This window comes from Bradyrhizobium sp. CB82 (assembly GCF_029714405.1).
In the GTDB taxonomy this organism is placed as follows: domain Bacteria; phylum Pseudomonadota; class Alphaproteobacteria; order Rhizobiales; family Xanthobacteraceae; genus Bradyrhizobium.
This window is the reverse complement of record NZ_CP121650.1, coordinates 1,484,079-1,538,773: the sequence shown is the minus strand read 5'-3', so window position 1 is coordinate 1,538,773 and position 54,695 is coordinate 1,484,079. Positions and strand designations below refer to the sequence as shown.

The window sequence follows — 54,695 nt, the reverse complement described above, 5'->3', positions numbered from 1 at the left end:
GCGCTCGAAGCGCGAGTTGCGCGCGTGGCGATAGTGATGATGCCTGCCGGCATGGTGCGCGGCGTGATGCACGTAAGCGTGCCGCCCTGCGCTGTGACGATGAGACCGTGCCGATGCTGGAGAGATAGATGCGGCGAACGCCGCGGAGAAGAGAGCCAGCGCGATGACGTGACGCAGCCGGCCGTACGCAAACAACTCAAACATTCTTCATCCTTCGTTGACACCCCCAGATCCCGTCGGCCCGTGCGGTGGCCGACATCCGCGGGCTTATCAGAATCCTGATGTGGCGAGATCAAGACACGTCGGCAGTGATTTTGCGCGCCGGTTAACAGGTGTTAGAACCTTCATGCGTGAAATGCAGAACGGCATTCCAATGCCGCAACAGTGTCGGGAGGACTTCTATGCCTTACGCGACGTCGAAGGACGATTGCCGCCTCTACTTCGAGGAAGCAGGCCACGGCACACCGATCATCTTCCTGCACGAATTCGCGGCCGACTACTCCAATTGGGAGCCGCAGATGCGCTACTTCTCGCGCGGCCATCGCTGTATTTCCTATTCGGCGCGTGGCTATGCGCCGTCGGACGTGCCCGCGTCAGCCGACGTCTATACTTACAAGCACTTCTACACCGACGCGCTCGCGGTGCTCGACCATCTCGGCATCGACAAGGCTCATCTCGTCGGGCTTTCGATGGGCGCCTATTCGTCGCTTCAGATCGGATTGAGCGCGCCGCAACGCGCGCTGTCGATGACGCTGGCCGGCGTCGGCTCCGGCTCGGAGCTCGACAATCTCGAAGCCTGGCGCAAGCAGTGCCGCGCCAACGCCGAGCAGTTCGAAACGCTGGGCTCAGCGGAAGTTGCCAAAGTCACGCGCGAGGCGCCGAGCCGCATTCCCTTCCTGGTCAAAGACCCGCGCGGCCACGCCGATTTCTATGCCGCACTCGCGCGGCACGATTCCAGGGGCTCGGCCAACACCATGCGCGGCTTCCAGGGCGGCCGTCCCTCGATCTACACCATGACGGAGGCGATCAAACACGTGGCGACGCCGGCGCTGATCATCTGCGGCGACGAGGACGACCCATGCGTCGCGCCAAGCCTGTTCCTGAAGAGGCATTTACCGGCCGCGGGCCTCGCGATGTTTCCGAAGTCCGGCCACGTGCTCAATCTCGAGGAGCCCGCGCTGTTCAATGCGACGGTGGAGCGGTTCATCACGCTCGTGGAAGCCGGGCGATGGCCAGTGCGCGATCCGAGGTCGGTGCCTACGAGTTCATAGCCACCTCCTCCGTTGTCATGCCCCGCGAAAGCGGGGCATCCAGTACGCCGCAGCCTATCCGCATACGACTGCCGTCTCTGGAATACTGGATCGCCCGGTCAAGCCGGGCGATGACGGTTGAGCGTGCGACAAGCCCGTCCAACAACGTCGTCATTGCGAGCGCAGCGAAGCAATCCAGAATCCCTCCGCGGATAGACTCTGGATTGCTTCGTCGCTTCGCTCCTCGCAATGACGGTGGTTACTTCGCCTGTCCGCGGCTCAGCAGAAACACCCCCTGCTCGCCGAACAGATTCCACACCCACCACGGCAGCCGCAGGCGCAGCGGGCGGCCATAGAGATCGAGCGCCTCGGCGCGCTCCATTTTCACGCCGATCTCGTCACAGAGCTGGACGAAATCCTTGATGGTGCAGAAATGGATGTTGGCGGTGTCATACCAGGTTGCCGGCAGGTTCTCCGTACGCGGCATGTGGCCGCCGATCAGGAGTTGCAACCGCATCTTCCAGTAGCCGAAGTTGGGGAAAGATACGATCGCGCGGTGGCCGATGCGCAGCAGGTTTTCCAGCACCACCTTCGGCTGCCGCGTCGCCTGAAGCGTCTGCGACAGGATGACGTAGTCGAAGGCGTCGTCGGGATAGTTGATGAGGTCGGTGTCGGCGTCGCCCTGCACGACCGCGAGCCCCTTGGCGACGCAGCGGTTGACGCCTTCGCGCGACAGCTCGATGCCGCGGCCGTCGATGCCTCGGTTTTCCAGGAGCTGCAACAGATCGCCGTCACCACAGCCGACGTCGAGCACCTTCGAGCCGCGCCTGACCATTTCCGCGACCAGCAGATGATCGGAGCGGTAGTGACCTTCCTGTTCAGCCGCAAGACCCTCGAGCGGCAGCACTTCTTGCACAGACATCGCTAGCCACCCTCGCCGTTGAGGCCGCGCGCCTTCCCCGCGGATTGCAGGAAGGCGCGGGAGATATCGAAGAATTCGGGAACGTCGAGCAGGAAGGCGTCATGGCCGCGATCGGTCTCGATCTCGGCGAACGACACCCGCGCGCTCGACGCGTTCAGCGCGTGCACCAGCGCGCGCGATTCCGAGGTCGGGAACAGCCAGTCGCTGGTGAAGGACACCACGCAGAAGCGTGTCTTGACGCCGGCAAACGCCTTCGCCAGCACGCCGTCATGGTCGCCGGCGATGTCGAAATAGTCCATCGCCCGCGTCAGATAGAGATAGCTGTTGGCATCGAAACGCTCGACGAAGGACGAGCCCTGGTAGCGCAGATAGCTCTCGACCTGGAAGTCCGCATCGAACGAGAACGTCGGTAGTTCGCGGTCCTGCATGCGCCGGCCGAACTTGCGGTGCAGCGCTGCATCCGAGAGGTAGGTGATGTGCGCGGCCATCCGCGCCACCGCGAGCCCGCGATGCGGATGGATGCCGTGATCGGTGTAGCGGCCGTTGTGCCAGTCGGGATCGGCCATGACCGCCTGGCGGCCAAGCTCGTGGAAGGCGATGTTCTGCGCAGAGTGCCGCGTCGAGCAGGCGATCGCGAGCGCGGAGAACACGCGCTCAGGATAGGCCGCGGTCCATTGTAGCACCTGCATGCCGCCCATCGAGCCGCCGACCACGGCAAACAGCGTGTCGATGCCGAGGCGATCGATCAGCATCGCCTGCGCGCGCACCATGTCGGGGATCGTGATGATCGGGAAATCAAGGCCCCACACCTTGCCGGTCGCCGGATTGAGCGAGGCGGGCCCCGTCGAGCCCATGCAGCCGCCGATCACGTTGGCGCAGATGATGAAGTAGTGTTGAGGATCAAGGGGGCGGCCGGGACCGACCAAGGTCTCCCACCATCCGGGCTTGCCGGTGACAGGGTGCACGTTCGCGACATGCTGATCGCCGGTCAGCGCATGGCAGATCAGAATCGCGTTGGAGCGGTCCGCATTGAGCTCGCCATAGGTCTGGTAGGCGATCTGGAACGGGCTGAGGTCGATGCCGCAATCGAGCGGCAACGGCTGCTCGGCACCGAAATACGCAACCTGCGAACTCGGATGATCCGCCTCGTGCGAGCGCTCTTCGGCGATCGCGGGGCTCGGTACTGACGTGACGCCAACCATCTGACCATCGACCTCGTTTGCGATCAGCCCTTGCGAGCCGCCGCTGACATCAGGCCATGAAAAACCCGGCCTGAACGATAGGTTCGGCCGGGATCGGATGCGTCCCCGGCCTGTTTAGCGAGTTTTTTAACGTGGCTGCAAGCCGGCCGGCTCAAATGACCACGGAACACGCAAAAACTAGTTGCTGGCGCGGTTTTCGTCAAGCCGAGGTACCGATTAACCAAAGGGAGCCTCGCGAAGTCAGGCGAAATGACCGTCAATTCTCTTTGCTTTCGGCGCCCATCCTGCCTAATCAAGAGCCATAGCGCCTGCGGATCCGACTCAGCCGATCCGCCTTTCATGAGCCCCTGACAGACCGACAGCTATGTCCCAGCGTCCGCCCGCGCCACCAACGCTCCAGGAATTACGCAAGGAGATCGATGCGATCGACGAGCAGGTGCATCGCCTGCTGATGCAGCGCGGCGACATCATCGATCGCCTGATTCAGGCCAAGCAGACGCAGGAGGTCGGCTCGGCGTTCCGGCCCGCGCGCGAGGCCGATATGATGAAGCGCCTCGTCGAGCGTCATCGCGGCATCCTGCCGCTCGACACGGTCGAGAGTATCTGGCGCGTCATCATCGCGACATTCACCTACGTGCAGGCGCCGTTCTCGGTGCACGCCGACATCTCCGTCAGCGAGCCCGCGATGCGCGATTCCGTGCGCTTCCATTTCGGCTTCACCGTCCCCTACGTCGCGCATTTCAGCGCGCAGGCGGCTGTCGAAGCCGTCGCGAGGTCCAAGGGCGATCTGGCGCTGGTCTCGGCGACCTCGAGCCGCACGCCGTGGTGGCTGTTGCTCGAGGAGACGGACGCGCCGAAAATCATTGCCCGATTGCCCTTCGTCGAGCGTGCCGATCATCCGGCCGCGCTTCCCGTCTTCGTGGTCTCGCGCGTCGCCGATAGCGCCATGGTGACTGAGGTCGAGACCTTCAGCGTGCGCGTCTCCGGCTGGAACGCCGAGATCGCCCGCGCGCTGTCTCCGCTCGCCGAAATCGTGGCGGTGCCCGATACCGCCTTCGACGGCGCGGCGCTGCTGATCTCGGTGACGTCTGCGATCAGCCTCGACAAGATCAAGGCAGCCCTGATCGATGCGGGGGCCTCGGTCCGCTCGACGGCTCTCGTCGGCAGCCACGCAACGCGCTATACGGTGCCCCCGACCGGGACGAGATCTTAGGATTTCGAGCCGTCCCGCCAATCCGGAGTCCAAGATGTCCCGCCCCGTGCCGAATCCCGGCATTCTCGATATTGCGCCCTACACGCCCGGCAAGAGCCCGGTGCCGGAGCCGGGCCGCAAGGTGTTCAAGCTGTCGGCGAACGAGACGCCGTTCGGGCCCTCGCCCAAGGCGATCGAGGCCTTCACGCACGTGGCAACACATCTGGAGGACTATCCGGAAGGCACCTCGCGCGTGCTGCGCGAAGCGATCGGCCGCACGTTTGGCCTCGATCCCGACCGCATCATCTGCGGCGCCGGCTCGGACGAGATCCTCAATCTGCTCGCACACACCTATCTCAGCCAGGGTGATGAGGCGATTTCCACCGCCCACGGCTTCCTGGTGTACCCGATCGCGACCATGGCGAACGGTGCCAGGAACATCGTGGCCGCGGAGGCGAACTTCACCGCGGACGTCGATGCCATCCTGAAGGCGGTGACGCCGCGTACCAAGCTTGTCTGGCTCGCCAACCCCAACAACCCGACCGGCACCTATCTGCCGTTCGACGAGGTCAAGCGCCTGCGCGCCGGCCTGCCGTCGCACGTGCTGCTCGTGCTCGACGCCGCCTATTGCGACTACGTGTCGCGCAACGACTACGAAATGGGGATCGAACTGGTCGCGACCACCGAGAACACGGTCGTGACCCACACTTTCTCCAAGATTCATGGCCTCGCCGCGCTGCGCGTCGGCTGGATGTTCGGTCCTGCGCACATCATCGATGCGGTCAACCGCATCCGCGGCCCGTTCAACGTCTCGACGCCGGCGATGTATGCCGCGGTCGCCGCGATCGAGGACACCGCGCATCAGCAGATGTCGAAGCAGTTCACCGAGACCTGGCGCAACTGGCTGACCGACGAGATCGGCAAGCTCGGGCTGAAAGTGACGCCGAGCGTTGCGAATTTCGTGCTGATCCATTTCCCGACCGATAAGGGCAAGACCTCTGATGAGGCGGATGCCTTCCTCACCAAGCGGGGACTGGTGCTGCGCGCGCTGAAGAACTACGGCCTGCCCCATGCACTGCGCATGACCATCGGCACCGAGGAAGCCAATCGCCTCGTCGTCGAAGGCCTGCGCGACTTCATGGGGCGCAAATGAGCGTCGCCCCGCACTTCCAACGCGTTGCCCTGATCGGCTTCGGCCTGATCGGCGGCTCGATCGCGCGTGCCGCGAAGCTTCAGGGCCTCGCCAACGAAATCGTCACCACCGCGCGCTCCGAAAAGACGCGGGCGCGCGTCGCCGAGCTCGGCATCGTCGATCACGTGGTCGCGAGCAATATCGAGGCCGTCAGGGATGCCGATCTCGTCATCCTCTGCATACCCGTGGGCGCCTGCGGCCCCGTGGCGCAGGAGATATCAGCCCATCTGAAGCCCGGCGCAATCATCTCCGACGTCGGCTCGGTGAAGGGCGCGATCGTCAGGGACATGGCGCCGCATCTGCCGCAGGGCATTCACTTTGTGCCCGCGCATCCGGTAGCGGGCACCGAGCATTCGGGCCCGGATTCCGGCTTCGCCGAGCTGTTCATCAATCGCTGGTGCATCCTCACGCCACCGGAAGGCACCGATACCGCCGCCGTCGATCGCTTGCGCGCGTTCTGGGCCGCGCTCGGCGCCAAGGTCGAGATCATGACGCCGGATCATCATGATCTCGTGCTCGCGATCACCAGCCATCTGCCGCATCTGATCGCCTACACCATCGTCGGCACGGCCGACGAGCTGCAACAGGTGACGGAATCCGAGGTGATCAAGTTCTCCGCCGGCGGCTTTCGCGATTTCACCCGCATCGCGGCGTCCGATCCGACGATGTGGCGCGACGTGTTCCTCGCCAACAAGGAGGCCGTGCTCGAGATGCTCGGCACCTTCAACGAGGATCTCGCCAAGCTCACCCGCGCGATCCGCCGCGGCGACGGTGAAGCCCTGTTCGACCACTTCACCCGCACTCGCGCCATCCGCCGCGGCATCGTCGAGATCGGCCAGGATTCGGCAGCGCCGGACTTCGGCCGGCCGCATCCGCCGCTGACGAAGCAGTAGCTTCGTCGGCCGCGGCGTCACCCATCATCCTGAGGAGCCCGGAACGCGCGTCTCGAAGGATGAAGGCCCCGCTGGTGGCCTCGCCCTTCGAGACGCCGCGCAAGCGCGGCTCCTCAGGGTGAGGTTCAAAGTCGTCGCCGGCGGCTCTCAGATGACTAATACAGCGGCGGGAGCTGCGCGACCTTCAGCGTGCCGAGCATCACGGCACCATCGACGAAGCGCAGCGGGAAGCTGCGCGCCTTCTTGCCTTCCAGCGTGCTTTCGGTGCCGAGCGCATTGATGCCGGCGGCGACGCCGGCATTGGCGTTCTGCTTCACCACCTTGCCGAGGCCCGGGATGGCGCGGTCGAGCGCGCCGAAGAGGTTGTTGAGGTCCTGCGATTTCACCCCCGGCGCGACGCGGTCCAGCGTTGCTTGCGGCACGCCCTCTTCCAGCATCTTGTCGATACCGAGCGCGGGGATCACGCGCTCGAGGCCCGTCACCGTCATCTGCAATTCGCCGTCGAGGCGGCCGTTCGCCGAGATCCCGAGCGTGCCGGCGGCGACCGCGATCATCTCGCCCTGCTGAATGCGTGACTGCACGATCTCGATATGGCCGCCGGCAGCCTGGAGCTCACGGAAACGCTGCGGCCACGGCTTGGGCGTCAGATCCTTCAGCCCCGTGATCTTCGAGCGCACATCCGCCTCGAACGGCTCGGCGAGCAGCGGATGCACGCCCTGGATGCTGCCTTGCGCGATCTGGAGCACGGTTTCGATGACGGGATTGTCGCGCGAGGACCCTTCCGCGAGGCGTCCGTGCAGCTCGACCAGCTTGGCCTTCGCAACCGGCACCTGCACCGAGCCGTCGACGCGATTGATGGTGGGATCGTCGAACACGATCGAGGCGTGATCCGGCACGGCCGGCAGGCCGACCACGCTGCTGCGACCCTTGCTCCAGTTCACCACGAAGGAGGTCTGCGTGACGCCGTCGGTCAGCGTCGCCGGCGCGGTGAATTCGGCGATCACGAGCTTGGGATCATAGACCTGGGCGACGACAAGGATGTTGTCGAGCTTGGCCGTGAACGGCGTCTTGTTTGCGGTTTGCGAGACCAGCGACACGCTGGCACCCGAGCACCGTGCCTCGAAGCGGAACGGAAAACCGGCGATCGAGCGCCTGGCGCAATCATAGATGCGGCCCGACTTTGCCTCCTGGGCGCGCCAGGCGTCGGCGGCCACTTCGGCCTGGGAAGCAGCATAGAACCAGAAGCCGCTCCAGGCGACGGCGAGAATCAAGAGGAGGACGGGCGCTATGAAAAGGCCCCAGCGGGAGCGCCGCTTAACGGCAATGGTCATATGGGACATGCGGCGACCCTTTGACCCCAGATGATGGCAAATGTAAGCGAGGTTGGCTTGCGACGAAAGGTGGAGAATTCGCTTCGCCTGGGCGGCGGGCTCTGGTAGCGATGCCAAACATGTCCGAGATCATCCTCCCCTCCGTCACGACGACCACCGGCGACCTCTGGGTGTTCGGCTATGGCTCGCTGATGTGGCGGCCGGGCTTCGAATTCGAGGAGCGCGTGCCGGCACGCCTGGTCGGCGAGCATCGTGCTCTATGCGTCTATTCCTTCGTCCATCGCGGCACGCCGGAGAAGCCGGGCCTCGTGCTCGGGCTCGACCGCGGCGGCGCCTGCCGCGGCATCGCCTTCCGCGTCGCTGCGAAGAGCCGTGCCGAGGTCGTCGCCTATTTGCGCGAGCGCGAGCAGGTCACCTCGGTCTATCGCGAGGTGATGCGTTCGGTTTGGCTGGAGAACGACGCGCGGCAACGTGTCAGCGCGCTCGCCTACGTCGTCGATCGCGGCCACGTGCAATATGCGGGACGCCTGTCGCTTGCCGAGCAGCACCGCCATGTGTTGCAAGGCCACGGCCAGTCCGGCGCCAACCGCGACTACGTCACCGCGACGGTGAAGGCGATCGAGGCCGAAGGTTTTCGCGATACGCAGCTGCATCAGCTTGCGGCTCTCCTGCACAACGATGCGCATTCCCTGCATGATCCGGCTCCGACCAGCGAGCGCGACGCGCTTTAGTTTATCGTGTGCGCATGATCTCCGCGCAAACGCGTTCCGCGTTTGTCGCGAGGGAAAACCGCCTCACACTTTGCGCTAACGCGGCCCTTCGGGTCCGGATCATGCTCTAGCTGCCCGAGGCCACGTAGCTCGGCGCGCTGCCGATGAGCTGCTCCTGCTCCTTCCGTCCGGCCTCGACGATGCGCCCCGTGGCCTCCTCGATCGCGCTGCGCACCCGCGCGATGTATTCGTCCTTCGCCAGGCCCGGCGGCAGCGGATCCAGGAATTCCACCACCAGCGTGCCGGGATAGCGCATGAATGTGCGGCGCGGCCAGAACAGGCCGGAGTTGAGCGCGATCGGCAGGCACGGCACGCCGCAGGCCGAATAGATCTGGGCAAAGCCGGTCTTGTAGTCCGGCGGCGCGCCCGGCGCGCGGCGGGTGCCCTCCGGAAAGATCACGAGCTGGCGGCCGGAGCGCACTGCATCGCGCGCGCGCCGCGTCATGTCCAGGAGCGCCTTGACGCCGGCGCTGCGATCGATCGCGATCATGCCGGTCTTGCCGAGGAACTGACCGAACACCGGAATGTGCATGAGCTGGCGCTTCAGGATGAAGATCGGCCGGTCGAAGAAGCGCAGCAGCGCGAACGTCTCCCAGAACGACTGGTGCTTTGACGCGATCACCAGCGGCCCCGTCGGAATCTTCTCCACGCCTCTGAATTCCACCTTGATGTTGCAGATCACCCGCATCAGGAACAACGTCGAGTCCGCCCACCATCCGGCGACCGTCAGCATGGCGCGGGGCGACATCAGGAAGGTCGGCAGCGCGATGATCGCCCAGAACACCAGGACGGCGTAGAACAGCACGTTGAAAACGAGCGAACGCAGGAAGAGCAACGACATCAACGATCCTAATTGGCCTGTGCGGTGGCGGGCCGTTTCGGCTGCACGCCAGAAGGCTGCTCCGACACTTCCGGCGAAAGGTCAATCCCGAAATCCTCGAGCCGCACGCGCAGCTCGGCGGCAACATATTTGACATATTCCGACAACAAGAGGCGCAGCGTCGAGGAGGAGGTCCACCATGGCTCCTCGCGCCATTTGTCGCCGACCACCGCGAACGGGATCAGCGCGATCTCCGGCATCGCGTGCGAGAATTCCACCAGCGTGCGCGGCATGTGATAGTTCGAGGTCACCACGATCAGCGACGTGAATCCGCGCTCACGCGCCCAGCGCCGCGTCTCCGCCGCGTTGCCGCGGGTCGAAACCGCGGAGCGGTCGAGATCGACACAGCAGCGCATGTAGGACTGGTTCTCCGGCAGCGTCCGCGAGATATCGCTGACCGTGGAGGTTGGGTGCACGCCCGAGATCAGGAGCCGCCTGCCGTAGCCCGCCGCGAGCAGCTCCATCGCATCCGACACCCGCGACGATCCGCCGGTCAGGACCACGATGCCGTCCGCCTTGCGGTCCGGCGCGAGCTCGGCGCCGCGCATCTGGGACAGGAACGCGATGAAACCCGCCGCCGCGCCGACGAAGGCAAACGCGAGCGTCGACACGACGACGGCACGCAGCCAGCCGTGCGGCAACTTCGGCGATCGATCGTCGGTCGGCGAGGTCATACGATGCGGTGGTCCCTTCCCCTGGCAATTTTAGGACGTTTTTGGATGAAGTGGAGTCCGGTTTGACGCGCCACGCCCTAATCGATGTCGTTCAGCGTCGCGAACAGCGTCTGGCGCGATGCCACCGCCGTGATTGCACCGATCAGGACCGCCTGCACGGCGAGCACGACGTAACCCGACGGCCGCAGCGAGAAGGTGCCGAGCAGGGCGGCGAACTGGTCGCCGACCGGCGTGCCGGAGAACCAGCCGGCGATCGACTCGGAGAAGCCGAATACCAGCATGGCGATGCCGCCGCCGATCACGCCGCCTTCCAGGCCCAGGCGGAGGAAGTGCCGCAGGAAGCGGTTGGCGATGTAGCGGTCGCCGGCGCCGACGAAGTGCAGGACCTCGACGATCGGACGGTTGGCGGCCATCGCACCGCGCGTTGCGAACGACACCGAGATGATGGTCGCGACGATGACGAGCGCGAGGATGCCGAGGCCGGCGAGCACGGTGGCGTTGGTCATCGAGCGCATGCGCTCGATCCAGGCGCGGTGATCGTCGACGCTCGCGCTTGGGGCGACCTGCGCCACGCGGCTGCGCAAGGCGGCGAGATCGAGCACTGTCCCCGGCGCCACGCGGGCAATGATCATGCGCGGCACCGGAAGATCGTCCATCGACAGGCCGGTGCCGAGCCAGGGCTCCAGCAGCTTGCCGGATTCGTCCTTGCTGAACGGCTTGACCTCGACGATGCCCGGCTGCGCGCGCATCGCTTCCGTCACCGCGGCGGTGTCGCGCTCGATGTCGCGCCCGGCCTGGGGGCGGACCTGGATAGTGATTTCGCTCGCGACATCCGACTGCCATTCGGCCGCCGACGCGCTCACCAGCAGTACCGTGCCGGTGGTCATCGAGGCAAGGAAGGTCATGATCGCGACGACCGCGACCAGCGCGCGGCCATGGATCGAGGCGCGCGGCACGATCGGCGACATGATGCGCGCTTTCGCCGGGACCTGCGGACGTTCCTGTCCGAGGTCGACGAAGACGCCGCGCTCGTCGGTCCTATTCATAGACGTGCAGTCGTCCCTGGTGCAGCACGAGCCGGCGCGCCTCGTACTGGTCCATCAATCCGATATCGTGGGTCGCGATGATGACGGCGGTGCCGGACTTGTTCAATTCGATGAAGAGCCGCAGCAGCCTGCGACCAAGCGTCGGATCGACGCTGCCGGTCGGCTCGTCCGCGAGCAGAAGCTGTGGCCGCGAGATCACCGCGCGCGCGATCGCCGCGCGCTGCTTCTCGCCGCCCGACAGGATCGGCGGCAGCGCGTCCATGCGCTCGCCGAGCCCGACCCAGCGGAGCAGATCGATGACCTCCTTGCGGTAGCTGGATTCGCTGCGGCCCATCACGCGGAATGGCAGTGCGACGTTCTCATAGGTCGTCATGTGATCGAGCAGGCGAAAGTCCTGGAGCACGATACCGATGCGCTTGCGCAAGTCGGCGATCTCGTCCTTGCCGAGCAGCGAGATGTCGTGGCCGAACAGATTGACGAGGCCGCGCGTCGGCCGCAGCGACAGGAACAAGAGGCGCAGCAGCGACGTCTTGCCGGCGCCGGAGGGGCCGGTGAGGAACTGGAAGGAGTGCGCCGGGATCTGGAAACTCAGGTCGCGCAGAATCTCCGGCCCCAGACCGTAACGCAATCCGACATTTTCGAACCGAACCAAGCTCAGCTCCGTTCGAGGTGGGGCGCGGTGCACGCCGCAAAGCTCTGCCGCAGGCGACGAAAGCCTTGTGCGGCAGTTATGGTTTCCGATTCGTTAACGGTCGCCTTGTAGCATCGAAAGGGCCCGGTTCCACACGATCGGGCCATCGCCGAGGCTGGTCCATGCACATCGTATGCCCCCATTGTACGACATCCTACGCCATCCAGCTCGCAAGCCTTGGGGCCAATGGGCGCACGGTGCGCTGCTCCCGCTGCAAGGAGACCTGGGTGGCGCGGCCCGAGGACGCCGTCGAGGAAGTGCAGGAGAGAGCCAACGCGCCGGCCATGGCGGCGGCGAGCCGGCCCGAGGACCAGTCCGACATCGCTGAACAGTGGAACACCTACGCCCAGGAGGACGGCGCTGGCGCGCCGGTGGTCGACAGTCCTTCGATCGCCAGCGACTGGCCGACCGAGGAGACCCAGGACGACGACTGGTCGGAGGCCGAGGCCGCCGACGACGCATTGTCCGGAGAGCCGCACCAGTCCTGGTTCCGCGGGCTATTCCGCCGCCGCGCCCGGGTCGCCCGTCCGGCGAGCCGGCCGCTGCGAAAGTCCCATTTCGGCCTGTCGATCGCCTGCGCCGCCATGGGTGCGCTGGCCGTTGCGCTCATGGTCTGGCGCGCCGACATGGTCCGGCTGCTGCCGCAGACCGCGGCGTTCTACAAGATGGTCGGCCTGGAGGTTAATCTGCGCGGCCTCGCCTTCAAGGACGTCAAGGTGACTTCAGAGACCGTGGACGGCAAGCAGGTGCTGGTGATCGAAGGCGCGATCGTCGGCGAGACCAGGAAGGCGGTCGACATCCCGCGCTTGCGCTTCTCCGTGCGTGACTCGCAAGGCGCCGAGATCTACGCCTGGAACGCGGTGCTGGAGCAGACCGTGCTGCATCCCGGCGAGCGCGCCTTCTTCAAGTCGCGCCTCGCCTCGCCGCCACCTGAAGGCCGCAATATCGATATTCGTTTCTTCAACCGGCGTGACATCGCCGGCGGCAGCGCGTAATCGGGCTGCCGGCTTCCGCAAAGGTTTGGCCCGATGCCAAAGGTGCTGATCGCCGATGACGAGGAGTCCATGCGCACGCTGGTGGCGCGCGCCATCGCGATGGACGGCCACCAGACCGTCACCGCGCAGGACGGTGCCGAAGCGCTGGAGATCCTTGCGCGAGAGGGCGGCGCGTTCGACCTCCTGCTCACCGACATCCAGATGCCCGTGATGGACGGCATCGCGCTCGCACTCTCGGCCGCGCGCGATTTTCCGGACCTGACGATTTTGCTGATGACCGGCTTTGCCGACCAGCGCGAGCGCGCGTCGAACCTGAATGCGCTGGTGCATGACGTGGTGACGAAGCCGTTTTCGGTGGCGGATATCCGCACCGCAGTCGCCGATGCGCTCGCGGCGAAGAAGGGGTAGCGGCCACCCCAATCACGCTGTCATGCCCCAGCAGGCGCAGGCGGGGCATCCACTACGCCGCAGCCTTTCCGTATCCTCGCGCAGGCTCTGGAATACTGGATCGCCCGCCTTCGCCTTCGGGCGATGACGGCGAAAGTGTGGGATGCACATGCCGCGTCCTCGTCCTTGCGAGCGCAGCGAAACGATCCAGAGTTTTTCCACGGAGCGATTCTGGATTGCTTCGCTGCGCTCGCAAAGCGGGGTGGATCAAAAATCCTTCAGCAGCCGTTCGAGGTAGTCGAGCTCGATCTGCGGCCGCGAGGGATCACCCAGGCGGCGACGGAGCTCTTCGAGGATACGGCGGGCGCGCTGGACGTCGATCTCGCCAGGGATCTTCACCGTGTAGTCGTCGCCGAACTCGCGGCCGTGCAAGGGGCGGCCGAGCGGGTCGGTCTGGTTACCGCCGCTCTGCTGGCGGCCGACACGATTGCCGGGGCCATCGCCCTGGCCGTCGCCGTCGCCCTGCTGCATGGCTTCGGCCATCTTCTGCGCACCCTTGCGCAGCGCGTCGAGCGCTTTGCCTTGCGAGTCCACGGCGCCGTCGGCATTGCCTTGGCCGAGCTTGTCGCCGGCATCACCCATGGCGTTGTCGGCGGTATCGAGACCGCCGTCATCATCGCCCTGGTCGGCATCCTGATCGCCGCCCTGGCCCTGACCTTGCTGGCCCGGCTCACCCTGCTGTCCCTGCTGGCCTTTCTGGCCCTTCTGACCTTTTTGGCCATTCTGGGAGAGGCCGCGCTTGGCGAGTTCATCCTGAAGCTTCTTCAAGCGGTCGCGCAGCGCCTGCTGGTCCTGCTGCAGGTCGGACATCGACTGATCGCCCTGCTTGCCGCGATTACGGTCGCGCCGGGAATCCTGGCCCTGCTTGAAGGTCTTGTCGCGCAATTGCTGCTGCTTGCGGATCATGTCGCCGAGCTCATTGAGCGCTTGCTCCATGTCGCTATCGCCGCTCTGACCCGGCTGCGCCATCTGAAGACCCTCCAGCATCTGCTGGAGCTGGTCGAGCAATTGCTTGGCCGCATCCTTGTCGCCGGAGCGCGACAGACGCTCCATGCGGTCGATCATGTTGTTGAGATCCTGCTGGCGCATGATCTTCGTGTTGGGATCGAGCGGACGGGCGAGTTGCTGCGGATTGTTGCGGAACTGCTCGGCGAGCTGGCGCATGAAATTGTCCAGCGCCTGACGCAGATCCTGGGTGAGCTTCTTGATCTCCTCGTCGCTCGCGCCGCGCTCCAGCGCCTGCTTGAGCGCGTCCTGCGCCGCGCGAAGCGCCTTGTCGACATCGGTGATGTTGCCGTCCTCGATCGTCACCGCAAGCGCCCAGAGGCTTGCGACGACCTCGCGCAGTGCATCGTCAGTGCGGGCAGCCTCCAGCTGCCTCGCGACGTTGTAGAGGCCGAGATATTGCCCGGTCTCGGGCGTGAACAATTCCGGCGCAATCATCAGCGCGTCGAGCGCGGCATAGACGTCGGAGTTCTTGTTGGCGTCCAGCGCCAGGACGCGGCGCTGCTCGACCAGCGCGCGCGCCAGCGGCTTGGTGAACAGCCGCTCCGGCAGGCGCATGTTGAAGGGCTCGCTCTTGGCCTCATTGCCCGCCTCATCCTTGGCGGTCAGCGTCAACGTGACATCGGCGCCGGCATAAGGGTCCTCGCTGAGGTCCTTGACGGTCTGGCCGAGGCCGTTGCGGGTGCGCGCGTTCGGCAGCACGAGTGCGAATTGCGGCGGCTGGAACAGCGGCCGGGGCGCCGCCTTCTGCTCGTCGGGCTTCTGCGCTTCTGACGGACGCACGGCGAATTGCGCCTCGGCACCGGTGACGCCGTAGTCATCCTCGATCTTGTAGGAGAGTTGCAGCGCGCCTCTGGCCTGACGCTCGGGATCCTTGGCCAGTGCAATTGTCGGCGGCCGATCGGGCGTCGCCGCGAACCTCCATTGCGGCTGGCCGGAAGGCGCGCGGACATGCGCAGTGCCGTCGCTGGCGATGGCAAAATGCTTCTCGTTGGTGCCCTTCGGGGCCTGTTCGTTCGGTGCAACCTCCCTGAGGCCACCGGAGACCACGACATCGAGGCTGCCGCCGGAGGAGCGCACGATCAGCGTCGAACCGGCGGGAACCGCGAGCGGACCGCTCGCGGGCAATGCGGCGGCCTCCTTGTTGGCGGCCGACAGGATGATCGGCGGCTTGGAGGTGTAGACCGGCGGGGTAACCCAGGCGTCGACGCGGATATTCGTCGGCGCCAGCACGCCGTTCCAGTCGAAGGCTGCCCCCATGCGCATGGCGCGCTCGTCGCCGGCGGCGAAGAAGGTCGCAACCAGCATCACCATCACAAGCCCGCGCAGCGCCCAGGGATCGTGGATCGCGAGCCGCGGATGCGGCAATCCGGCACGGATGCGCTTGAGCGAGGCGAGCGTGCGCTCGCGCTGCGCCTGCCACAGCGCCTGCGCAACCGGGTCCTGCGTGCTCAGGGTATCGGTGAGCGTCGTCGCCGGCCGATGGCGGATGCCGGACCCGTTGTCGAGCCGGCTCAAGCCCTGCGCGCGGCTCGGCCAGCGGAAGCGAATCAGCGGGAATAGGGCGGCGAGCGCCGCGATGGCGAACAGGCCAAGCCCCACCGCGCGGGCGATGAAAGGCAGCGCCAGCCAGAGGCCAGCCCAGGATACCACCAGAAACAATCCGACAACGGTCAAGAACCGCGCCAGATGCGGCCAGGCGCGCTCCCAGGCGAGCGCATATGTGGCCCGCTTGAGGGCCTGCGCCAGCTTCAGCCGCGACTGCGAATCGCCATCGCGGATCGGGTCTGACGGGTCGGGAGTGACGCCGTTCAATCTGCTCTCCAGGTTGCCCGGAACGAAACCTTAGCACAACGGCAGCACTGAGGCACCCGTTCCTCTACGGGACCCGTACCCGAGCGGTGCATAACACGAAGGCGTGACTGGTTGTGTTCGGCACCGTAGGTTCGGCGACCATCCGTCAAGGCAAGATACGAGGAACGCCATGGATAAGAAGATGCACGACAAGGGGCTGGAAGTTCGCAAAGCGGTGCTGGGCGAGGCCTATGTCAACAATGCCCTGAAGAACGTCGACGACTTCAACCGGCCGTTCCAGGAGATGCTCAACGAATATTGCTGGGGCACGGTGTGGGGCCGCGAGGAACTGCCGCGCAAGACCCGCAGCATGCTCAACATTGCGATGATCGCGATCCTCAACCGCCAGCATGAGTTCCGCGCGCACCTGAAGGGCGCGCTGACCAACGGCGTCACCCGCGAGGAAATCCGCGAGATCTTGATGCAGGTCGCGATCTACGGCGGCATGCCGGCCGCGGTGGACAGTTTTCGCATCGCACGCGAGGTGTTCGCGGAGATCGATGGCAAGGCGTGAGGTCTGGCACCGCAAGGGACGCAACCGCATTCCTCCGACGTCGTCCTGGCGCAAGCCAGGACGACACCGAGGGTGTGAAAACAACAAACACAGGGAAACACGATGGACATCGGATTCATCGGCCTCGGAAACATGGGGTTTCCGATGGCACGGCGGTTGACCGAGGCGGGGCATCGGCTCGTTGCGTTCGATACACGGAAAGAGGTCCTCGACACGCTGGTTGCGCGCGGCGCCACCGCGGCGAGCTCGCCGAAGGATGTCGCCGACCAGGTCGAGACCGTGATGGCGAGCCTGCCGTCGCTGCAGGCCTCGCTCGAGGTCGCGACCGGTGCGAATGGCGTGATCGACGGCAAGCGCGTCAAACGCTTCGTCGACCTGTCGACCGTCGGCTCGCAGATGGCGGTGAAAATCCACAGCCTGCTGGCGAGGCGCGACATCGTTCAGATCGACAGCCCGGTCTCCGGCGGCGTCGGAGGCGCGGAGAAGGGCACGCTGGCCGTGATGGTGTCGGGACCGCGTGGCGAGTTCGAGACGATCAGGACCGCGCTCGACGTGATCGGAAAGGTTTTTTTCATCGGCGACAAGCCGGGCGCGGCGCAGACCATGAAGCTTGCGAACAATTTGCTCTCGGCGACCGCGATCGTGGCGACGTCGGAAGCGATGGTGATGGGCGTCAAGGCCGGACTCGATCCGGCCGTGATGATCGACGTCATCAATGCGGGCTCCGGCATGAACACCGCGAGCCGCGACAAGTTTCCGCGTTCGGTCCTGCCGCGCAGCTTCGACTTCGGCTTTGCCACCGGGCTGATGGTGAAGGACGTGCGGCTCGCGCTCGAGGAGATGAAGCAGCTCGGCCTGTCGATGGAGGTCGCCGATGCGGTCGGACGTCTCTGGGAGACCGTCATCGGCGAGGAAGGCGCAGCCTCGGACTTCACTGCGGCGATCAAGCCGATCGAAAGGAGAGCGGGCGTGATCGTCGGCGGAAAGAAATAGCGCGACGATGGCCCGTTGCCGCTGATTTGACCCGATGTGCCAAACGGTTCCACCGACCCACCGCGCGTCGGGTCGGCAGTCCCTGCTCCTTTGCATGGGGTTGTTTTGCGGATTTTGTCTTCCGCCTCACAGCCAAGGCGCGGGCGTGTCCATGGCGATGAGCTGCTCGACGTCGATGCGGGGGCGCACCACGGCATACTGATCGCCCTTGACCAGCACCTCCGGCACGAGCGGCCGCGAATTGTACGTGCCGGCCTGCACGGCGCCATAGGCACCCGCGGTCATGATGGCGAGGAGGTCGCCCGGCTTCGGCGTCGGCAGCGTGCGGTCGAGCGCGAGATAGTCGCCGGTCTCGCAGACCGGGCCGACGACGTCGGCCAAAATCGTCGGCATGCCGGCGGCGGGCTGCCTAACCGGGAGGATGTCGTGATGGGCCTCATACAGCGTCGGACGGATCAAATCGTTCATCGCGGCGTCGATGATGACGAAGTTCTTGCCGTCGCCGTGCTTCACATAGATCACCTTCGTGACCAGGATGCCGGCATTGCCGACGATCATGCGCCCCGGCTCGAACATCAGCGTGCAGCCGAGATTGTGCGTGATGCGCCTGACCATGGCGGCATAGGCGTCGGGCGCGGGGGGCGCCTCGCGGTCCATGTAATAGGGAATGCCGAGGCCACCGCCGAAATCGACATGCGAGATGTTGTGGCCGTCGGCCCGCAGCGCCTGGACGAAATCGGCGAGGATGCGGAATGCGACCTCCATCTTGGAGAGATCGGTGATCTGGCTGCCGATATGCACGTCGGTGCCGGTCACCTCGATGCCGGGCAGCTTCGCTGCCCGTGCGTACACCTCGCGGGCGTGGACGATCGGGATGCCGAACTTGTTCTCTGACTTGCCGGTGGAGATTTTTGCGTGGGTGCCGGCATCGACGTCCGGATTGACGCGCACCGAGATGCGCGCGGTCTTGCCCATTTCGCTGGCAAGCCGTGACAGCAGTTCGAGTTCGGGCTCGGACTCGACGTTGATGCAGAGGATGTCAGCGGCGAGGGCCGCACGCAGTTCGGTCTCGGTCTTGCCGACGCCGGAGAACAGGATCTTGCCGGCGGGGATGCCGGCCGCGAGCGCGCGCTTCAACTCGCCGCCCGAGACCACGTCGGCGCCAGCCCCCAGCCTGGCCAGCGTGCGCAGCACCGACTGGTTGGAGTTCGCCTTCATGGCGTAGCAGACCAGCACCTTCTCGCCGGCGAACGCGTCCGTGAAGACGCGGTAGTGCCGCTCGAGCGTTGCGGTCGAATAGCAATAGAAGGGCGTGCCGACTGTCGCGGCGAGATCGGAAAGGTTCACCGCTTCGGCGTGCAGCACGCCGTTGCGGTAGTCGAAATGGTTCATGGCGTTCGCTCAGTCATCCCGGCTCATCTGCCGGGCTTTTCGTCCAGCAGCGGGTCGAGGACAAACGATTTCTTCTTGCCCTTGGAAGCAGCGGGCGCAGCATCCGCGCCGTAGGTGGGATTGAAGACGCTCGGCGTCTTCTGGGCCTCAGCCTCGGTGTCGGTGGCAGCCGGCGCGACGTTCGCCGTGGACGCGTTGGATGCGGTCGGCGGCAGATCGAGCGGCCCCTTGCGGCCACAGCCGGCCAGGGCCAGCGCACTCAGGCTCAAGACAATGATGGCCCACCCCGAGCCGGTCGGGCGAAACTTTGACGTCACGACGAGATCCCCACTACGCGGGCCGCACCATACAGAGATTGGCGCGCTCTGGCGAGAGCCGGATGGCCATGAAAAACAAGCGAAATTTTGCCCTCAGCCCGATTTTCGCTCTTTTTCCAAGCGCTTCGCCCAGGCCTTGGCCTGCGCCGCCACATTCTTCGGCGCGGTGCCGCCAAAGCTGGTGCGGCTCTTCACCGACGATTCGACCGAGAGCACGCCGAGCACGTCCTTCGTGATCTTCGGCTCGATCGCCTGCATGTCCTTGAGCGGGAGCTCGTGCAGCGCAATGCCGTCCTTGGCGGCTTGCGCCACGATGCGGCCGGTGACGTGATGGGCGTCGCGGAACGGCATTTTCAGCGCCCGCACCAGCCAGTCGGCAAGGTCGGTGGCGGTGGCGTAGCCCTCGCCGGCCGCCGCTTTCATCTTGGCTTCATCCGGCACGAGGTCGCGGACCATACCGGTCATGGCGCGGATCGCGAGCGACAGCGCGGCAAGGCCCTCCATGGCGCCCTGCTTGTCCTCCTGCATGTCCTTTTGATAGGCGAGCGGCAGGCCCTTCATCACGATCAAGAGGCCATTGAGCGCGCCGATGACGCGCCCCGTCTTGGCGCGCACGAGCTCGGCGGCGTCGGGATTGCGCTTCTGCGGCATGATCGAGGAGCCGGTGGTGAACTTGTCGCTGAGGCGGATCAGGCCGACGAGCGGCGAGGTCCAGATCACGATTTCTTCCGCAAAGCGCGACATGTGCACGGCACAGATCGAGGCCGCCGACAGCGTCTCCAGGACGAAGTCGCGGTCGGAGACCGCATCGAGCGAATTCGCCATCGGCCGGTCGAAGCGCAGCGCTTTCGCAGTGGCGTGGCGGTCGATCGGGAACGAGGTACCAGCGAGCGCTGCGGCACCGAGGGGAGATTCATTGAGCCGCTTGCGGGCATCCTGAAAGCGGCCGCGGTCGCGCGCGGCCATCTCGACATAGGCGAGCAGATGGTGGCCGAAGGTGACAGGCTGCGCAGTCTGGAGATGCGTGAAGCCGGGCATGACGGTGGCGGCATGTTCCAGCGCGCGTTCCACCAACGCCTCCTGGAACGCGGCGAGAGCGGCGTCGGTGCCGTCAATGACATCGCGGACATAAAGGCGGAAGTCGGTCGCGACCTGGTCGTTGCGCGAGCGCGCGGTGTGCAGGCGGCCGGCGGCGGGGCCGATCAGCTCGGACAACCGGCTCTCGACATTCATATGGATGTCCTCGAGCGCGCGCTTGAACGCGAAGCCGCCCTTGCCGATCTCTGACAAAATCGTGTCTAGACCCTTGCCGATATTTTTCGCATCAGAGGCCGTGATGATGCCTTGAGCGGCGAGCATCGCAGCATGGGCCTTGGACGCGGCAATGTCCTGGGCGAAGAGGTGGCGATCGACGTCGATGGAGACGTTGATTTCCTCCATGATCTCGTCGGGACGTTCCGAGAACCGGCCGCCCCACATCTTGTTGCTCATGATCCCCTGCTCACGCCTTGCTTTTCGCTGCGCAGCCCGTGCCGCACGTTTGCTGGCCGGAGCCAGCCGTATTAAGAGGCCCCTGATAGCCATATCTGCGACCGGATGACAAACGATATGCTCGACCCCAACGATATGCTCGACCAACGGAAAGCGCGGTCTGCCACGCGCCGGATCCCGCTGGTGATCGCCACCGTGGTGGTCGGAGGCCTGGTCGGCTTTGGCGCGCTGTACGGGTTGGGCCTGAAACGGGGGCCGGCGGGCGATCCGACCTGCCGCGCCGCGGTCCAGACCGCCAGCAGGATCGCGCCGCTCGCCCATGGCGAAGTGGCCGCGCTGACCATGGCGACCACGCCGTTAAAGCTGCCGGACCTCACCTTCCAGGACGCCGACGGCAAGCCGAAAAGGCTCTCCGACTTCCGCGGCAAGACGGTGCTGGTGAACCTCTGGGCGACCTGGTGCGTGCCCTGCCGGAAGGAGATGCCGGCTCTGGAAGGGCTCCAGGACACGCTGGGTAGCGAGAATTTCCAGGTTGTGGCGATCAACATCGATACGCGCGATCCGGAGAAGCCCAAGAATTTTCTGAAAGAGGCAGGCCTGATTCGCCTCGGCTATTTCAACGACCAGAAAGCCAAGGTTTTCCAAGACCTTAAGACAATAGGCCGGGCCCTTGGCATGCCGACATCGATCCTGGTCGACCCGCAGGGTTGCGAGATCGCGACCATTGCCGGTCCTGCCGAATGGTCGAGCAACGACGCGTTGAAGCTGATCCAGGCCGCGGTGAAGCCGGCCGCCGCGTCGCTCTAGGCGGTGATTTCAGGCCGTAACGTTGAGATTATTGCCGATGCCGGCGCCGACATTGGCGAGCGAGGGTTGGCCGGCGCCGAGCAGCGTCAGGACGGCGGATTTCTCCGCGTCCATGTTCTGCTTCGTCACGGTCGCCGCGATGTTCGACTGCAACGCGCCCTGCTGAGCGGTCAGCATGCTGCTCACCATCGCCATCATGTCCATAGGCATTCCCTCATACGGGCGGCAGCCTAGGGGCGATGGGTTAACGCAAGGTGGAGACTTCGGACGCCATCGTGTCCCGCACGCGGCGCGGCATGAAATGACGCGACGCCGAGCCAGGACCCCCGCCTTCGAGCACGCGGCTCCTGGGCCCCGGCTCTGCTGCGCATCGCTTCGTGCGCAGCGTCCGAGGAACGTGACTGCCTTATCTCGTCGGGACCGGCTTGGCGCCGCGGTAGTCGTAGAAGCCGCGCTGCGTCTTGCGGCCGAGCCAGCCCGCTTCGACGTATTTCACCAGCAGCGGGCATGGGCGGTACTTTGAGTCGGCCAGCCCCTCATGAAGCACCTGCATGATGGAGAGGCAGGTGTCGAGGCCGATGAAATCGGCCAGCTCCAGCGGGCCCATCGGATGATGGGCGCCCAGCTTCATCGCCGCGTCGATCGCCTCGACGTTTCCGACGCCTTCATAGAGCGTGTAGATCGCCTCGTTGATCATCGGCAACAGAATGCGGTTGACGATGAAGGCCGGGAAATCCTCGGAGACCGCGACCTGCTTGCCGAGCCTGGCGACGAACCCTTTGGCGGCCTCGAAGGTGGAATCGTCGGTGGCGATGCCGCGGATCAGCTCGACCAGCTCCATCAGCGGCACCGGATTCATGAAATGAATGCCGATGAAGCGCTCGGGGCGGTCGGTGGCAGCGGCGAGGCGGGTGATCGAGATCGAGGAAGTGTCGGAGGCGACGATTGCCTCGGGCTTCAAGACCGCGCAGAGTTCGTGGAAGATCTTGCGCTTGACCTCCTCCTTTTCGACCGCGGTCTCGATCACGAGGTCGCAGTCGGCGAGGTCATCGAGCTTCTCGGCGAGCGTGATGCGCGACAGCGCCTTGGCCTTGTCGTCCTCGCTGACGGCCTTCTTGGAAACCTGGCGCAACAGATTACCATTGATGGTGGCCATGCCCGACTTCAAACGGTCGGCCGAGACGTCGTTGAGCACCACGTCGAAACCGGCCAGCGCCGCGACATGGGCGATGCCATTACCCATCTGCCCCGCGCCGATCACGCCGACCTTCTTGATCTCTGCCATAATGTCATCCACCGGAACGGCGCGGATTGCCGCGCCCTGCCTATCCCCCGTGAGCCGGGGATTCGATTTAATCAGAACCCGGGCTCGAAACCTAGATTGGATCGCGCCCTTCCGCGTGCCCCCGCGAAAGAAAGCGCCTCAGAAATGAAACACCGGCCGGAGACAGGACATCCGGCCGGTGTTTTTACGGTGTTTTACTTGCCGAGCTTGCCGAGTTCGGCCGTGAGCTCAGGAACCGCCTGGTAGAGGTCGGCGACCAGGCCGTAGTCGGCGACCTGGAAGATCGGCGCATCCTCGTCCTTGTTGATCGCCACGATCACCTTGGAGTCCTTCATGCCGGCGAGATGCTGGATCGCGCCGGAGATGCCGATGGCGACATAGAGCTCGGGAGCCACGACCTTGCCGGTCTGGCCGACCTGCCAGTCGTTTGGCGCATAGCCGGCGTCGACCGCCGCGCGCGAGGCACCGACACCGGCGCCCAGCTTGTCGGCGAGCGGCTCGATGTACTTTGCAAAGTTTTCCCGGCTCTGCATGGCGCGGCCACCGGAGACGATGATTTTCGCCGAGGTCAGCTCGGGGCGGTCGCTTTTGGCGACTTCCTCGCCGATGAAGGACGACAGGCCCGGATCAGCCGCCGCCGCGACGCTCTCGACGCTCGCGCTGCCACCGGCCGGCGCAGCCGCGAAGGTCGAGGTGCGCACCGTGATGACCTTCTTGGCGTCCTTCGACTTCACCGTCTGGATGGCGTTGCCGGCATAGATCGGCCGCTCGAAGGTGTCGGGCGCGACGACCTTGATGATCTCCGAGACCTGCATGACGTCGAGCAAGGCTGCGACGCGCGGCATCACGTTCTTGAAGCGCGAGGTCGCGGGCGCGACGATCGCGTCATAGCCGGACGCCAGCGAGACGATCAGCGCGGCCAGCGGCTCGGCGAGATCGTGCGCATAGACGTCGCCCTCCGCGAGCAGCACCTTCTTCACACCACTGAGCTTTGCGGCGGCGTCCGCCGCGCCCTTGGCGTTCTGGCCGGCGACCAGCACGTCGACATCGGCGCCGAGGGCGGCGGCCGCCGTCAGGGACTTGTTAGTCGCGTCCTTGAGCGACGCGTTGTCGTGTTCGGCAATCAGAAGCGTCGTCATCAGAGCACCCCGGCTTCGTTCTTGAGTTTCGACACCAGCTCGGCGACGTCCTTGACCTTGACGCCGGCCTTGCGGCCCGGTGGCTCCGTCGTCTTGAGAACTTCAAGGCGCGCGGTGACGTCGACGCCGAAATCGGCGACGGTCTTCTCCGCGATCGGCTTCTTCTTCGCCTTCATGATGTTGGGCAGCGAGGCATAGCGCGGCTCGTTGAGGCGGAGATCGGTGGTGACGATCGCCGGTCCCTTCAGCTTCACTGTCTGGAGGCCGCCGTCGACCTCGCGCGTGACCTTGAAGTCGGCCCCTTCGACCTCGAGCTTGGAGGCAAACGTCGCCTGCGACCAGCCGAGCAGCGCGGCCAGCATCTGGCCGGTCTGGTTGCTGTCGTCGTCGATCGCCTGCTTGCCCAGAATGATCAGGCCCGGCTGCTCTTCTTCCGCAACCTTCTTCAGGATCTTGGCGACCGCAAGCGGCTCCACATTGCCCTCCGCCTTCACCAGGATGCCGCGATCGGCACCCATGGCAAGACCGGTGCGGATCGTCTCCGACGCCTGCGCCGGTCCAATGGAGACCACTACGACCTCGGTGGCCTTGCCGCCTTCCTTCAGCCGCAGCGCTTCCTCGACCGCGATTTCATCGAACGGATTCATCGACATCTTGACGTTGGCGAGTTCAACGCCCGATCCATCGCCCTTGACGCGGACCTTGACGTTGTAATCGACCACCCGCTTTACCGGCACTAAGACCTTCATCGATCCTCTTTCACTTGAATTCTCGAGGGGGGTTATCAACTGGCGCGGAACCTAATGGCCCGGCCCAGTCCGGTCAACGCGCGCGGAGGCCCAAAAATTGGCTTTGCGAGCCAATCTTGACGGTCTGCCTGGCGGTTTGCCTAGCGGTTCTGGCCCGGCACCCAGAGCACGTCGCCAGCGCCATTATGATTGGCCGCACGGCTCGCGACAAACAGGAAATCCGACAGGCGGTTCATATATTGGATGCCAGCTGCCCCAACCGACTCGTCCGGCAGCGCAGCGAGTTCCACCATCACACGTTCCGCCCTGCGGCATATCGTGCGCGCGACATGGAGATGGGCCGCAGCCGGGGTTCCGCCCGGCAACACGAAGGAGGTGAGCGGGGCGAGCTTTTCGTTCAGCGCGTCGATGTCGCGCTCGAGCCGCACGACCTGGCTCGCCACGACCCGCAACCGCTCGGCCTTGGCGGCGTTCTTTTCTTGGCGCTCGGGTACCGCGAGGTCGGCGCCGAGATCGAACAGGTCGTTCTGGATCCGGCCGAGCATCGCATCCAGCTCAGGCCAGTCCTTGGTGTGCAAACGCACCACGCCGATCGCGGCATTGGTCTCGTCGACGGTGCCATAGGCCTCGATCCGCAGATCATATTTTGGACGGCGCTCGCCGGAGCCGAGCGCGGTCGTGCCGTCGTCACCGGTACGGGTGTAGATACGGTTGAGAACAACCATGTTTGCCTCTTCAGCGCTGGCCCATCGCCCAGACCGCAAGCATGGCGATGACGATCGCCACGAACTGAAACAGCACGCGCAGCCGCATCAGCTTTTGCGAGGTGTTGGGCGAGCCGCCGCGCATCATGTTGACGAGACCGAGCAGCAGCACCAGCGCCACGGCGCCGACAGCCACCGGAAGGATGAAAGAACTCAGGAAGGGTGCCATTGGGGGTAGATAACATTGTGTTCGCCGCTCCGCCATCACGTCGCGATCTGGCTTTTAGGCCAATAATATCAGAAGCTAGACGGATGAATTCTGGCCTGCGTCAGTCGCCTGCGCCCTTCGCCTCTCCCCGCAAGCGGGGAGTGGCCGGACTGCGCGCGCGGCGCGGATTCCGGGTGAGGGGAAGTCTCCGCGAGCCCAACTGTCGCCGTCCCCGCGGAGAGCCCCCCTCACCCGCCGCGCGTACCGCGCGTCGGCCTCTCCCCGCACGCGGTGCGAGGCGAATCCGGGCCGCAAGCGGGGAGAGAACAGAGCAGCGCCGGGGAATGAAGTGAGGCAGGTCCGTTACCTCTACCTCGTCGTGATGGACGCGTTCTACACGTTCCTGGCCGACGACGGCTGGGCGATCGCGAGCCATATCGCGCTGTCGACGCTGATGGCGCTGTTCCCCTTCCTCATCGTGCTGACCTCGCTGGCGGGCTTCTTCGGCTCCAAGGAGCTCGCCGACCAGGCTGCGGGGCTGATGCTTCAGGTCTGGCCCAAGCAGGTCGCCGATTCCATTTCGGGCGAGGTGCACGACGTGCTGACCACGACCCGCACCGACGTGCTGACCATCGGCGCCGGGCTGTCGGTCTATTTTGCCTCGAACGGCGTCGAGGCCTTGCGGGTCGCGCTCAACCGCGCCTATGCGGTGGTCGAGATGCGGCGCTGGTACTGGCTGCGACTGGAATCGATCGGCTACACCCTGGTCGCGGCCTTCACCGCCCTCGCCATGGCGTTCCTGATCGTGCTGGGGCCGCTGCTCATCGAGGCGGCGCGGCGGCACATTCCTCTCATCGTCGAATCCAACGAGAGCATCCTGACCTGGGTGCGCTACGGCATCACCATCGGCGCGCTGATCGTGGCGCTGTTCATCCTGCACGCCTGGCTACCGGCAGGGCGGCGTGGCTTCCTCCAGATCCTGCCCGGCATCGTCTTCACGATGGTGGCGTCGCTGATTTCGGGCATCGTGTTCGGGCAATATCTGGCGCGCTTCGCCAACAACTACGTGACGATGTATGCCGGGCTCGCCTCGGTGATCATCGCGCTGGTGTTTTTGTATTTCATCGCCGCGATCTTCGTCTATGGTGGCGAGCTCAACGCCGCGATCATCAAGTCGCGGCTTCCTCACGGCGTGTCGCTTCAAGCAGCGCAGTCGCTAGCGCACGCGGAGACACGGGCTTGACCAGGAAGGCGTCGGCGCCGGCCTCGCGCGAGGCCGTCTCGTCCTCGCCGCGGCCGGAGATACCGATGATCGGGATCCGACCGAGCGGCGGACACATCGTGCGGATCCGTTTGATCGCCTCGATGCCATCGATGCCCGGCAGCACCATGTCCATCAGCACCGCATCGAAACTGCCTTGCACAAGGCGGTTTTCCGCGTCCTCGCCGCGACCGATGAACTCCGCATGATGGCCGAGCTCGGTCAGTATGGTGTTGAGCACGACGCGGCCGAACGGATTGTCCTCGACGCTGAGCACGCGCAAGCCCGCCGCCGCATCGTCCCCGCGACCGTTGCGCACCGCTGACCTGGCGGATTTCTCGGCCTTGGCCGGGGTCAGGGAGACCGTCAAGGTGAAGGTGGCGCCACCACCGCGCCGCGGCGCGACCGTGATGTCGCCGCCCATCGCGCGCGCAAGCTGCTTCACCGATGACAGCCCGAGCCCGGCGCCGCCGAAGCGCGAGGCGATGGTGACATTGGCCTGCGAGAATGGGCGGAACAGCCGTTTGATCTCGGCCATGGTCAGCCCGATGCCGCTGTCGGACACCGCGAAGGCGACGCCGGTCTTGTACGTTGTCTTGTTCTTGGCCTTTTCCTTGGCCTTATCCTTGCCTTTGGCGATTGGCCATGGCGTGACCGAGAGCGCGATGCCGCCCTGCTCCGTGAACTTCACGGCGTTGTCGATCAGGTTTTCCAGCGCTGCCCGCAGGCGGACGGGATCGCCGACCACGAGCGCGGGAAGCTTTGGCGAGATGTCGACCTGGGCCTGCAACCCCTTGGCGGCGGCCCGGCCCGCAAGCGAGTCGCCGGCGGTGCGCGCGAGCGCGCGCAGGTCGAACAGATCCTGGCCGAGGCCACCGACGCCCTTGGCGGTCTTGGCGGCATCGACGAACAGGGTCGCGAGGCTCGCAAGATGCTCTGCACCGGCCTTGATGGTATCGGCCCAGCGGCGCTCGCGCTCGCCAAGGTCCGAGGTCGCGAGCAGATCGCTGATCGCGAGGATTCCGGTCAGGGGGGTGCGGACCTCATGGGCAAAGGCCGCGAGCGCGGCCTGGACCACGTCCACCGCGGCGCTCACCTTGGCGCTGCGCTTACGTGCGGCACGCGGCTTAGGGCGCGTCTTAGCACGCGCCTTGGCACCCGCCTTGGGCAACCGCCGCTTTGACGACCGCGTAGTGCGCGCTGAGCGCGTTTTCGCCGCCATGTTTCCCCTTGAACCCCGGCTCGCAGTCAGCATGGCACGGCGGGGCCCAGGGAGTCACGGAGGCGTTTTGCTAAACCCCAGAGAAACTTAATGTAATCCCACCAAAGCGCGGATGTCGGCAGGGCGCGCTCCCGCCGCACGCAGGTCGCGCAAACCCGTGGCGCTACTTGATTTGGAGAGCTTTTGCCCAGCCGTATCGCAAATCAGCCGGTGGTGGCGATAGACCGGCGCGGGCAGGCCGAGCAGTTCCTGGAGTAGGCGGTGGACCGACGTGGCGTGAAACAGGTCCTGACCGCGCACCACCTCACTCACCCCTTGCAGCGCATCGTCGACGACGACCGACAGGTGATAGCTGGTCGGCGTCTCCTTGCGCGCGAGGATGACGTCGCCCCAGGCCTGCGGTTGGGCAGAAATGCTGCCCTGCTCGCCCGCGGGCCCCTCGCCATCTTCGCGCCAGATGAGGTCCGCCACGCGGCGGCAAGCGGCAACCATGTCGAGCCGCAGCGCATATGGCGCGCCGGCTGAGATCAACCGCGCGCGGTCCTCGGCGGCGAGCGATTTCGCGGTGCCCGGATAATGCGGCGCGCCATCGGGGTCGCGCGGCCAGGGTTGATCAGCCTCGCGCTGCATCACCAACTTTACGATCTCGGCGCGGCTTTCGAAGGCGGGATAGACGAGGCCAAGCGCCGTGAGCCTGTCCAGCGCAGCGCGATAGGCCGCAAGATGCTCGGACTGCCGCCGCACGGGCGTCTCCCAGCTCATCCCCAGCCAGGCAAGGTCCTCGTAGATCGCTGCCTCGAACTCCGGCCGGCAGCGCGTCGCGTCGATGTCCTCGATGCGCAGCAGGAAGCGCCCGCCCGTCTCGCGCGCACGATCGAAGTTCAGCAGTGCGGAGAAGGCATGTCCGAGATGGAGATGGCCGTTCGGGCTGGGGGCAAATCGGAAAACGGGTGGCGTCATTCTCGGGGTACTCGTCATTGCCGGACTTGACCCGGCAATCCATCTTCCATGACTCTGTTACGATATGAGATGGATGCGCGGGTCCCGCCTACGACGAAGGCTTCGGCGGGCTTCTCGGTGTTGGGCCGGCGTAGCCATAGCAGAGACGGCAAGCCCGCGCATGACGAGTTGAGCAGCCATGACCATCCACCTCGAAACCCAGTCCGATCTCGACGAGGCCGTCCACACGCTGGTCAGGCGCGATTCGCGGCTCAAACCCGTGCTGGAGATCGCGGGCATGCCGAGCCTGCGGCGGCGCGAGCCGGGCTTTGTGGGGCTTGCCCATATCGTCTGCGGCCAGCAGCTCTCGACCGCGAGCGCCGGCGCGATCTGGGGCCGACTCTCCGCCGCCTTCGATCCATTCGACCATGACGCCGTACGCCGCGCGCGCGCCGACCGGCTCGGACGGCTTGGCCTGTCGGCCGCCAAGATCAAGACGCTGAAACATCTCGCGCGCGAGGTCGCGGCCGAACGGCTGAACCTCGACGTGCTCGCCGAGGAGGACGCAGACGCCGCGCATCACACGCTGATTGCGCTGCCCGGCATCGGGCCGTGGACCGCCGATGTCTATCTGCTGTTCTGCCTCGGACACGGCGATGCCTGGCCCGCCGGCGATCTCGCCGTGCAGGAGGGCATCCGCATCGGGCTGGGCTTGAAGACGCGCCCCACCGAGAAGCAGATGGCGCCACTCGCCGAACCCTGGCGTCCCCTGCGCGGCGCGGCTGCGCATCTGTGGTGGAGCTACTATCGCGCGGTCAAGAAACGCGAAGGCATCATCGCCGGAGAGACGAACGTCGTTTTAAACAATGTTGCTGTTGCAAAGCGCACGACGGTGAAAGAGAAGATGCCGGTACGGAAAAAGCCGGGACCTTCACCATGACATCGACCGACTTCGTCGTTGCGCGCAGCCACCTCGAGCAGTGCAAGCTGGTCGAGACCGCAATTCCAGACCCAGCCGCACTACCCGTGGATTCGCTTTTGGTGAGGGTCGAGCGCTTCGCGTTCACCGCCAACAACATCACCTATGCCGTGATGGGCGACGAGCTGAAATACTGGCAGATCTTTCCGGCGCCGCAGGGCTTCGGCAACATACCGGTGTGGGGCTTTGGCGAAGTCATTGCCTCCAACCATCCGAACGTCGCTGTGGGTGAGCGGCTGTTCGGCTCTTTCCCGATGGCGACCCATCTCGTCATCGAGGCCACGGACGTCAGCAAGCGCGCGCTACGCGACGGCGCCGAGCATCGCAAGCAGGTGTCGCCGGTCTACAACATCTATTCCCGCGTCACCGGCGATCCCGCCTTTGCCGGGCATCAGGGCGATCTTCAGGCGCTGCTCCGGCCGCTGTTCATGCTGTCGTTCCTGGTCGACGACTTCCTCGCCGAGAACGACGACTTTGGCGCGCGCAGCGTGCTGCTCTCGAGCGCCTCCAGCAAGACCGCGTTCGGGCTCGCGCATCTCTTGCACAGCCGCGGCCGCAAGGTGATCGGACTGACTTCGGCGCGCAACACCGGCTTCGTCGGCTCGCTGCCCTGCTACGACGACGTCATCAGCTATGATCGCGTCAGTTCGCTGCCGACGGACGCGCCGGTCGCCTTCGTCGACATGGCCGGCAGCAGCGCGTTGCGGGCCGAGTTGCACCACCATTTCGACGACTGCATGGCATGCTCGGTGCGCGTCGGCCTGACGCATCGCGCCACCGACGCCGACAAGGGCATCCTACCCGGTGCAAAGCCGCGCTGGTTCTTCGCGCCCGACCATATCCGCAAGCGCGCGAAGGATTGGGGCCCCGGCGGCATCGACCAGCGCTTTGGCGCGGCGTGGTCGGGTTTTGCACCGCTGCTGGAAAAATGCCTGACCGTGATCGAGAGCCGCGGACCGGACGCGGTGCGGCGCGTCTATCTCGATACGCTCATGGGCCGCATTCCGCCCGAACAGGGGCATATGCTCTCGCTGCTCGGATAGTCGGCTTTTGGCGCCTGTCAAAACAGTATAGCGTCCAGCTCCATAGTTGGAGCATGATCTCGTCGGAAAACCGCTGCACGCTTTTCCGGATCATGCGCCCGAGGAAACGTCGCGAAGACGGCCACGAGGTCGCGCATGCTGGACAGGACGAAGGACATTCTTGTGTCCGCGCAAACCTGGCTCGATCAGTTCGAGCAGGCGCTTGGCGAACCGGATCATGGCGCGCTGCATAAGCTCTTCCTGGCCGAAAGCTACTGGCGCGACGTGCTGGCGCTGAGCTGGAAGCTGCAAACGATCGCTGGCCGCGACCCAACCGTGCATCCCCGCCGACCTCATCGTGCTCTCGACCGGCTACAAGCCGCAAGCCTATCTGGTGCGAAAGCTGTTCGGCGATGCCGTAGCCGACCGCGTCGGCCCGATCTGGGGCTTTGGCGACGGCTTTGAGCTGCGCAACATGTATGCGCGCACGAAGCAGCCCGGCCTGTGGTTCATCGCCGGCAGCCTCGCGCAATGCCGGATCAATTCGAGATTCCTGGCGCTCCAGGTCAAGGCGATCGAGCAAGGGATGTTGGGGCTGGTTGTGCGCGGACCATGAACGGTTGTCATTCCACATTGCGCAAGAGCCCAATGGGGGCGCGCGTCCGCGCGAACCCGGAATATTGAGAGGAGGACACCAATGCCAACCATACTCGGCTCGGGCGAGCATCGTTATCGCGTCGTCGAGAACTGGGCAAAACTGCCGGACGGCTGGCAGCTCTCCGACGTCGCTTCCGTCGCGGTCGACAGCAAGGACCGCATCTACGTCTTCAACCGCGGCGCCCATCCTATGGTGGTGCTCGACCGCAAGGGCAATTTCCTGCGGAGCTGGGGCGAAGGACTCTTCACCCGCGCGCATGGACTGCATGTCGACGCCGACGACAATCTCTATTGCACTGATGATGGCGATCACACCGTGCGCAAATGCGCGACCGACGGCAAGGTGCTGCTGACGATCGGCATCCCCGAGAAACCTGCGCCATTCATGAGTGGCGATCCGTTCCACCGCTGCACCCACACCGCGCTGTCGCCGAAAGGCGAGATCTACGTCTCCGACGGCTACGGCAACGCGCGTGTGCACAAGTTCACCCCGAGCGGCAAGCTGATGATGAGCTGGGGCGAGCCCGGCACCGATCCCGGGCAGTTCAACATCGTGCACAACATCGCTACCGATGCCGATGGTTATGTCTACGTCGCCGACCGCGAGAACCATCGCGTCCAGGTGTTCGATGGCAACGGCAGATACGAGACGCAGTGGAACAACCTGCACCGGCCCTGTGCGCTGTGCTGCTGCGGTGGCAGGAAGCCGACCTTCGTGATCGGCGAGCTCGGCCCGGGCATGGCGGTCAATCGCAAGGTGCCCAATCTCGGACCGAGGTTGTCGATTGTGGACGCGCAAGGCAAGCGCGTTGCAAGGCTCGGCGGCGAGGACGGCCCGGGCATCGAAAGCGGCAAGTTTCTGGCGCCGCACGGCATCGCACTGGACTCGCGGGGCGACATCTATGTCGGCGAGGTCGGCGTCACCGACTGGAAGACGAGCTTTCCCGACGACGAGATGCCGGCGGTGGTGCGCGCCAGACGGTGTCTGCAGAAGCTTGAGCGGGTGCGGTAATCCCGCCGTCCAGGCGCTCGCCGAGGAACCGCGCAAGCGTATCGTGGCGCTGCCGTCCGGGAACACCACGATCTAGTCATGGGCCGCCCCTGGATGGTCCTCGGGCCAGGGACGCGTTCCCCAATAGCGGCTTTTTTGCAGCCCATTTGCGCCCGCGGGCAGCCTGAATAAGTCGCTCGACGGGCTTCACAATCCCGTCACGCTGCATGTAGTATGTCAATATATGCTGCTTCGCAGCGATATGGAGGCCAGGAGCGTTACTTGAACGCACATGTCTCGCAAGGCAGTTGGCCGGTCTTGGTGCTGAATGCGGACTTCCGGCCGCTGAGTTACTACCCGCTGTCCCTCTGGTCGTGGCAGGACGCGATCAAGGCGGTGTTTCTCGATCGCGTCAACATTGTCGCGCATTACGACCAGGCGGTACGAAGTCCGACATTAGAGATGCAGCTCCCGAGCGTCGTCTCGCTCAAATCCTTCGTCAAGCCGACCACCCATCCTGCCTTTACCCGTTTCAACGTTTTCCTCCGCGACCGCTTCAATTGCCAATATTGCGGCTCGCCCGAGGACCTCACCTTCGATCACATCATTCCGCGCAGCAAAGGCGGCCAGACCACCTGGGAGAACGTGGTCGCGGCCTGTTCGCCCTGCAATTTACGCAAGGGCAATCTCACGCCGGCACAGGCAAAGATGTTTCCGAGGCAGGCGGCGTTCGCGCCGACCGTGCACCAGCTCCATCGCAACGGCCGCCTCTTTCCGCCGAACTATCTGCATGATAGCTGGCTGGATTATCTCTACTGGGATACGGAGCTGGACCCGTAGGGACTCGCTTGCGTTTTCGTGTTGGCGGAGAACCAGCTTTGACCTTCCGTCGCCTGACTGTGGAATTCACGAAGACAAACGAGCACCGGCGGGATCTATCGGCGATGTCGGGCTCGCTCGAGAGCGCCGTCGTGTGACGGGAACCTGCCGACCTGCCGTGCGTTATGTTCCCATGACAGTCGATCATTCGGTACGCCCGCCCCGCATTCTCACGCCTGAAGAGCGCAGGGCGCGTGACGAGGCGCGACGCGCTGATGCGGAGCAGGCAATGCGCGAGCATGAGGCCGCGCAGAAGGCGCTGTATTCCAACATGGAACGGCTCAGGGCGGAACGGCGGGCGCGCGAGGCCCGATCGCAAGGCCGGTAGGCCGCGCCTTTCGGGCCCCAAGGCCGCAAACTCCTTTCCGGTTCGTTACCATCCTTTAAGCCTCGCACGGCAATCTCGGGCTTGATGGGCGATGCAGTCCTGCACGCCGCCACCGGGCCCGAAATCATCATGCTTGCCGAAGCGCTGGAGCAGATTCAGTCCTCGCCGTCGCGGCGGGCGATTCATGTGCGCATCATCCTCGCGGCGCTGGCGGCGATCGTTGCCGTCAAGACGTTGTGGTTCGCGCGCGTCGGTCCCTGGCACTTTCGCGGGCTCGCCGATTTCGACGCGTTTCACATCGTGGCGCAGCGCGTCTGGCTCGGCGATGTCGGCGAGGTCTACCGGCTCGCGACCTTCGCCAAGATGCAGGCAGATGCGGCCGGCGGCACGACCGGCGTGATGCCCTGGACCTACCCGCCGCAATTCGACCTGCTGCTTGCGCCACTCGCTTTGCTGCCGGTCGGAGCAGCGTATCTATCGTTCACGACGGTAACGCTCGCGCTCTATCTCCTCACGCTGCGCGCGATCGCACGAGAGAATTTCGCCCAAGTCCTGATCATCTCCTTTCCCGCGCTCGCGGTCACGATCGGCTGCGGCCAGAACGGCTTTCTCACCGGCGCGCTGATCGGCCTGTTCTGTCTCGCCTTGCAGAAGCGTCCGGTGCTTGCAGGCCTTGCGCTCGGCGCGATGGTCATCAAGCCGCATCTCGCCGTCGCCGCCGGCGTCTATCTCGTGATGACGCGCCGCTTCGCGGCGATTGCCGTGGCCGCAATGGTGGTGTTGGCGAGCTCGCTCGTTTCCACGCTGATTTTCGGACCCCAGATCTGGTCCGCACTCATGGCCTCAGTTCGGGAATCGGCGGGCTATCTCGACCAGGGCGTCTATCAGCTCTTCCGGATGATCTCGGCCTATGCGGCGCTGCATACGGCCGGCATGCCCGCCACGGCTGCCATCTCGGGACAGATCGCTGTTGCTGCGCTTGCGCTGCTTGCGGTCGTGCTCGGCGCCTTGCGCGGGCCCTCGCCTGGCTTCGCGCTTGGTGTCACCGCGATGGCCTCGGTCATGATCAGCCCCTATGCCTATGACTATGACCTCCCGATCCTGGCGATCGGTCTCGCGCTCGCGCTTCCAGATCTTGTCCACATCGCGTCGGCGCGCGAGCGCAGCGCGATGTACGGACTGATCCTGCTGGCCGGCGCCTATGGGCTCGTGCTATCGACGCTGGCATCGGGTCAGCAAGCTGCGCCAGCCATGGCCGGCTTTGCCTCGATGGTCGTGCTCGCGCTGCTGCTGCGATGGCTGTTGCGTGATGAGGCAGCCGTTCATGACGGCAGCATGGGTCACCTGCCGCGCAATGCCCTCCATGTGCCCGACTAGAAACCTGCGGCCAGGCTGGGCGTTCCCCCTAGACTTCGTTCAGGCGCAGTTTAGTCTCTTCCGACGGCACATCCCTGATTTGCGCCTCACTACTCTCATGGAGGTTCGTCATGCCCGCTCAAGACAAGGATCACGTCTACAAGATCCTGGAACTGGTCGGATCGTCGGAAAAGTCGATCGAGGACGCGATCCAGAACGCGATCAGCCGCGCTGCAAAAACCATCCGCGAGATGAAATGGTTCGAGGTCGTGCAGACGCGCGGCCATATCGAGAACGGCACCGTCCGCCACTATCAGGTCACGCTGCGCGTCGGCTTTACGCTCGAGGCGTGAGCGGGGGCAGAAGGCGCTGCCGCAGCGCGAGCCGCGGCGTGGTTAACATCGTTCCACGATAATCCGTCGACCTATTGGGGAATCCCCCGGGTCGCTGCAATCAGCGCGGATGATGCAACAAGGCGTTAAGGCGATGGTGAGAGGTTTGCGCCGAATTGGAGCAAACCGGATGGTCACGAGCCGCGATCTCGGCAAAACCCGTCTCCCGTTTTGGGCGGCCGGATTCGTGGTGCTGATCTGCATCACCATCCTGGGCTTGAGCGGCTGGCGCGAATGGGAGACGCGCGACGCCGAGCTCAGGAATGCCGAAGTGGAAGTCGCCAACCTCGCCCAGTCGCTGGTCCAGCATGCTGACGACACGTTCGAGCTCGCCGATACGATCCTGGTCGGCCTCGTCCATCGCCTCGAGCTCGACGGAATGGGCCCCGACACGATCGCAAAGCTCCAGACCTATCTGCCGACCCGCAAATCGTCCGACCGCATCCACGGCATCTTCGTCTATGACGCGACCGGCCGATGGCTTGCCACAACCGAACAGGTCGACCTCTCCAAATTCAACAACAGCGACCGTGAATATTTTCAGCGTCATCGCAGCTCACCGGACCGCAACACGCTGATCGGGCGGCCGGTGAGGAGCCGTTCCGGCGGCCAATGGATCATCACCGCGTCGCGCCGGATCAACAACCCCGACGGCAGCTTCGCCGGCGTCGCCCTGCTCACGATCGACGTCGCCTATTTCGTCCGATTCTACCAGAGGTTCGACGTCGGGCCGAACGGCTCGGTCTCGCTGCTCAATAATGACGGCATCATGCTGGCGCGCAGCCGCGACGAGAGCGGCGCCTTTATCGGGCGCGATCTATCCAACGCTCCGTTGTTCAGGGAATGGGACAACCGTCCGGCAGCCAGCCTCTACTATTTCAAGTCGCCGCTCGATGGCGTGCAACGCTTGAGCTACTACAAGCGCAGCAGCCAGTATCCGCTGATGGTGCTCGCGAGCAAGTCGCAGGACGACGTGCTGGCGCCCTGGCGGCACGCGGCGACCGTGCGGATGAGCTATGTCGTTGGCCTGGTCCTGCTGATCGCAGTGATCGGCTCCTACCTGGTCCGCCAGCTCCTGCAACGGCAGCGCATGGCGCAGGCTCTCGTCGCCAAGGAAGCCCACTTCCGGCTTCTGGCCGAGCAATCCAGCGATATGGTGACCCGGATCGGACTCGACAACAGGCTGCTCTACGTCTCTCCGTCAAGTACGCGCATGATCGGCTGGACGCCTGATGAGCTCCTGGGCATGTCGGCCGTGTCCGGCATCCACCCGGACGACATGGAGCGGGTCCAGCAGGTGGTCACCGCCCTGAAGAACGGCGAGGCCGAAGAGGCCAGATTCGTCTATCGTCAGTGCCACCGCGAGAAGGGCGAGATCTGGGCCGAGTCGGCTCTGCACGTGACGCGGTCGTCCGACACTGGCGAGATCGACGGCGTCGTCGCAGTCATGCGCGACATGACCGAGCAGAAGGATCTTCAGGACAAGCTCGCCTCGCTGGCGACGACCGACGGCCTGACAGGGCTCGCAAACCGCCGCGCATTCGACGCACGGCTTGCGGAGGAATGGGCACGCGCCCGCCGCGACGGCACGCAGCTCTCGCTCCTCCTGATCGACGTCGATCACTTCAAGAAGTTCAACGACCATTACGGACACCTTGCAGGCGACGGGTGCCTGCGCGAGCTGGGGAGGATTCTGGCCGCGCATGCGCGCCGCCCGGCTGACCTCGCGGCGCGCTACGGCGGCGAGGAATTCGCGCTGTTGTTGCCGAACACCGGCGCCGATGGCTGCGCCCGTATCGGCGAGGAGATTCGCGATGGCTTGCGCGAGCTCGCGATGCTCCACGCGCAGAATCCGCCCTCCCGGTTGGTCACGATGAGCCTGGGCGCGGCGGTTGGGCTTCCGTCCCAGACCGCGACAGATTGCAATGCGCTGGTGGCGGCCGCCGACCGCGCGCTCTACGCCGCCAAGGACTCTGGCCGCGACCGGCTGGTGATGTCGGGCCAGGTCGTGTCGTGGCCAGCGAAAAGTGCGTGACGAAAATTGCCCGATTACCAGGCGTAGCGCGCCACGCCCTTCTCAGCCTCCGATTCTGGCCCATAACGATGCAATCGCACCACGACCTCCGCGCACGTCCTGCCACCACCCGGCGACATTGCGGCCGGTGTCGAACGCGCCGAGCGGCATCTCTATCTCGCGATGATCAAGCACCACATTGCACACAATCTCGAGACCGACCTGCTCACCGCCGCGGAGCTCTGCCGCGAGTTTCGGATCTCGCGCGCAAGCCTCTACCGGCTGTTCGAGGCGGATGGCGGGCTGGCGCATTACATCAGGGAGCAACGGCTCAACCTCGCCTTCCGGCAGTTGCTGTCACCGGCTGCGCAGGACAATCGTCTGATCGACCTCGCCAGAGCGGTGCCGGCCTTCGACACGGTGCTGCATCAATTGGCACGCCGCCGTGCATCGCGACGTCAGTGAGGGTTTCGGGCCGGCTCGGCCCGCTGCAAGAATATCGTTTGCCGCCGGCGCTGTGACGGCGTATCGCCTCGTCTTGGCCGGATGTTTCGGCGAGGGCAGAGAGTATTCCCGTGACTGACAAGATCGAGTTTGTCCTGTTCGACATGGACAACGTCCTCTGCGACTACGACAGGGGCAAGCGCGTGGCGTATCTCGCGGAGCTCGCCGGAGTGAGCAGCGAACGCGTCCATAAGGCAATCTGGGACTCCGGCTTCGAGCTGCTCGGTGACAGCGGCGCGCTCGATGGCCCGGACTATTTGCGCGGCTTCGGCGAACGCATCGGCTATCCCCTGTCGCTCGATGAATGGGTCGAGGCGCGGCGGCGGTCGATGAAAGCCGACCTCGCGATGCTGGAAACGGTCGGCGGCCTGCGCGAATCGGTCGAGATTGCCGTCCTGACCAACAACACGACGCTGGTCGCCGATCATATCGACACACTGTTTCCGGAACTGCGCCCGCTGTTCGGCTCAAGGATCTACACCTCGGCCCAGTTCAAGGCGGCGAAGCCGGACCCGCAATGCTATCGCCTTTGCCTATCGGAGCTGCGGACGCGGCCTGAGGCGGTTCTCTTCGTCGACGACCTCGCGGAGAATGTCGCCGGCGCAAGGGAGGCTGGCTTGCTCGCGCACCACCACACGTCGGCGGCGGCTTTCAGGCAGGCCCTTTCGGATTACGGCCTGCGCGAGATGCGGTGAACGCCCGGTCTCAAGCGAGCTTCACGCCACGGCGCTCGGGGATCAACGCAAGCAGCGCCACGACGTCGAGCAGATAGAGCAGCGCGAGCCCGGCGATCGCGGTCGGGAAGCCGTAGGCCGCGCTGATGATGCCGACCACCAGCGGACCGAAGCCGGCGACCGCGCGACCGATATTGAAGAACACGTTCTGCGCAGTGGCGCGCGCCACGGTCGGGTAGAGCTCGCTCATCAGAGCGCCGTAGCCGCCGAGCATGCCGTTGACGAAGAAGCCCATCACGGCGCCGCCGATCAACAGCGCCGTCGCGGCCGTCAGCTGCGAATAGACCACCACCATGATGGCAGCACCCAGCATGTAGGTGAGAAACGCGGGACGGCGGCCGAAGCGATCGGCAATATGACCAAACAGGAAGATGCCGAGCGCCATGCCGGCAATGGTGACTGACGTCCAGACCGCCGATTGCGTCAGGCCATAGCCAAACCGCGTCGAGAGATAGTTCGGCAGCCAGATCATGATGCCGTAGTAGCCGAAATTCTGCACCGAGCAGAGGATGATCATCCCGAGGCTGATCTTTGTCGTGTCGCGATCGGCGACGAGCGCGCGGAGCGAGGAAGCCGCATCCGCCGTCTTCGCCTTGTGCGCCATGAAGACGTCAGGCTCGTGCAGCTCGCGCCGGATCACGAAGGCGACGAGTGCCGGAAACACGCCGAGCGCGAACATCCCGCGCCAGCCGATGAGCGGCAACAGGATTGGCGTCACCAGCGCCGCAACGAGCACGCCAAACTGCCAGCCGAGACCGACGTAGGATGTGGCCCGCGCGCGTTTCTCCGCGGGCCAGGCCTCCGCCACCAGCGCCATGCCGATGCCGAACTCGCCACCGAGGCCGATGCCGGCGATGGCCCGATAGGTCAGGAGGTCCCAATAGCCCTGCGCCAGCGCACACAGCCCGGTGAAGATCGCGAACAGGACGATGCTCCAGGTCAGAACGCGGACCCGGCCCAGCCGGTCCGACAGCATGCCGAAGACGAAGCCGCCGACGACCGCGCCGACCAGCGTCCCCGTCACCAGCGAGGCCGCCTGGGGTTGCGTGAGGTGGAGGTCCTTCGAGATTGCGCTCAGCATGAAGCCGAGGATGAGAAGATCGAACCCATCCATGGCGTAGCCCAGCGCCGAGCCCCACAGCGCCCGGCGTGCCATGGCGTCGGCATCCCCTGCACGGGACGCCGACGGTGCTTGGGCTCCAACGAGACTGACATCCTGCATCCGGCTCATGGCCCCCCGCTCGCCGAACGATCCCTTGGAACGATTCCTTGGGATCGCCTCCCCGTTACGTCCGCACCCGTAACCTCAGATCAGATGACACGCCACGGCGTGCCCGCCCGCACCTTCCTTCAGCTCCGGCGCGCTCTCCGAGCAGCGCGGCTGGGCAATCGGGCAGCGGGTGTGGAAGTGGCAGCCCTTCGGCGGATTCATCGGGCTCGGCACGTCACCCTTCAAGCGAATGCGGTTGCGCTTGAGCTTAGGATCGGGCACCGGCACGGCCGAGAGCAACGCCTTCGTATAGGGATGTTGCGGGTTGCGGTAGAGATCGCTCGCTTTCGCGATTTCGACGATGCGGCCGAGATACATCACGGCGACGCGGTCGGAGATGTGCTCGACGACCGAGAGGTCGTGCGCGACGAAGAGATAAGTGAGGTTCAGCTCGGCCTGGAGGTCCTCCAGCAGGTTGATCACCTGCGCCTGGATCGACACGTCGAGCGCGGAGACCGGCTCGTCGCAGACGATCAGCTTCGGCTCGACCGCGAGCGCGCGCGCGATCACGATGCGCTGGCGCTGGCCGCCGGAGAATTCGTGCGGATAGCGCCGCATATGCTCGGCCTTCAACCCAACCTTCACCAACAGGCCTGCCACGCGCTCCTCGCGCTCTCTGGCCGATGACGCAAGGTTATGGATGGTGAAGGCCTCGCCGAGGATCGCGCCGACCGTCATGCGCGGGTTGAGCGAGGCAAACGGATCCTGGAACACCAGCTGCATGTTCCGCCGCATCGCGCGCAGATCAGTTCCGCCAAGCTTGCGCACGTCCTGGCCGTCGAAGGTGACCTCGCCGTCGGTCGGCTCGATCAGGCGCAGCACGCAGCGTCCGGTCGTCGACTTGCCGCAGCCGGACTCGCCGACGAGACCGAGCGTCTCGCCGCGATTGACCGAGAACGATACGCCGTCGACCGCATAGATGCTGCCGACCTGGCGCGACAACAGGCCGCCGAGCACGGGAAAATGCTTCTTGAGGCCCGAGACGCGCAGCAAGGGTTCGCTCATGACGCGTCTCCCAGATGACAGGCCATGCGGTGGCCGGGCGCAACCTCGCGCAGAAGCGGCTCCTTCTCGGTGCAGATGCTCATGGCGTGGCGGCAGCGCGGCGCAAAGCGGCAGCCGACCGGCGGGTTGATCAGGATCGGCACCGAGCCGCTGATCGCCTCGAGCCGCGTCTTGTGCTCGCTGTCGAGATCGATGCGCGGGATCGAGCGGATCAGCCCTTGCGTATAGGGATGGCGGGGATCGCCGAAGAGATCGTCGACCGGCGCCTCCTCGACCACCTTACCAGCATACATCACCACGACGCGCTGCGCGGTCTCGGCGACGACGCCCATGGCATGGGTGATCAGCATGACCGCCATGCCGAAGCGCTCCTTCATGTCCTGGAGCAGATCGAGGATCTGCGCCTGGATGGTGACGTCGAGCGCGGTGGTCGGTTCATCCGCGATGACGAGCTTCGGCTTGCAGGCGAGCGCCATCGCGATCATCACGCGCTGGCGCATGCCGCCGGAGAACTGGTGCGGATAGTGGTGCACGCGGCCTTCGGCATTCGGGATCTGCACCAGCTTCAGCATTTCGATGGTGCGCTCGAGCGCCTGGTTCTTGGTCACCGCCTCGTGGCGGCGCAGGCTCTCGGCGATCTGCTCGCCCACCGTCAGAACCGGATTGAGCGAGGTCATCGGCTCCTGGAAGATGAAGCCGATCTCCTTGGCGCGGACCTCGTCGAGCTGCTGGCTCGTCAGCGGCACGAGATCGCGGCCCTCGAAGATGATCTGGCCTGCCGCGATACGGCCGGGCGGCATCGCGATCAGCTTCAGGATCGACATCGCAGTCACGGTCTTGCCGCAGCCGGATTCGCCGACGACGCAGAGCGTCTCGCCCTTGTTGATGGAAATGTCGACGCCGTCGACGGCCTGCAGAACGCCGTCGTCGGTCGAAAAGTGGGTCTTGAGACCTTTGATTTCGAGCAGCGGCGCCATCAGATCACCCGTCGCGCATCAAGGGCGTCGCGCAGGCCGTCGCCGATGAAGTTGATGGCCACCACGGCGACGAAGATCGCGCCGCCCGGGAACAGCGCCCAGTGCGGGCCGATGTCGAGAAAATCCTTGGCATCATAGAGCAGCCGGCCCCAGGTCGGGGTATCCGGCGGAAAGCCGAGGCCGAGGAAGGACAGCGTCGATTCCGCGATGATCGCCGCGGCAACGTCGATGGTGCCGGCGACGATCACCGGGCCTACTGCATTGGGCAGGATATGCCGCACCACCTGCCGGACCGGGCTTGCCCCGAGCGCCCGCGCCGCCTCGACGAACTCCTTCTCGCGGATCGACAGGAACTGCGCGCGTACCAGACGCGCGACCGGCATCCAGCGCAGACCGCCGATGACGAGCACGATCAGGATGAAGATGCCGCCTTCGGGACCGAACATCGCCTTCAGCCCGTCGCGGAAGAGATAGATGAGCAACAGCAAAAGCGGCAATGGCGGCAGCGACAGGAAGAGGTCGGTGAGCCACATCAAGCCATGTCCGAGCGCGCCGCGCGACATGCCGGCGAGCGCGCCGATCAGCGTGCCGACAAACACCGAGACCAGCATCGCGGCGAGCCCCACCGCAAGCGAGATGCGGCCACCATAGATCATGCGCGCCAGGAGATCCTGGCCGAGATCGTCGGTGCCGAAGGGATGGGTGAGCGAGGGTCCCTGGAGCCCTGCCACGATGTCGATGTCGTTGATCTTGACGTGCCAGAGGAAGGGACCGATCAGCACGGCGAGGATCAGCACGAGTAGCAGGAACGCGCTGACCACGGCCATGCGGTGGCAGCGAAAACGCCGCCACGTCTCGCGCCAGGGCGAATAGGCAGCCCGCTCGGTGGTCCGCTCAGCGGAGGGAGATGCGAGGGTCAAGCCAGCCATACAGGACGTCCGCGATGAGATTGAAGAGCACAACGAGGCACGCGAACACGAAGGTGACGGCCATCACCACCGGCGTGTCATTGGCGAGAATGGAGGAGATGAGCAGCGAGCCGATGCCGGGGATGCGGAAAATCTGCTCGGTGACGATGGCGCCGCCGAACACGGCCGGCATCTGCAACGCAATGAGCGTGACGACCGGGATCATCGCGTTGCGCATGACGTGCTTGACGATCACCTTGGCTTGTCCGAGCCCCTTGGCACGCGCCGTGGTGACGTAATCGAGCCGGATCACGTCGAGCATCGCCGAGCGCACGAAGCGCGTCATAGACGCGGCCTGGAACAGGCCGAGCACCGCCACTGGCATGATCGCCTGCCGGATCATCTCGAGCACCCAGTGGATGCCGGTCCCCTTGACGTCGGTGGTGTAGACCAGGGGCAGCCAGTCCAGCGTGACCGAGAAGATCAGGATGAACAGGATGCCCGTGAAGAACGTCGGCAGCGAGAAGCCGACGAAGGCAAGCGTGTTGGCGATCTGGTCGAACAGCGAATAGGGCTTAGTCGCCGCGTAGACGCCGACGGGGATCGCGATCAGGAGCGACAGGATCTGCGCCGAGCCGATGACGTAGAGCGTCGCCGGCAGGCGCTGGAGGATGAGTGTGTCCACGTTCATCCGGCTGACGAAGGAGAAGCCCCAGTCGCCATGCGCCATGGCCGAGATCCAGTGCAGGTAGCGAAGATAGATCGGATCGTCGAGGCCGAACTTCGCCCGAAGCGAGGCTGCGACTTCGGCCGGCACGTTCGGATTGGTCGCCAGCTCCGAGAACGGATCGCCGGGAGCGAGCGCCAACACGACGAACAGCACCACCGAAATGCCGAGCAGGCTCGGAATCGCGATCAGGATGCGACGCAGGACATACTGACTCATAAGGTAAAGACCCCGCCTAGTCCGGCGATCATGCCTCCCGGTACCAGTCGAACAGGTTGTCGGTCTCGTTGGCCCAGCCGCTGATAATACACACCAGGTTGTTGGCCGCGGCTTCCACCTTGAGGCGATGTTGTACCGGGATGAACACGGTGTCGCCGATCAGGATGTCATTGGCTTTGATGTAGAGCGCGGCGCGCTTGATCGGATCCATCTCGCCTTCAGCCGCCTCGATCGCGGCGTCGTACTCCTTATTGACGTAGCGCGGGAAGTTCTGCCCTTGCCACTTGTTCTCCTTGGTCGCCACGTTCGCCGAAATGAATCGGCGCATGTGCTGGGCCGGATCCGGCTGGGTCATCGGGATCTGGAACATCTCCATGTCGGCGTAGAACTTCGGATAGATGTCGGGATTGCCGACGTCGGAGGAGAAGAACACCGAGGCGACCACTGATTTCAGCTCGACGTCGATGCCGGCCTTCTGGCAGGCCTGCTTGACGATGGCCTGGGTCTTCTGGCGCGGACCGTTGATCGAGGTCTGATACAAGAGCTTGAGCTTCTTGCCGTCCTTCTCGCGAATGCCGTCCGCGCCGGGCTTCCAGCCGGCGTCGTCAAGCATCTTCGACGCCTTCTCGATGCTGAATTCCCAGCTCGTGTTCTTGGAGACGAACTTTTCGGGACCATTGAGGAAGTTGGCGGTGGTGCGGCCAGCGCGGCCGTAGATCACCTTCTTGACCGCTTCGCGATCGACCAGCAGCGACAGCGCCTTGCGCACGGCGGGATCGGAGAACAGCGGGTGCTTGGTCTTGATCGAGGAGCGCTCGCCATCGACCTCGGTGTTGGGATCGGTGAAGTTCAGCGCGATGAACTCGGTGTCGCCGCCGACGGCATAGATGGCCTTGCCCTTGCCGCCCTTCTCCAGGCGCAACAGCACGTCGTCTTCAACCTGGATGTTGTAGCCGAAATCGTATTCGCCGGTCTGGATCACGGCACGCGCGGCCGAGACGGCGTCGCCGCCGCCCTTCATCTCGAACGTGTCGAAATAGGGCCGGTTCGGCATGTGATAGTCGGGATTGAGCTCGCCTCGGACGAGATCGCCCGGCTTGAACTCGATGAATTTATAGGGGCCGGTACCGACCGGGGAGAGGTTGTTCGGCGCCTCGCGGGATTTAGCGCCCTTGTAGTCCGCAAACAGATGCTTGGGAATAATCGCGTTCGGCGCCCCGACGAAAGCGTCGGCCCAGAATGGGGTGGGCTTATTGAAGAGGATGCGGACCGTGAGGTCGTCCACCTTCTCGACGGTAATGTCGCGATAGGTCGCAATGGTCAGCGCCGAGGTCGCGGGGTCCTTGGCGTATTCCCAGTTGAACACGACGTCGTCGGCGGTGAATGGCTTGCCGTCATGCCATTTGACGCCGGGTTTGAGCTTCCAGGTCACCGACTTGCCGTCGGCGGCAAGCCCGCCGTTCTGGATCGAAGGGATTTCGGCGGCGAGCACCAGCTTCATGTTGCCGTCGGGATCCCAGCAGGCGAGCGGCTCGTAGAACATGCGCGAGCCATCCTGGTCCTTGGTGCCGGTAGCGAAATGCGGGTTGAGCAGGGTCGGGCCCTGCCACCACAACAGCTTCAGCGCGCCGCCACCACCACGCTTGGTGGGCTTGTAGGTCGAAGGGCCCTCGGCCATGGCGACGCCGCCAAGCGCCAGAATCTGGTTGGCCAGCGGGGCGGCAAGGCCGACGGCGGCCATGCGCTGGATGAAGGCGCGGCGATCCATCCGGCCGTCCGCCACCTTGTCGATCATTGCACGCAGCTTCTTGTCCAGCATGGCGGTCCCCCGTCTGGTTCCAAATGGATGCGGGCAGCCGCAAGCGCGGCCGCCGGGCTTGGCTGGCGGTAGATGGCACACCGAATGGGGCGTACGTCAACTGCGACCGTATGTATGCAAACGGTCTTCTGGCTGTCCGTTGGGCAAAACTATGTTTTGCCGCCCAACCGTTCGGCAATTCGACGCTGAAACGCCCGCCAATCAACGCTGCACTGCAGAAAATTTATTCGGCAGATCAGACGAAGTATCGAGAAAATATTCTACGCCACGGACATATCCAGCGGCGGCGCGACATGGTCCGGCAGCGGGCAGACATAAGGCGTCTTGGCGGTGCGCTTCTTCAGGTCGGCTTTCGCGGCCTTGATCAGCTCCGGCTCCGTCAGCGCCTTGATGGCAAGACCAGCCATCGCCTTGGCGGCCTGCACCATCGCCTTGTGGGCGTGCGGGCTCTTGCCCTGCGCCACCACCTGCCAGGTGTGGAAAGGTGTGCCGATTGCAACCGTCGGTGCATGGACCTGCACCGTCGGTACCACCCAGCTCACGTCGCCGACGTCGGTCGAGCCGACCAGCGGATTTCGCTTGGCGTCGAGCGGCACCAGGAAGTCGGCGAGCGGCCGCTCCGTCGGCTCCATGCCGATCGCATAATAGACAGACGCGATATCCTTATCGCTCAGCGTGGCGCGAATCTGGCCGGCGAATTTCTTGTCCGCGTCGTCGAAATGCGGCGGTCCGAGCTCTTCCATGACCCGGTGCAGCGCCTGCTCCAGCGGCGCATTGGGCAGGATGTTGGAGACGGCGGAAATGATCTTCATCTCCACCTTGGTCTCGGTCATCAGGGCTGCGCCCTGCGCGATCTTGCTCACGCGCTCGACCAGCTCGTTCATGCCGGGCAGATCGCGGGCACGAATGGAGTAGCGCACGCGGGCATGGGCTTGCACCACGTTCGGTGCGATACCGCCGGTATCGAGCAGCGCGTAATGCACGCGCGCGTCGCTCGGCATGTGCTCGCGCATGTAGTTGACGCCGACATTCATCAATTCGACCGCGTCGAGCGCGGAGCGGCCGAGATGGGGCGAAGCCGCCGCATGCGAGGTGCGGCCGGTGAAGATGAAATCGGCGCGCGTGTTGGCGAGCGACGGCGTCACCGCGACTTCCCAGAAGCTGTGCGGGTGCCAGGTGATGGCGATGTCGGCATCCGCGAACGCGCCGGAGCGCACCATGAAGGCTTTTGCCGCGCCGCCTTCTTCGGCGGGGCAGCCATAGTAGCGCACACGGCCGGACACCTTGTGCTCGGCGAGCCAGTCCTTCACCGCGGTCGCCGCGAGCAACGCGGCCGAACCGAGCAGATTGTGACCGCAACCATGGCCATGGCCGCCGGTCTCGACTGGACGATGCTCGGCGACTCCCGCCTCCTGACTGAGGCCCGGAAGCGCGTCATATTCACCGAGGAAGGCGATGACCGGACCGCCCTCGCCCCACTCGCCCATCAGCGCGGTGGGAATATCAGCGACGTTCTCGGTGATGCGGAAACCCTGATGGCGCAGCTCGGCGAGATGCTCGGCGGCGGAGCGCGCTTCGGTGTAACACACCTCGGGCGTTCCCCAGACCTTGTCGCTCAAGTCGATGAAACGCGCCTTGATCGTATCAATGCCACGCCAGATGTCGCTGCGGTTGTCCATGCTTGTCGCCCATGATCCCTTGGCCAAACGAAGCGCCAATGGTTAGCAGCTTCGTTTCAGCCCGCCTAGCACCGGCCAGGACACCAGCCATGCGGCCGAAGCGGCACGCAGTGTGACACCAATTTCAGCAATTCGCGTTGGCCAACTGGTCCAATGGGCTTTCAAGACAGCCCTTCGAGGCATACATTGCCGGTGCTTCGCGCCTTGCTCGTTGCCGCAAATGCCGGAACGCCCAGGCCAAGAGACTCGCAAGGAGAGAACTCCATGCCCGCTCTGACCGAATGGAGAGTGCCGCCGGCACATCAGCCGCATGCCGGCGACTATGGATTCGATCTCGACCGTGTGCTCTCGTCCGTCGTCGGCCTGCATTCCATCATTCCGCCGGACGCCTTCAGCGCCGAGACGCTCGGCACCGAGCGCGCCGGCAACGGCATCGTGATCGATGACGGACTGGTGCTGACCATCGGCTACCTCATTACCGAGGCGGAAGCGGTCTGGCTGCATCTTGGCGACGGACGCGTGATGGAAGGCCATGTGCTGGGTTTCGACCAGGTCACCGGCTTCGGCCTGGTGCAGGCGCTCGGCAAGCTCGACCTCGCGCCTGTTCCGCTCGGCTCATCGGCCGCGATCAGGATCGGCGACCGTGTCGTGGTCGGCGGCGCCGGCGGCCGCACGCGCTCGGTCGCGAGCCAGATCGTGGCCAAGCAGGAATTCGCCGGCTACTGGGAATATCTGCTCGATGAAGCGATCTTCACCTATCCCGCCCATCCGAACTGGGGCGGCACCGGACTGTTCAACGATCGCGGTGAGCTGATCGGGATCGGCTCGCTGCAGCTCGAGCGCGAACGCGAGGGCAAGGCCGAGCACGTCAATATGGCCGTGCCGATCGACCTGCTCACGCCGATCCTGGACGATTTGCGTAAATTCGGCCGCGTCAACAAGCCGGCGCGGCCATGGCTCGGGCTGTTTTCGACTGAGATCGATCGCCGCGTGGTGATCATTGGCATCTCGTCGAACGGGCCGGCGGCACGCGCCGAGCTCAAGACCGGCGACGTCATCCTGGCCGTCGATGGCGAGAAGGTGACGAGCCAGACGGGCTTCTATCGCAAGCTGTGGGGGCTCGGCACGGCGGGCGTGGACGTGCCCCTGACGGTGCACCACGAAGGCGTCACCTTCGACGTCACGGTGACCTCCACCGACCGCATGAAGCTGTTGAAGGCCCCAAGATTGCACTGAACAGTGCTGCACTGATAGGCCGCACGCAAGAACAGGAACGCGAGCCGATGAGCGAGGCCGTGGTGGACAACATCGTGGCCGTGCTGCCGCCGCTGCTCGATGCGCTGGAGGCGCTCGGCTTCGTTGCGCGGCACCTGCATCCGCCGGCCTTCAACTCCGTCATGGATGCGATCGGCGCGCCGGACACCGCTCTCCAGGCCGCGCGTTCCGAGCTCGGCGAATGGCCCGAAACCTTTGCGGACACGCGGAGCTCGATTGAACGGGCTTGTGATGAAGCGCTTGCCGCGTTTGCCGGCCTGCGGACGGTTCAGGCCGGCAATGGCGATCTCGTCGCCGTCTTCCGCGCGCTGCGCCATGTGCCCCGCGCGCAGGAAGCGCTCTATCCGATTGCGGTGAAATTTCCGCCGGTGAGCCGCTTCTTTCTCAACGCCGCAATGCGCGAGGACGAAGATCTGATGACGCGGCTGGCCAGGGCACCCCCCGGGCAAACCGGTATCTTCCATCGCAACAACGAACCCGGCAGCCGCGGCGGCTACTCGCTCTACGTGCCGGAATATTACACGCCCGATCGGTCCTGGCCGCTGGTGGTGGCGCTGCATGGCGGCAGGGGCAATGGCCGCGGCTTCCTGTGGAGCTGGCTGCGCGATGCACGCAGCATCGGTGCGATCCTGATCGCGCCGACCGCGACGGGTCCGACCTGGGCACTGATGGGCGACGACGCCGACACGCCGAATCTCGCACGCATCCTCGAAACCGTCCGCAGCCTGTGGAATGTCGATCCGTCGCGCCTGCTTTTGACCGGCATGAGCGATGGCGGCACTTTCTGCTACGTTAGCGGGCTCGAGGCCGCTTCGCCCTTCACGCATCTTGCACCGGTCTCCGCGACCTTCGATCCGCTGATGGCTGAAATGGCAGACGGCGTGCGCCTGCAACGGTTGCCGGTCTTCATCACCCACGGCCGGCTCGACTGGATGTTTCCCGTGCAGGTCGCGCGGCAAACACAGTCGGCGCTGTCTGCCGCCGGTGCCGAGGTCACCTATCGCGAGATCGACGATCTCAGCCATTGCTATCCGCGCGAGATCAATTCGGAGCTGCTGCAATGGCTGAATGGTGGGTGAACAAGTTGTCCTTGTTCGCGCTGCAGTGCTGCGGAACCATTCGATCCGAGCCGGCGTTATTGCCTGTCACGGAGGTTCGCTATGCAGACTTTTTTCGGAATGATCCTGGGCGCGCTGCTGCTTGGTATCGGCGTCTACATTCATGATTCGATGCAGACGTCGTCGGTCGCCAGCGGCGAGGTCGCGGCGACCAATCGCACCATCGTGAACTGGGATGTCGCAAGGGCCGACTGGGACGCGCTGGTGGACCGCGCGCACAAGGACTGGGTAAAGATTTCGTGGCGATAAGAGGGCTGCGTTCAGCAATCCATCGACAAGGCGCCGCCGCGATCCGCGACGGCGCCTTTGTCTCGTTTGGCCTCAGTTGCTGTTGCCTGCCTTCGCCTTGCGCGCGTCCGCGATCACTTGCTCGAACTCGGCCATGGTAAGCACCCCCGGTACGCGGAATTTACCGACGATGAAGGACGGCGTACCCCGGAAGCCAAAGGCCTCGGCCTGATCGTTGTTGCGTTTCAGGATCGCGTCGATGTCCTTGGCGTGGCCGGCGAGATCGCGCTTCAGGCGATCCATGTCGACCCCGACACCCGCGAGCAGCTCGTTGATGCGCGGCTCGGTCAGGCGCGAGTTCACGCCCATCATCGCATCATGGGCCTGGTCGTACTTCCCCTGGAATTTGGCAGCCAGCGCCATCCGCGCCGCGGTCACCGAGACCGGCCCGAGGATCGGCCAGTCCTTCATCACCAGCCTCACCTTGCCGTCATCCTGGACGATCTGGCGCAGCTCCGGCTCGACGCGGCGGCAATAGGGACATTGATAGTCGGACCATTCGACGATGGTGATATCGCCGTCACGGTTGCCGATCCCGGGCACATCGGGATCGCGCAGCACGGCGGCTTCGGTCAGGATGGTATCGTCTTCGGCCGTCGCGGCGCGGCCGGGGCGGAGGCCGCCTGCGAGCACCGCGCCCGCCCCGATCAGTGTCAGCGCCGCGCGCCGCGTTGGTTTGTGTCCAGTCATCCCTCGTCCCAGTTCGGCCCGTCGGTACTACGGCCTGAGGCCCAGAAGCGTTACGCACCAGCATATAGAGTGCGTCGCCGGGAATGACAGCCGAAAAAACGGAATGCGGGCCATCCCGCCCGCACGGATCAGGCGGGAGTGCCGGCCTGCGCCGCATCGCGGCGGACCAGCGCCATCAGCGTGGCGGTCATGGTCGCGACCAGCGTCGTCGCCCCCTCTTGCCGCGCGAAGGCCTTGGCCTCGCAAAATGTGAGAGTGCGGCCCGGCTTGACCACCTCAGCCCTGAAGACGAAGCCCTCGCCCCGCGCCGGCGCGAGCAGATTCGTCTTGAACTCGACGGTGAGGATGTCGGCCTCGCGCGGCAGCAGCGTGAAGGCGGCAACACCACAGGCATTGTCGAGACCCGCTGTGATGATGCCGGCATGCACGAAGCCGTTCTGCTGGGTGAAACCGGCCGCATAAGCTCACCAGCTCCGCCTCGCCCGGCGCAACGCGCGCGAGGGTGATGCCGAGCGTGCGCATCGCCGGCTGGCCATCGAACAGACGGGATGCGGCCGCCCGGAAATCGGGATTTTTCGGCTCGAAGGCGGCCATCGCGTCACGCCATGACCGGCTCGACGAGATGCCGCTTCGCGATCTCGCAGATGACGGGTTCGAACGGCGTCGATTTGCGCGCCTCCCGGTCAATGTGCACGCCGGCGATCTCGCAAGTTGCGGCGATCTCGCCGGTCTCGGCGTTGCTCATCTCGTGCCGGAAGCGAATCGACTTCTCACGGAGCTCGAGCAGGATGCTGCGGATCTCGATGATGTCGCCGGCGAGCAGCTCGCGCTTGTAGGTGATGTTCTGCTGCACCGCAGCCATCCCGCGCCCGGAGGTGCGCAGATAGCTCGGCGTCAGCCCGAGGCGCGCGAACAGATTCCAGTTGGCCTCGTCGAATTTGCCGACATACCACATGATGTTCATGTGACCGACATGGTCGCATTGCCACGGATAGACCGTGCCGCGATAGGTAGCCTCCCGCATTGCCATTTCCCGCCTCTTGATTTTGATACGGTAGCGTATCAGGCCCGTGACGGGCTAGCAATACGGCGCCGTATCAAAGCTCGGTGAAAGGCGAATTCATGAGTGCCACCAAAGGCGATGTCTGGGTCGAGGCGGCCTTCGCGGAACTGGCCCGCACTGGGGTCGAGGGCGTCCGGGTCGAGGTGCTCGCGAAAAAACTCGGCGTCACCAAAGGCGGCTTCTACCGCCGCTTCGCCGACCGCGCGGCACTGCTTGGCGCGATGCTGGAACGCTGGCGCGAGGGGCGCACGGAGGCGATCGCGCAGCAGACGAGTCTAGACGGACAATCCCCGCGCGACCGGCTGAAGGCGGTGATCCAGCTTTATTCCGAACGCATGAATCCAGCCGCCATGGCGATCGAGCTAGCGATCCGGCAATGGGCGAGGCTCGACGAGACCGCGGCGTCAGCGGTAGCAAGCGTCGATGCGGCGCGTCTCAAGCATGTCGCGGAGCTGTATCGCGCGACGGGCCTTGGCGCCGATGAGGCGGATGCGCAGGCCTTCATGTTCTACTGCTTCGTGTTCGGCCAGAGCCTGCTCTTCGTCGAGCGCGGCCCGCGCAAGCGGGCGCAGATGATTGCAAAGTCGGCAGAAAAGCTGCTGGCGACCGGCTGAGCGGCCGGGGCCGTCGCCCCGGCCGTCGACACATTTCAAGCCTTACGCGGCGCCCTTCAGCCGCTTGGTGCATTCGCTGTAATAGCCGCCGCCCTTCTGGATCCACTTCAGGCCGCCATTGGCGTTGGTCGCCTTGTTGGCGTTGTACTGGTCGACACAGGTGTGCATGCGGGCCTTGCCGGCGGTCTCCTTGGCATATTTCGGATCGACCGCGTTCGGGAAGACCGCGGGACCTGCCGGCATCGTCGGCGCGGGGGCCGCAGCGGGCGCAGCTTCCTTCTTCGCCTGTTTCGGCTCGGCCGGCGCCGCCGGTGCGGCGGCCGTGGGCGCCGCGGCGGGAGTTGCATCCGCACCGCACTGCGCTTTCCGGAAATCATTCCACTTCATGCCGCCCAGCGTGCCGTCTTTCTTGGCCGCCTGATATTTCGCGCTGCATTCCTGCGTGGTCAGCGCCTGCGCCGGCGCGCTCGCGAGCAACGCCGCGACGCTCGATGCCGCAACTGCGCAGAACAATTTTGTCTGAATGGTCATCCTTCGTCTCCTCCTTGATCTGCCCCGGGGGAAGCAAATTGGGATCACTATCCTAGCGTGTCGGCGGCATCCGACAAGGAAGCGATGCTTTTCGCGGCCAAAATTTAGTGATCGCGGCGCGCCGTCCATTCATGTTGCGTTCAGCAATGCGGGCAGACGTTCTCCGCCCTTGTTCAATTCGCAAACACAAGAGTGCAACACATGACCCTCGCCTCGCGCCTCGCCGTCGTCGCCCTCGCCTCCCTGTTCGCCACCGGCACCGCCTTCGCGCAGACTGCTGCGCCGGCCGCCAAGAGCGATACTGCAGCCACCACGACCGACAAGAAGGCGCCGAAGCAGCATTCGGCCGAGTCGCTCGAATGCTCCAAGCAGGCGGATGCCAAGGGCCTGCACGGCAAGGAGCGCAAAAAATTCCGCTCCGAGTGCATGAAGGAAGCGAAGGCCGGCACCGCCGCCCCCGCCGCGAAATAATTCCGTCACATTCGCCCCTGCAAGCGCGCGCATTGCGGCATGACATGGCCGCAATTGTGCGTGCTTCTCCGATTTGCCATAAGGCGGTGTGAAACAGATCACCGCCTCCCTGCCCTTTGAGCTGCCCTCCCGCGCCAAGATCAGAAGCGCCATCGAGACGCTCGGCATCGGCTCAGTCGGCGGACTGGTTTTCCTTTTTGCCAACCTGCCGGGCGGACTGATCTCCGGCGCCATGATCGCGGTCGGGATCGCCGCGATCGCCGGCCGCCCGCTCGCGGTGCCGCCGATCCTGACGCAGACCGTGCTGGTGCTGCTCGGCATCTCCCTGGGGTCCGTCGTTTCGCGTCATCTGATCCAGCAGGTCAGCGCCTATCCGCTGACGATCGGACTGCTCGCGCTTGCGACCTTCTGCTCGACCTTCGGCTCGAGCTATTACCTGCAACGCATCCATGGCTGGGACCGCACGTCGGCTTTTCTCGCCGGAAGCCCCGGCGCGCTGTCGCAGATCACGATTCTGGCGGTCGAGCGCGGCGCCGATCTGCAGGGGATCGCGGTGGTGCAGACCATGCGCGTGATCATCCTCACCGCAGCGCTGCCGATGGTACTGGCGATTGCGGGCCTCGCGCCCTCGGCGGCGCCGTCGCTGACGACGACGATCGCCTCTCCGTTCGAGCTCTTGATCCTCGTCATCGCCTCGCTCGCGCTATCGCTGCTGTTGCGGCTCGCGAAATTTCCCGCGAGCTGGATGTTCGGCGCGATGATCGCCTCCAGCGTGCTGCACGGGGCGGGGTGGGTCGAGGGCGGCCTGCCGAACTGGGTG

The 54,695-nt window shown here is 64.9% G+C and carries 57 protein-coding genes, 2 pseudogenes and 1 riboswitch (2 of these 60 cut by a window edge); of the genes and pseudogenes, 28 read left to right on the top strand and 31 right to left on the bottom strand.

Going from position 1 to position 54,695, the window contains the following annotated elements; genetic code table 11:
- A protein-coding gene (locus QA640_RS07395) for a TIGR02594 family protein (RefSeq protein ID WP_283040060.1) crosses the window boundary here: on the bottom strand, positions 1-204 show its beginning. The gene continues 450 nt to the left of window position 1, outside the view; only the first 204 of its 654 coding nucleotides appear in the window; it begins with the start codon at positions 202-204; the stop codon falls past the left edge of the window.
- Between the two features lie 197 nt (positions 205-401).
- On the opposite strand from QA640_RS07395, the gene QA640_RS07390 reads away from it, so the two are divergent.
- Positions 402-1,271 (top strand): alpha/beta hydrolase, encoded by an 870-nt coding sequence (locus QA640_RS07390; RefSeq protein WP_283040059.1) that lies wholly within the window; start codon positions 402-404, stop codon positions 1,269-1,271.
- Positions 1,272-1,509: 238 nt separating this feature from the next.
- Here the strand turns inward: QA640_RS07390 and metW are convergent, their stop codons facing one another.
- Positions 1,510-2,172, bottom strand: a complete 663-nt coding sequence (gene metW / locus QA640_RS07385) for a methionine biosynthesis protein MetW (RefSeq protein WP_283040058.1) — start codon at positions 2,170-2,172, stop codon at positions 1,510-1,512.
- A gap of 2 nt (positions 2,173-2,174) precedes the next feature.
- Positions 2,175-3,374, bottom strand: coding sequence for a homoserine O-acetyltransferase (locus QA640_RS07380; protein WP_283040057.1), 1,200 nt, complete (start codon positions 3,372-3,374; stop codon positions 2,175-2,177).
- A 93-nt stretch (positions 3,375-3,467) separates the two neighbouring features.
- Positions 3,468-3,547: riboswitch (SAM riboswitch) on the bottom strand.
- Positions 3,548-3,738: 191 nt separating this feature from the next.
- Here QA640_RS07380 and QA640_RS07375 point away from each other — a divergent pair.
- From QA640_RS07375 to QA640_RS07365, 3 genes are read left to right on the top strand one after another with little or no spacing between them, the layout of a single operon-like run.
- Positions 3,739-4,587: a chorismate mutase gene (locus QA640_RS07375; protein WP_283040056.1), complete on the top strand. Its 849-nt coding sequence runs from the start codon at positions 3,739-3,741 to the stop codon at positions 4,585-4,587.
- Positions 4,588-4,621: 34 nt separating this feature from the next.
- Complete coding sequence (hisC, locus tag QA640_RS07370) at positions 4,622-5,719, top strand: histidinol-phosphate transaminase (protein ID WP_283040055.1); 1,098 nt, start codon at positions 4,622-4,624, stop codon at positions 5,717-5,719.
- Positions 5,716-6,651, top strand: coding sequence for a prephenate/arogenate dehydrogenase family protein (locus tag QA640_RS07365; protein ID WP_283040054.1), 936 nt, complete (start codon positions 5,716-5,718; stop codon positions 6,649-6,651). Before hisC ends, QA640_RS07365 begins: the two co-directional genes overlap by 4 nt.
- Before the next feature lie 155 nt (positions 6,652-6,806).
- Here the strand turns inward: QA640_RS07365 and QA640_RS07360 are convergent, their stop codons facing one another.
- The gene (locus QA640_RS07360; protein ID WP_283040053.1) at positions 6,807-7,991 is read right to left on the bottom strand and encodes a DUF2125 domain-containing protein; all 1,185 of its coding nucleotides are present in this window, start codon (positions 7,989-7,991) and stop codon (positions 6,807-6,809) included.
- A gap of 110 nt (positions 7,992-8,101) precedes the next feature.
- Between QA640_RS07360 and QA640_RS07355 the strand changes: the two genes are divergently transcribed.
- Entirely contained in the window at positions 8,102-8,713 is a 612-nt protein-coding gene (locus QA640_RS07355) for a gamma-glutamylcyclotransferase (RefSeq protein ID WP_283040052.1), read from the top strand.
- Positions 8,714-8,819: 106 nt separating this feature from the next.
- On the opposite strand, the gene QA640_RS07350 is transcribed toward QA640_RS07355, so the two are convergent.
- The 4 genes from QA640_RS07350 to ftsE all read right to left on the bottom strand — a co-directional run bounded on the left by QA640_RS07350 (position 8,820) and on the right by ftsE (position 12,004).
- The gene (locus tag QA640_RS07350; RefSeq protein ID WP_283040051.1) at positions 8,820-9,593 is read right to left on the bottom strand and encodes a lysophospholipid acyltransferase family protein; all 774 of its coding nucleotides are present in this window, start codon (positions 9,591-9,593) and stop codon (positions 8,820-8,822) included.
- A gap of 8 nt (positions 9,594-9,601) precedes the next feature.
- The gene (locus tag QA640_RS07345) at positions 9,602-10,306 is read right to left on the bottom strand and encodes a YdcF family protein (RefSeq protein ID WP_283040050.1); all 705 of its coding nucleotides are present in this window, start codon (positions 10,304-10,306) and stop codon (positions 9,602-9,604) included.
- Positions 10,307-10,383: 77 nt separating this feature from the next.
- Positions 10,384-11,352 carry an ABC transporter permease gene (locus tag QA640_RS07340; RefSeq protein ID WP_283040049.1) on the bottom strand — a complete coding sequence of 323 codons (969 nt, stop codon included), beginning with the start codon at positions 11,350-11,352 and terminating at the stop codon, positions 10,384-10,386.
- On the bottom strand, positions 11,345-12,004 hold the full coding sequence (gene ftsE / locus QA640_RS07335) for a cell division ATP-binding protein FtsE (protein ID WP_027522156.1): 660 nt from the start codon (positions 12,002-12,004) through the stop codon (positions 11,345-11,347). Before ftsE ends, QA640_RS07340 begins: the two co-directional genes overlap by 8 nt.
- Before the next feature lie 161 nt (positions 12,005-12,165).
- On the opposite strand from ftsE, the gene QA640_RS07330 reads away from it, so the two are divergent.
- Complete coding sequence (locus QA640_RS07330; protein ID WP_283040048.1) at positions 12,166-13,038, top strand: MJ0042-type zinc finger domain-containing protein; 873 nt, start codon at positions 12,166-12,168, stop codon at positions 13,036-13,038.
- 33 nt (positions 13,039-13,071) lie between these two features.
- Positions 13,072-13,446 carry a response regulator gene (locus QA640_RS07325; RefSeq protein WP_283040047.1) on the top strand — a complete coding sequence of 125 codons (375 nt, stop codon included), beginning with the start codon at positions 13,072-13,074 and terminating at the stop codon, positions 13,444-13,446.
- A gap of 246 nt (positions 13,447-13,692) precedes the next feature.
- On the opposite strand, the gene QA640_RS07320 is transcribed toward QA640_RS07325, so the two are convergent.
- Positions 13,693-16,305: a TIGR02302 family protein gene (locus QA640_RS07320; protein WP_283040046.1), complete on the bottom strand. Its 2,613-nt coding sequence runs from the start codon at positions 16,303-16,305 to the stop codon at positions 13,693-13,695.
- A 169-nt stretch (positions 16,306-16,474) separates the two neighbouring features.
- On the opposite strand from QA640_RS07320, the gene QA640_RS07315 reads away from it, so the two are divergent.
- Together QA640_RS07315 and QA640_RS07310 are read left to right on the top strand one after the other, a co-directional pair.
- Complete coding sequence (locus tag QA640_RS07315) at positions 16,475-16,858, top strand: carboxymuconolactone decarboxylase family protein (protein ID WP_028134137.1); 384 nt, start codon at positions 16,475-16,477, stop codon at positions 16,856-16,858.
- A gap of 102 nt (positions 16,859-16,960) precedes the next feature.
- The gene (locus QA640_RS07310; protein ID WP_283040045.1) at positions 16,961-17,851 is read left to right on the top strand and encodes an NAD(P)-dependent oxidoreductase; all 891 of its coding nucleotides are present in this window, start codon (positions 16,961-16,963) and stop codon (positions 17,849-17,851) included.
- 126 nt (positions 17,852-17,977) lie between these two features.
- Here the strand turns inward: QA640_RS07310 and lysA are convergent, their stop codons facing one another.
- The 3 genes from lysA to argH form a co-directional block, all read right to left on the bottom strand.
- Positions 17,978-19,243 (bottom strand): diaminopimelate decarboxylase, encoded by a 1,266-nt coding sequence (lysA, locus tag QA640_RS07305; RefSeq protein WP_283040044.1) that lies wholly within the window; start codon positions 19,241-19,243, stop codon positions 17,978-17,980.
- 23 nt (positions 19,244-19,266) lie between these two features.
- The gene (locus QA640_RS07300; RefSeq protein WP_283040043.1) at positions 19,267-19,560 is read right to left on the bottom strand and encodes a lipoprotein; all 294 of its coding nucleotides are present in this window, start codon (positions 19,558-19,560) and stop codon (positions 19,267-19,269) included.
- 93 nt (positions 19,561-19,653) lie between these two features.
- A complete protein-coding gene (gene argH / locus QA640_RS07295; RefSeq protein ID WP_283040042.1) occupies positions 19,654-21,051 on the bottom strand; it encodes an argininosuccinate lyase in 1,398 nt (465 codons plus the stop codon).
- A 135-nt stretch (positions 21,052-21,186) separates the two neighbouring features.
- On the opposite strand from argH, the gene QA640_RS07290 reads away from it, so the two are divergent.
- Positions 21,187-21,858, top strand: a complete 672-nt coding sequence (locus QA640_RS07290) for a TlpA disulfide reductase family protein (RefSeq protein WP_283042743.1) — start codon at positions 21,187-21,189, stop codon at positions 21,856-21,858.
- A gap of 9 nt (positions 21,859-21,867) precedes the next feature.
- Here the strand turns inward: QA640_RS07290 and QA640_RS07285 are convergent, their stop codons facing one another.
- The 6 genes from QA640_RS07285 to QA640_RS07260 all read right to left on the bottom strand — a co-directional run bounded on the left by QA640_RS07285 (position 21,868) and on the right by QA640_RS07260 (position 25,964).
- Positions 21,868-22,062 (bottom strand): hypothetical protein, encoded by a 195-nt coding sequence (locus QA640_RS07285; protein ID WP_254098982.1) that lies wholly within the window; start codon positions 22,060-22,062, stop codon positions 21,868-21,870.
- 202 nt (positions 22,063-22,264) lie between these two features.
- Entirely contained in the window at positions 22,265-23,146 is an 882-nt protein-coding gene (locus QA640_RS07280) for a 3-hydroxybutyryl-CoA dehydrogenase (protein WP_283042742.1), read from the bottom strand.
- 191 nt (positions 23,147-23,337) lie between these two features.
- Positions 23,338-24,282 carry an FAD-binding protein gene (locus QA640_RS07275; RefSeq protein WP_283040041.1) on the bottom strand — a complete coding sequence of 315 codons (945 nt, stop codon included), beginning with the start codon at positions 24,280-24,282 and terminating at the stop codon, positions 23,338-23,340.
- On the bottom strand, positions 24,282-25,031 hold the full coding sequence (locus QA640_RS07270; RefSeq protein ID WP_283040040.1) for an electron transfer flavoprotein subunit beta/FixA family protein: 750 nt from the start codon (positions 25,029-25,031) through the stop codon (positions 24,282-24,284). Before QA640_RS07270 ends, QA640_RS07275 begins: the two co-directional genes overlap by 1 nt.
- Positions 25,032-25,171: 140 nt before the next feature.
- On the bottom strand, positions 25,172-25,756 hold the full coding sequence (locus QA640_RS07265) for a cob(I)yrinic acid a,c-diamide adenosyltransferase (protein WP_283040039.1): 585 nt from the start codon (positions 25,754-25,756) through the stop codon (positions 25,172-25,174).
- A 10-nt stretch (positions 25,757-25,766) separates the two neighbouring features.
- On the bottom strand, positions 25,767-25,964 hold the full coding sequence (locus tag QA640_RS07260; RefSeq protein WP_283040038.1) for a twin transmembrane helix small protein: 198 nt from the start codon (positions 25,962-25,964) through the stop codon (positions 25,767-25,769).
- A 328-nt stretch (positions 25,965-26,292) separates the two neighbouring features.
- On the opposite strand from QA640_RS07260, the gene QA640_RS07255 reads away from it, so the two are divergent.
- Positions 26,293-27,186: a YihY/virulence factor BrkB family protein gene (locus QA640_RS07255; protein WP_283040037.1), complete on the top strand. Its 894-nt coding sequence runs from the start codon at positions 26,293-26,295 to the stop codon at positions 27,184-27,186.
- Here QA640_RS07255 and QA640_RS07250 read toward each other — a convergent pair.
- Together QA640_RS07250 and gluQRS are read right to left on the bottom strand one after the other, a co-directional pair.
- A complete protein-coding gene (locus QA640_RS07250) occupies positions 27,113-28,426 on the bottom strand; it encodes an ATP-binding protein (RefSeq protein ID WP_283040036.1) in 1,314 nt (437 codons plus the stop codon). The two genes, QA640_RS07255 and QA640_RS07250, sit on opposite strands and share 74 nt — an antisense overlap.
- An 87-nt stretch (positions 28,427-28,513) precedes the next feature.
- Positions 28,514-29,386 carry a tRNA glutamyl-Q(34) synthetase GluQRS gene (gene gluQRS / locus QA640_RS07245; protein WP_283040035.1) on the bottom strand — a complete coding sequence of 291 codons (873 nt, stop codon included), beginning with the start codon at positions 29,384-29,386 and terminating at the stop codon, positions 28,514-28,516.
- Positions 29,387-29,564: 178 nt separating this feature from the next.
- Here gluQRS and QA640_RS07240 point away from each other — a divergent pair, with 178 nt between their 5' ends.
- The 11 genes and pseudogenes from QA640_RS07240 (at position 29,565) to QA640_RS07190 (ending at position 39,182) form a co-directional block, all read left to right on the top strand.
- A complete protein-coding gene (locus QA640_RS07240; protein WP_283040034.1) occupies positions 29,565-30,305 on the top strand; it encodes a DNA-3-methyladenine glycosylase in 741 nt (246 codons plus the stop codon).
- Positions 30,302-31,387, top strand: coding sequence for a DUF2855 family protein (locus tag QA640_RS07235; protein WP_283040033.1), 1,086 nt, complete (start codon positions 30,302-30,304; stop codon positions 31,385-31,387). Before QA640_RS07240 ends, QA640_RS07235 begins: the two co-directional genes overlap by 4 nt.
- A gap of 325 nt (positions 31,388-31,712) precedes the next feature.
- Positions 31,713-31,982 (top strand): annotated as a pseudogene (locus QA640_RS07230) (monooxygenase); the annotation flags it as partial.
- Between the two features lie 81 nt (positions 31,983-32,063).
- Complete coding sequence (locus QA640_RS07225; protein ID WP_283040032.1) at positions 32,064-33,035, top strand: peptidyl-alpha-hydroxyglycine alpha-amidating lyase family protein; 972 nt, start codon at positions 32,064-32,066, stop codon at positions 33,033-33,035.
- 261 nt (positions 33,036-33,296) lie between these two features.
- Positions 33,297-33,854 carry an HNH endonuclease gene (locus QA640_RS07220; protein ID WP_080135068.1) on the top strand — a complete coding sequence of 186 codons (558 nt, stop codon included), beginning with the start codon at positions 33,297-33,299 and terminating at the stop codon, positions 33,852-33,854.
- A gap of 172 nt (positions 33,855-34,026) precedes the next feature.
- Positions 34,027-34,221: a hypothetical protein gene (locus QA640_RS07215; RefSeq protein WP_283040031.1), complete on the top strand. Its 195-nt coding sequence runs from the start codon at positions 34,027-34,029 to the stop codon at positions 34,219-34,221.
- A gap of 84 nt (positions 34,222-34,305) precedes the next feature.
- Positions 34,306-35,598 carry a glycosyltransferase family 87 protein gene (locus tag QA640_RS07210; RefSeq protein ID WP_283040030.1) on the top strand — a complete coding sequence of 431 codons (1,293 nt, stop codon included), beginning with the start codon at positions 34,306-34,308 and terminating at the stop codon, positions 35,596-35,598.
- A gap of 110 nt (positions 35,599-35,708) precedes the next feature.
- Positions 35,709-35,930 carry a dodecin gene (locus QA640_RS07205; protein WP_027522131.1) on the top strand — a complete coding sequence of 74 codons (222 nt, stop codon included), beginning with the start codon at positions 35,709-35,711 and terminating at the stop codon, positions 35,928-35,930.
- Positions 35,931-36,099: 169 nt separating this feature from the next.
- Positions 36,100-38,004 carry a diguanylate cyclase gene (locus QA640_RS07200; RefSeq protein WP_283040029.1) on the top strand — a complete coding sequence of 635 codons (1,905 nt, stop codon included), beginning with the start codon at positions 36,100-36,102 and terminating at the stop codon, positions 38,002-38,004.
- Positions 38,005-38,166: 162 nt separating this feature from the next.
- Positions 38,167-38,448: a hypothetical protein gene (locus QA640_RS07195; protein ID WP_283040028.1), complete on the top strand. Its 282-nt coding sequence runs from the start codon at positions 38,167-38,169 to the stop codon at positions 38,446-38,448.
- 110 nt (positions 38,449-38,558) lie between these two features.
- Entirely contained in the window at positions 38,559-39,182 is a 624-nt protein-coding gene (locus QA640_RS07190; RefSeq protein WP_283040027.1) for an HAD family phosphatase, read from the top strand.
- A gap of 10 nt (positions 39,183-39,192) precedes the next feature.
- Here QA640_RS07190 and QA640_RS07185 read toward each other — a convergent pair whose 3' ends face one another.
- From QA640_RS07185 to QA640_RS07155, 7 genes are all read right to left on the bottom strand, one after another.
- The gene (locus tag QA640_RS07185) at positions 39,193-40,377 is read right to left on the bottom strand and encodes an MFS transporter (protein ID WP_283040026.1); all 1,185 of its coding nucleotides are present in this window, start codon (positions 40,375-40,377) and stop codon (positions 39,193-39,195) included.
- A 150-nt stretch (positions 40,378-40,527) separates the two neighbouring features.
- Entirely contained in the window at positions 40,528-41,496 is a 969-nt protein-coding gene (locus QA640_RS07180; RefSeq protein ID WP_283040025.1) for a dipeptide ABC transporter ATP-binding protein, read from the bottom strand.
- On the bottom strand, positions 41,493-42,473 hold the full coding sequence (locus QA640_RS07175; protein WP_283040024.1) for an ABC transporter ATP-binding protein: 981 nt from the start codon (positions 42,471-42,473) through the stop codon (positions 41,493-41,495). The genes QA640_RS07180 and QA640_RS07175 overlap by 4 nt, the downstream gene beginning before the upstream one ends.
- Positions 42,473-43,402: an ABC transporter permease gene (locus QA640_RS07170; RefSeq protein WP_283040023.1), complete on the bottom strand. Its 930-nt coding sequence runs from the start codon at positions 43,400-43,402 to the stop codon at positions 42,473-42,475. Before QA640_RS07170 ends, QA640_RS07175 begins: the two co-directional genes overlap by 1 nt.
- Positions 43,368-44,327 (bottom strand): ABC transporter permease, encoded by a 960-nt coding sequence (locus tag QA640_RS07165; RefSeq protein ID WP_283040022.1) that lies wholly within the window; start codon positions 44,325-44,327, stop codon positions 43,368-43,370. Before QA640_RS07165 ends, QA640_RS07170 begins: the two co-directional genes overlap by 35 nt.
- 28 nt (positions 44,328-44,355) lie before the next feature.
- Complete coding sequence (locus QA640_RS07160; RefSeq protein WP_283040021.1) at positions 44,356-46,146, bottom strand: peptide ABC transporter substrate-binding protein; 1,791 nt, start codon at positions 46,144-46,146, stop codon at positions 44,356-44,358.
- A 260-nt stretch (positions 46,147-46,406) separates the two neighbouring features.
- Positions 46,407-47,825, bottom strand: a complete 1,419-nt coding sequence (locus tag QA640_RS07155) for a M20 family metallopeptidase (protein ID WP_283040020.1) — start codon at positions 47,823-47,825, stop codon at positions 46,407-46,409.
- Between the two features lie 264 nt (positions 47,826-48,089).
- Between QA640_RS07155 and QA640_RS07150 the strand changes: the two genes are divergently transcribed.
- The 3 genes from QA640_RS07150 to QA640_RS07140 all read left to right on the top strand — a co-directional run bounded on the left by QA640_RS07150 (position 48,090) and on the right by QA640_RS07140 (position 50,467).
- A complete protein-coding gene (locus QA640_RS07150) occupies positions 48,090-49,061 on the top strand; it encodes a S1C family serine protease (protein WP_283040019.1) in 972 nt (323 codons plus the stop codon).
- Positions 49,062-49,108: 47 nt separating this feature from the next.
- A complete protein-coding gene (locus tag QA640_RS07145) occupies positions 49,109-50,179 on the top strand; it encodes a phospholipase (protein WP_283040018.1) in 1,071 nt (356 codons plus the stop codon).
- A gap of 81 nt (positions 50,180-50,260) precedes the next feature.
- Positions 50,261-50,467 (top strand): hypothetical protein, encoded by a 207-nt coding sequence (locus QA640_RS07140; protein ID WP_283040017.1) that lies wholly within the window; start codon positions 50,261-50,263, stop codon positions 50,465-50,467.
- Between the two features lie 72 nt (positions 50,468-50,539).
- On the opposite strand, the gene QA640_RS07135 is transcribed toward QA640_RS07140, so the two are convergent.
- The 3 genes and pseudogenes from QA640_RS07135 to QA640_RS07125 form a co-directional block, all read right to left on the bottom strand.
- Positions 50,540-51,196 carry a DsbA family protein gene (locus tag QA640_RS07135; RefSeq protein ID WP_283040016.1) on the bottom strand — a complete coding sequence of 219 codons (657 nt, stop codon included), beginning with the start codon at positions 51,194-51,196 and terminating at the stop codon, positions 50,540-50,542.
- Between the two features lie 128 nt (positions 51,197-51,324).
- A pseudogene (locus QA640_RS07130) lies at positions 51,325-51,790 on the bottom strand (PaaI family thioesterase).
- A gap of 4 nt (positions 51,791-51,794) precedes the next feature.
- On the bottom strand, positions 51,795-52,226 hold the full coding sequence (locus QA640_RS07125; protein ID WP_283040015.1) for an acyl-CoA thioesterase: 432 nt from the start codon (positions 52,224-52,226) through the stop codon (positions 51,795-51,797).
- 92 nt (positions 52,227-52,318) lie between these two features.
- Here QA640_RS07125 and QA640_RS07120 point away from each other — a divergent pair, with 92 nt between their 5' ends.
- Entirely contained in the window at positions 52,319-52,873 is a 555-nt protein-coding gene (locus tag QA640_RS07120) for a TetR/AcrR family transcriptional regulator (protein WP_283040014.1), read from the top strand.
- 42 nt (positions 52,874-52,915) lie between these two features.
- Here the strand turns inward: QA640_RS07120 and QA640_RS07115 are convergent, their stop codons facing one another.
- Entirely contained in the window at positions 52,916-53,404 is a 489-nt protein-coding gene (locus QA640_RS07115) for a hypothetical protein (RefSeq protein ID WP_283040013.1), read from the bottom strand.
- Positions 53,405-53,605: 201 nt separating this feature from the next.
- Between QA640_RS07115 and QA640_RS07110 the strand changes: the two genes are divergently transcribed.
- Together QA640_RS07110 and QA640_RS07105 are read left to right on the top strand one after the other, a co-directional pair.
- Entirely contained in the window at positions 53,606-53,875 is a 270-nt protein-coding gene (locus tag QA640_RS07110) for a PsiF family protein (protein ID WP_027522116.1), read from the top strand.
- An 88-nt stretch (positions 53,876-53,963) separates the two neighbouring features.
- Positions 53,964-54,695, top strand: the 5' portion of a protein-coding gene (locus QA640_RS07105) for an AbrB family transcriptional regulator (RefSeq protein ID WP_283040012.1). Its footprint extends 354 nt past the window's final position; the window shows 732 of its 1,086 coding nt (coding positions 1-732); its start codon is at positions 53,964-53,966; its stop codon lies beyond the right edge, outside the window.

Coding starts and splice junctions, on each gene's coding strand:
- QA640_RS07200 (WP_283040029.1), top strand. CDS start 36,100: ATGGTCACGAGCCGCGATCTCGGCAAAACCCGTCTCCCGTTTTGGGCG.
- QA640_RS07365 (WP_283040054.1), top strand. CDS start 5,716: ATGAGCGTCGCCCCGCACTTCCAACGCGTTGCCCTGATCGGCTTCGGC.
- QA640_RS07390 (WP_283040059.1), top strand. CDS start 402: ATGCCTTACGCGACGTCGAAGGACGATTGCCGCCTCTACTTCGAGGAA.
- QA640_RS07185 (WP_283040026.1), bottom strand. CDS start 40,377: ATGGCACGCCGGGCGCTGTGGGGCTCGGCGCTGGGCTACGCCATGGAT.
- QA640_RS07265 (WP_283040039.1), bottom strand. CDS start 25,756: ATGGTTGTTCTCAACCGTATCTACACCCGTACCGGTGACGACGGCACG.
- QA640_RS07115 (WP_283040013.1), bottom strand. CDS start 53,404: ATGACCATTCAGACAAAATTGTTCTGCGCAGTTGCGGCATCGAGCGTC.
- QA640_RS07120 (WP_283040014.1), top strand. CDS start 52,319: ATGAGTGCCACCAAAGGCGATGTCTGGGTCGAGGCGGCCTTCGCGGAA.
- QA640_RS07345 (WP_283040050.1), bottom strand. CDS start 10,306: ATGACCTCGCCGACCGACGATCGATCGCCGAAGTTGCCGCACGGCTGG.
- lysA (WP_283040044.1), bottom strand. CDS start 19,243: ATGAACCATTTCGACTACCGCAACGGCGTGCTGCACGCCGAAGCGGTG.
- QA640_RS07270 (WP_283040040.1), bottom strand. CDS start 25,031: ATGAAGGTCTTAGTGCCGGTAAAGCGGGTGGTCGATTACAACGTCAAG.
- QA640_RS07135 (WP_283040016.1), bottom strand. CDS start 51,196: ATGACTGGACACAAACCAACGCGGCGCGCGGCGCTGACACTGATCGGG.
- QA640_RS07215 (WP_283040031.1), top strand. CDS start 34,027: ATGACAGTCGATCATTCGGTACGCCCGCCCCGCATTCTCACGCCTGAA.
- QA640_RS07325 (WP_283040047.1), top strand. CDS start 13,072: ATGCCAAAGGTGCTGATCGCCGATGACGAGGAGTCCATGCGCACGCTG.
- QA640_RS07180 (WP_283040025.1), bottom strand. CDS start 41,496: ATGAGCGAACCCTTGCTGCGCGTCTCGGGCCTCAAGAAGCATTTTCCC.
- QA640_RS07195 (WP_283040028.1), top strand. CDS start 38,167: ATGATCAAGCACCACATTGCACACAATCTCGAGACCGACCTGCTCACC.
- QA640_RS07225 (WP_283040032.1), top strand. CDS start 32,064: ATGCCAACCATACTCGGCTCGGGCGAGCATCGTTATCGCGTCGTCGAG.
- QA640_RS07360 (WP_283040053.1), bottom strand. CDS start 7,991: ATGTCCCATATGACCATTGCCGTTAAGCGGCGCTCCCGCTGGGGCCTT.
- QA640_RS07240 (WP_283040034.1), top strand. CDS start 29,565: ATGACCATCCACCTCGAAACCCAGTCCGATCTCGACGAGGCCGTCCAC.
- QA640_RS07290 (WP_283042743.1), top strand. CDS start 21,187: ATGCTCGACCAACGGAAAGCGCGGTCTGCCACGCGCCGGATCCCGCTG.
- QA640_RS07150 (WP_283040019.1), top strand. CDS start 48,090: ATGCCCGCTCTGACCGAATGGAGAGTGCCGCCGGCACATCAGCCGCAT.
- QA640_RS07175 (WP_283040024.1), bottom strand. CDS start 42,473: ATGGCGCCGCTGCTCGAAATCAAAGGTCTCAAGACCCACTTTTCGACC.
- hisC (WP_283040055.1), top strand. CDS start 4,622: ATGTCCCGCCCCGTGCCGAATCCCGGCATTCTCGATATTGCGCCCTAC.
- QA640_RS07210 (WP_283040030.1), top strand. CDS start 34,306: ATGGGCGATGCAGTCCTGCACGCCGCCACCGGGCCCGAAATCATCATG.
- QA640_RS07155 (WP_283040020.1), bottom strand. CDS start 47,825: ATGGACAACCGCAGCGACATCTGGCGTGGCATTGATACGATCAAGGCG.
- QA640_RS07315 (WP_028134137.1), top strand. CDS start 16,475: ATGGATAAGAAGATGCACGACAAGGGGCTGGAAGTTCGCAAAGCGGTG.
- QA640_RS07205 (WP_027522131.1), top strand. CDS start 35,709: ATGCCCGCTCAAGACAAGGATCACGTCTACAAGATCCTGGAACTGGTC.
- QA640_RS07355 (WP_283040052.1), top strand. CDS start 8,102: ATGTCCGAGATCATCCTCCCCTCCGTCACGACGACCACCGGCGACCTC.
- QA640_RS07380 (WP_283040057.1), bottom strand. CDS start 3,374: ATGGTTGGCGTCACGTCAGTACCGAGCCCCGCGATCGCCGAAGAGCGC.
- QA640_RS07160 (WP_283040021.1), bottom strand. CDS start 46,146: ATGCTGGACAAGAAGCTGCGTGCAATGATCGACAAGGTGGCGGACGGC.
- QA640_RS07250 (WP_283040036.1), bottom strand. CDS start 28,426: ATGGCGGCGAAAACGCGCTCAGCGCGCACTACGCGGTCGTCAAAGCGG.
- QA640_RS07285 (WP_254098982.1), bottom strand. CDS start 22,062: ATGGACATGATGGCGATGGTGAGCAGCATGCTGACCGCTCAGCAGGGC.
- metW (WP_283040058.1), bottom strand. CDS start 2,172: ATGTCTGTGCAAGAAGTGCTGCCGCTCGAGGGTCTTGCGGCTGAACAG.
- QA640_RS07340 (WP_283040049.1), bottom strand. CDS start 11,352: ATGAATAGGACCGACGAGCGCGGCGTCTTCGTCGACCTCGGACAGGAA.
- QA640_RS07375 (WP_283040056.1), top strand. CDS start 3,739: ATGTCCCAGCGTCCGCCCGCGCCACCAACGCTCCAGGAATTACGCAAG.
- QA640_RS07140 (WP_283040017.1), top strand. CDS start 50,261: ATGCAGACTTTTTTCGGAATGATCCTGGGCGCGCTGCTGCTTGGTATC.
- QA640_RS07275 (WP_283040041.1), bottom strand. CDS start 24,282: ATGACGACGCTTCTGATTGCCGAACACGACAACGCGTCGCTCAAGGAC.
- QA640_RS07330 (WP_283040048.1), top strand. CDS start 12,166: ATGCACATCGTATGCCCCCATTGTACGACATCCTACGCCATCCAGCTC.
- QA640_RS07110 (WP_027522116.1), top strand. CDS start 53,606: ATGACCCTCGCCTCGCGCCTCGCCGTCGTCGCCCTCGCCTCCCTGTTC.
- argH (WP_283040042.1), bottom strand. CDS start 21,051: ATGAGCAACAAGATGTGGGGCGGCCGGTTCTCGGAACGTCCCGACGAG.
- QA640_RS07350 (WP_283040051.1), bottom strand. CDS start 9,593: ATGTCGTTGCTCTTCCTGCGTTCGCTCGTTTTCAACGTGCTGTTCTAC.
- QA640_RS07310 (WP_283040045.1), top strand. CDS start 16,961: ATGGACATCGGATTCATCGGCCTCGGAAACATGGGGTTTCCGATGGCA.
- QA640_RS07165 (WP_283040022.1), bottom strand. CDS start 44,327: ATGAGTCAGTATGTCCTGCGTCGCATCCTGATCGCGATTCCGAGCCTG.
- QA640_RS07145 (WP_283040018.1), top strand. CDS start 49,109: ATGAGCGAGGCCGTGGTGGACAACATCGTGGCCGTGCTGCCGCCGCTG.
- QA640_RS07170 (WP_283040023.1), bottom strand. CDS start 43,402: ATGGCTGGCTTGACCCTCGCATCTCCCTCCGCTGAGCGGACCACCGAG.
- QA640_RS07260 (WP_283040038.1), bottom strand. CDS start 25,964: ATGGCACCCTTCCTGAGTTCTTTCATCCTTCCGGTGGCTGTCGGCGCC.
- QA640_RS07125 (WP_283040015.1), bottom strand. CDS start 52,226: ATGGCAATGCGGGAGGCTACCTATCGCGGCACGGTCTATCCGTGGCAA.
- QA640_RS07235 (WP_283040033.1), top strand. CDS start 30,302: ATGACATCGACCGACTTCGTCGTTGCGCGCAGCCACCTCGAGCAGTGC.
- gluQRS (WP_283040035.1), bottom strand. CDS start 29,386: ATGACGCCACCCGTTTTCCGATTTGCCCCCAGCCCGAACGGCCATCTC.